52 protein-coding genes, 3 tRNA genes and 1 pseudogene (2 of these 56 only partly in view) are annotated in these 56,904 nt (G+C 65.4%); 13 read left to right on the plus strand and 43 right to left on the minus strand.

Going from position 1 to position 56,904, the window contains the following annotated elements; all coding sequences use genetic code 11:
* The 5 genes from CXR03_RS02245 to CXR03_RS02265 all read right to left on the minus strand — a co-directional run.
* On the minus strand, positions 1–53 hold the beginning of the coding sequence (locus CXR03_RS02245) for a ParA family protein (RefSeq protein ID WP_181034470.1). It extends 1,219 nt beyond the left edge of the window; the window shows 53 of its 1,272 coding nt (coding positions 1–53); its start codon is at positions 51–53; its stop codon lies off the left edge, out of view.
* A gap of 162 nt (positions 54–215) precedes the next feature.
* Positions 216–1,499 carry a M20 family metallo-hydrolase gene (locus CXR03_RS02250; protein ID WP_104101649.1) on the minus strand — a complete coding sequence of 428 codons (1,284 nt, stop codon included), beginning with the start codon at positions 1,497–1,499 and terminating at the stop codon, positions 216–218.
* Positions 1,496–3,193 carry an amidohydrolase gene (locus tag CXR03_RS02255; RefSeq protein WP_104101651.1) on the minus strand — a complete coding sequence of 566 codons (1,698 nt, stop codon included), beginning with the start codon at positions 3,191–3,193 and terminating at the stop codon, positions 1,496–1,498. The genes CXR03_RS02250 and CXR03_RS02255 overlap by 4 nt, the downstream gene beginning before the upstream one ends.
* Entirely contained in the window at positions 3,190–4,881 is a 1,692-nt protein-coding gene (locus tag CXR03_RS02260; RefSeq protein WP_104101652.1) for a thiamine pyrophosphate-dependent enzyme, read from the minus strand. Before CXR03_RS02260 ends, CXR03_RS02255 begins: the two co-directional genes overlap by 4 nt.
* A 21-nt stretch (positions 4,882–4,902) precedes the next feature.
* Positions 4,903–6,225, minus strand: coding sequence for an MFS transporter (locus tag CXR03_RS02265; protein ID WP_104101654.1), 1,323 nt, complete (start codon positions 6,223–6,225; stop codon positions 4,903–4,905).
* A 169-nt stretch (positions 6,226–6,394) separates the two neighbouring features.
* Here CXR03_RS02265 and CXR03_RS02270 point away from each other — a divergent pair, with 169 nt between their 5' ends.
* The gene (locus tag CXR03_RS02270) at positions 6,395–7,564 is read left to right on the plus strand and encodes a helix-turn-helix domain-containing protein (RefSeq protein WP_104102761.1); all 1,170 of its coding nucleotides are present in this window, start codon (positions 6,395–6,397) and stop codon (positions 7,562–7,564) included.
* A 60-nt stretch (positions 7,565–7,624) separates the two neighbouring features.
* Here the strand turns inward: CXR03_RS02270 and CXR03_RS02275 are convergent, their stop codons facing one another.
* From CXR03_RS02275 to CXR03_RS02290, 4 genes are all read right to left on the minus strand, one after another.
* Positions 7,625–9,076, minus strand: coding sequence for an APC family permease (locus CXR03_RS02275; RefSeq protein WP_104101656.1), 1,452 nt, complete (start codon positions 9,074–9,076; stop codon positions 7,625–7,627).
* Between the two features lie 74 nt (positions 9,077–9,150).
* Complete coding sequence (locus tag CXR03_RS02280) at positions 9,151–10,638, minus strand: aldehyde dehydrogenase family protein (protein WP_104101658.1); 1,488 nt, start codon at positions 10,636–10,638, stop codon at positions 9,151–9,153.
* A gap of 53 nt (positions 10,639–10,691) precedes the next feature.
* Entirely contained in the window at positions 10,692–11,888 is a 1,197-nt protein-coding gene (locus CXR03_RS02285) for an acyl-CoA dehydrogenase family protein (protein ID WP_104052824.1), read from the minus strand.
* 68 nt (positions 11,889–11,956) lie between these two features.
* Positions 11,957–13,348 (minus strand): aminotransferase class III-fold pyridoxal phosphate-dependent enzyme, encoded by a 1,392-nt coding sequence (locus CXR03_RS02290; RefSeq protein ID WP_104101659.1) that lies wholly within the window; start codon positions 13,346–13,348, stop codon positions 11,957–11,959.
* Positions 13,349–13,428: 80 nt separating this feature from the next.
* On the opposite strand from CXR03_RS02290, the gene CXR03_RS02295 reads away from it, so the two are divergent.
* On the plus strand, positions 13,429–14,955 hold the full coding sequence (locus tag CXR03_RS02295) for a PucR family transcriptional regulator (protein WP_104101661.1): 1,527 nt from the start codon (positions 13,429–13,431) through the stop codon (positions 14,953–14,955).
* Here the strand turns inward: CXR03_RS02295 and CXR03_RS02300 are convergent.
* The 3 genes from CXR03_RS02300 to CXR03_RS02310 all read right to left on the minus strand — a co-directional run bounded on the left by CXR03_RS02300 (position 14,943) and on the right by CXR03_RS02310 (position 16,672).
* Complete coding sequence (locus CXR03_RS02300; protein WP_104101663.1) at positions 14,943–16,199, minus strand: CaiB/BaiF CoA-transferase family protein; 1,257 nt, start codon at positions 16,197–16,199, stop codon at positions 14,943–14,945. The two genes, CXR03_RS02295 and CXR03_RS02300, sit on opposite strands and share 13 nt — an antisense overlap.
* A 247-nt stretch (positions 16,200–16,446) precedes the next feature.
* Positions 16,447–16,520: transfer RNA gene (locus tag CXR03_RS02305), tRNA-Met, on the minus strand.
* Positions 16,521–16,600: 80 nt separating this feature from the next.
* A tRNA-Thr gene (locus tag CXR03_RS02310) sits at positions 16,601–16,672 on the minus strand.
* 197 nt (positions 16,673–16,869) lie between these two features.
* Between CXR03_RS02310 and CXR03_RS02315 the strand changes: the two genes are divergently transcribed.
* A complete protein-coding gene (locus tag CXR03_RS02315) occupies positions 16,870–18,243 on the plus strand; it encodes a protein kinase (protein WP_258073456.1) in 1,374 nt (457 codons plus the stop codon).
* Positions 18,244–18,412: 169 nt separating this feature from the next.
* Here CXR03_RS02315 and CXR03_RS02320 read toward each other — a convergent pair whose 3' ends face one another.
* From CXR03_RS02320 to CXR03_RS02330, 3 genes are all read right to left on the minus strand, one after another.
* Entirely contained in the window at positions 18,413–20,317 is a 1,905-nt protein-coding gene (locus CXR03_RS02320; RefSeq protein WP_104052836.1) for a DEAD/DEAH box helicase, read from the minus strand.
* Between the two features lie 415 nt (positions 20,318–20,732).
* Positions 20,733–21,407, minus strand: coding sequence for an MOSC domain-containing protein (locus CXR03_RS02325; RefSeq protein ID WP_104101665.1), 675 nt, complete (start codon positions 21,405–21,407; stop codon positions 20,733–20,735).
* 67 nt (positions 21,408–21,474) lie between these two features.
* The gene (locus CXR03_RS02330) at positions 21,475–22,773 is read right to left on the minus strand and encodes a glycosyltransferase 87 family protein (RefSeq protein WP_258073457.1); all 1,299 of its coding nucleotides are present in this window, start codon (positions 22,771–22,773) and stop codon (positions 21,475–21,477) included.
* A gap of 127 nt (positions 22,774–22,900) precedes the next feature.
* On the opposite strand from CXR03_RS02330, the gene CXR03_RS02335 reads away from it, so the two are divergent.
* Together CXR03_RS02335 and CXR03_RS02340 are read left to right on the plus strand one after the other, a co-directional pair.
* Complete coding sequence (locus CXR03_RS02335) at positions 22,901–24,082, plus strand: amidohydrolase (RefSeq protein WP_104052841.1); 1,182 nt, start codon at positions 22,901–22,903, stop codon at positions 24,080–24,082.
* On the plus strand, positions 24,079–24,522 hold the full coding sequence (locus CXR03_RS02340; RefSeq protein ID WP_104101667.1) for a hypothetical protein: 444 nt from the start codon (positions 24,079–24,081) through the stop codon (positions 24,520–24,522). The genes CXR03_RS02335 and CXR03_RS02340 overlap by 4 nt, the downstream gene beginning before the upstream one ends.
* Before the next feature lie 13 nt (positions 24,523–24,535).
* Here CXR03_RS02340 and CXR03_RS02345 read toward each other — a convergent pair whose 3' ends face one another.
* Together CXR03_RS02345 and CXR03_RS02350 are read right to left on the minus strand one after the other, a co-directional pair.
* Complete coding sequence (locus CXR03_RS02345; RefSeq protein WP_104101669.1) at positions 24,536–25,684, minus strand: cystathionine gamma-synthase; 1,149 nt, start codon at positions 25,682–25,684, stop codon at positions 24,536–24,538.
* A 32-nt stretch (positions 25,685–25,716) separates the two neighbouring features.
* Positions 25,717–27,096 (minus strand): cystathionine beta-synthase, encoded by a 1,380-nt coding sequence (locus CXR03_RS02350; RefSeq protein ID WP_104101670.1) that lies wholly within the window; start codon positions 27,094–27,096, stop codon positions 25,717–25,719.
* 125 nt (positions 27,097–27,221) lie between these two features.
* On the opposite strand from CXR03_RS02350, the gene CXR03_RS02355 reads away from it, so the two are divergent.
* Positions 27,222–28,217 carry a DNA-3-methyladenine glycosylase gene (locus CXR03_RS02355; protein WP_104101672.1) on the plus strand — a complete coding sequence of 332 codons (996 nt, stop codon included), beginning with the start codon at positions 27,222–27,224 and terminating at the stop codon, positions 28,215–28,217.
* On the opposite strand, the pseudogene CXR03_RS02360 reads toward CXR03_RS02355, so the two are convergent.
* From CXR03_RS02360 to CXR03_RS02385, 6 genes and pseudogenes are all read right to left on the minus strand, one after another.
* Positions 28,214–29,832 (minus strand): annotated as a pseudogene (locus CXR03_RS02360) (AMP-binding protein). The gene CXR03_RS02355 and the pseudogene CXR03_RS02360 sit on opposite strands and share 4 nt — an antisense overlap.
* Positions 29,833–29,902: 70 nt before the next feature.
* On the minus strand, positions 29,903–31,504 hold the full coding sequence (locus tag CXR03_RS02365; protein WP_104101674.1) for an ammonium transporter: 1,602 nt from the start codon (positions 31,502–31,504) through the stop codon (positions 29,903–29,905).
* Positions 31,505–31,789: 285 nt separating this feature from the next.
* Positions 31,790–33,016, minus strand: coding sequence for a formaldehyde dehydrogenase, glutathione-independent (fdhA, locus tag CXR03_RS02370; RefSeq protein ID WP_104052857.1), 1,227 nt, complete (start codon positions 33,014–33,016; stop codon positions 31,790–31,792).
* A 274-nt stretch (positions 33,017–33,290) separates the two neighbouring features.
* Positions 33,291–33,689, minus strand: coding sequence for a thioredoxin (trxA, locus tag CXR03_RS02375; protein ID WP_104101676.1), 399 nt, complete (start codon positions 33,687–33,689; stop codon positions 33,291–33,293).
* A 139-nt stretch (positions 33,690–33,828) separates the two neighbouring features.
* Positions 33,829–33,910, minus strand: a tRNA-Tyr gene (locus tag CXR03_RS02380).
* A 136-nt stretch (positions 33,911–34,046) separates the two neighbouring features.
* Entirely contained in the window at positions 34,047–34,403 is a 357-nt protein-coding gene (locus CXR03_RS02385; RefSeq protein WP_146070443.1) for a hypothetical protein, read from the minus strand.
* A 127-nt stretch (positions 34,404–34,530) separates the two neighbouring features.
* Here CXR03_RS02385 and CXR03_RS02390 point away from each other — a divergent pair, with 127 nt between their 5' ends.
* The gene (locus tag CXR03_RS02390; RefSeq protein ID WP_104101679.1) at positions 34,531–35,022 is read left to right on the plus strand and encodes a YajQ family cyclic di-GMP-binding protein; all 492 of its coding nucleotides are present in this window, start codon (positions 34,531–34,533) and stop codon (positions 35,020–35,022) included.
* A 311-nt stretch (positions 35,023–35,333) separates the two neighbouring features.
* On the opposite strand, the gene CXR03_RS02395 is transcribed toward CXR03_RS02390, so the two are convergent.
* From CXR03_RS02395 to CXR03_RS02405, 3 genes are all read right to left on the minus strand, one after another.
* Complete coding sequence (locus tag CXR03_RS02395; protein ID WP_104101681.1) at positions 35,334–36,014, minus strand: histidine phosphatase family protein; 681 nt, start codon at positions 36,012–36,014, stop codon at positions 35,334–35,336.
* A gap of 65 nt (positions 36,015–36,079) precedes the next feature.
* Positions 36,080–36,952, minus strand: coding sequence for a zinc metalloprotease HtpX (htpX, locus tag CXR03_RS02400; protein WP_104101682.1), 873 nt, complete (start codon positions 36,950–36,952; stop codon positions 36,080–36,082).
* Positions 36,953–37,015: 63 nt separating this feature from the next.
* Entirely contained in the window at positions 37,016–38,287 is a 1,272-nt protein-coding gene (locus CXR03_RS02405; RefSeq protein ID WP_104101684.1) for an MFS transporter, read from the minus strand.
* Positions 38,288–38,404: 117 nt separating this feature from the next.
* On the opposite strand from CXR03_RS02405, the gene CXR03_RS02410 reads away from it, so the two are divergent.
* Positions 38,405–39,148: an MBL fold metallo-hydrolase gene (locus CXR03_RS02410; protein ID WP_104101685.1), complete on the plus strand. Its 744-nt coding sequence runs from the start codon at positions 38,405–38,407 to the stop codon at positions 39,146–39,148.
* On the opposite strand, the gene CXR03_RS02415 is transcribed toward CXR03_RS02410, so the two are convergent.
* Entirely contained in the window at positions 39,145–39,846 is a 702-nt protein-coding gene (locus CXR03_RS02415) for a triacylglycerol lipase (RefSeq protein ID WP_104101687.1), read from the minus strand. The two genes, CXR03_RS02410 and CXR03_RS02415, sit on opposite strands and share 4 nt — an antisense overlap.
* Complete coding sequence (locus CXR03_RS02420; RefSeq protein WP_104101689.1) at positions 39,846–40,601, minus strand: alpha/beta fold hydrolase; 756 nt, start codon at positions 40,599–40,601, stop codon at positions 39,846–39,848. The genes CXR03_RS02415 and CXR03_RS02420 overlap by 1 nt, the downstream gene beginning before the upstream one ends.
* A 106-nt stretch (positions 40,602–40,707) precedes the next feature.
* On the opposite strand from CXR03_RS02420, the gene CXR03_RS02425 reads away from it, so the two are divergent.
* Together CXR03_RS02425 and CXR03_RS02430 are read left to right on the plus strand one after the other, a co-directional pair.
* Positions 40,708–41,157 (plus strand): Fur family transcriptional regulator, encoded by a 450-nt coding sequence (locus CXR03_RS02425; protein WP_104052876.1) that lies wholly within the window; start codon positions 40,708–40,710, stop codon positions 41,155–41,157.
* A gap of 32 nt (positions 41,158–41,189) precedes the next feature.
* Positions 41,190–42,680, plus strand: coding sequence for a catalase (locus tag CXR03_RS02430; protein ID WP_104101690.1), 1,491 nt, complete (start codon positions 41,190–41,192; stop codon positions 42,678–42,680).
* 209 nt (positions 42,681–42,889) lie between these two features.
* On the opposite strand, the gene CXR03_RS02435 is transcribed toward CXR03_RS02430, so the two are convergent.
* The 6 genes from CXR03_RS02435 to CXR03_RS02460 are packed head-to-tail and all read right to left on the minus strand — an operon-like array spanning position 42,890 to position 48,123.
* The gene (locus CXR03_RS02435) at positions 42,890–43,738 is read right to left on the minus strand and encodes a prenyltransferase (RefSeq protein ID WP_258073525.1); all 849 of its coding nucleotides are present in this window, start codon (positions 43,736–43,738) and stop codon (positions 42,890–42,892) included.
* Between the two features lie 35 nt (positions 43,739–43,773).
* A complete protein-coding gene (locus CXR03_RS02440) occupies positions 43,774–44,142 on the minus strand; it encodes a lycopene cyclase domain-containing protein (protein WP_104101693.1) in 369 nt (122 codons plus the stop codon).
* Entirely contained in the window at positions 44,139–44,492 is a 354-nt protein-coding gene (locus tag CXR03_RS02445; RefSeq protein WP_104101695.1) for a lycopene cyclase domain-containing protein, read from the minus strand. Before CXR03_RS02445 ends, CXR03_RS02440 begins: the two co-directional genes overlap by 4 nt.
* The gene (crtI, locus tag CXR03_RS02450) at positions 44,492–46,144 is read right to left on the minus strand and encodes a phytoene desaturase family protein (protein ID WP_104101696.1); all 1,653 of its coding nucleotides are present in this window, start codon (positions 46,142–46,144) and stop codon (positions 44,492–44,494) included. Before crtI ends, CXR03_RS02445 begins: the two co-directional genes overlap by 1 nt.
* Positions 46,141–47,052, minus strand: a complete 912-nt coding sequence (locus CXR03_RS02455) for a squalene/phytoene synthase family protein (protein ID WP_104102766.1) — start codon at positions 47,050–47,052, stop codon at positions 46,141–46,143. Before CXR03_RS02455 ends, crtI begins: the two co-directional genes overlap by 4 nt.
* A 3-nt stretch (positions 47,053–47,055) precedes the next feature.
* The gene (locus CXR03_RS02460; RefSeq protein WP_258073458.1) at positions 47,056–48,123 is read right to left on the minus strand and encodes a polyprenyl synthetase family protein; all 1,068 of its coding nucleotides are present in this window, start codon (positions 48,121–48,123) and stop codon (positions 47,056–47,058) included.
* A 35-nt stretch (positions 48,124–48,158) separates the two neighbouring features.
* Between CXR03_RS02460 and idi the strand changes: the two genes are divergently transcribed.
* On the plus strand, positions 48,159–48,722 hold the full coding sequence (idi, locus tag CXR03_RS02465) for an isopentenyl-diphosphate Delta-isomerase (protein WP_104101698.1): 564 nt from the start codon (positions 48,159–48,161) through the stop codon (positions 48,720–48,722).
* Here idi and CXR03_RS02470 read toward each other — a convergent pair.
* On the minus strand, positions 48,677–49,462 hold the full coding sequence (locus CXR03_RS02470) for a glycosyltransferase family A protein (RefSeq protein WP_104101699.1): 786 nt from the start codon (positions 49,460–49,462) through the stop codon (positions 48,677–48,679). The genes idi and CXR03_RS02470 overlap by 46 nt on opposite strands.
* Positions 49,463–49,561: 99 nt before the next feature.
* On the opposite strand from CXR03_RS02470, the gene CXR03_RS02475 reads away from it, so the two are divergent.
* A complete protein-coding gene (locus CXR03_RS02475; RefSeq protein ID WP_104101701.1) occupies positions 49,562–50,200 on the plus strand; it encodes a hypothetical protein in 639 nt (212 codons plus the stop codon).
* On the opposite strand, the gene CXR03_RS02480 is transcribed toward CXR03_RS02475, so the two are convergent.
* The 8 genes from CXR03_RS02480 to CXR03_RS02515 form a co-directional block, all read right to left on the minus strand.
* Positions 50,159–50,287: a hypothetical protein gene (locus CXR03_RS02480; protein ID WP_258073459.1), complete on the minus strand. Its 129-nt coding sequence runs from the start codon at positions 50,285–50,287 to the stop codon at positions 50,159–50,161. The two genes, CXR03_RS02475 and CXR03_RS02480, sit on opposite strands and share 42 nt — an antisense overlap.
* 186 nt (positions 50,288–50,473) lie before the next feature.
* Positions 50,474–51,661, minus strand: a complete 1,188-nt coding sequence (locus tag CXR03_RS02485; protein ID WP_104052898.1) for a TerC family protein — start codon at positions 51,659–51,661, stop codon at positions 50,474–50,476.
* Between the two features lie 164 nt (positions 51,662–51,825).
* The gene (locus CXR03_RS02490; RefSeq protein WP_258073460.1) at positions 51,826–52,461 is read right to left on the minus strand and encodes an NTP transferase domain-containing protein; all 636 of its coding nucleotides are present in this window, start codon (positions 52,459–52,461) and stop codon (positions 51,826–51,828) included.
* A gap of 4 nt (positions 52,462–52,465) precedes the next feature.
* On the minus strand, positions 52,466–52,771 hold the full coding sequence (locus CXR03_RS02495) for a DUF4193 domain-containing protein (RefSeq protein WP_104052900.1): 306 nt from the start codon (positions 52,769–52,771) through the stop codon (positions 52,466–52,468).
* Positions 52,772–53,011: 240 nt separating this feature from the next.
* On the minus strand, positions 53,012–53,380 hold the full coding sequence (locus CXR03_RS02500; RefSeq protein ID WP_104101704.1) for a YtxH domain-containing protein: 369 nt from the start codon (positions 53,378–53,380) through the stop codon (positions 53,012–53,014).
* Positions 53,381–53,513: 133 nt separating this feature from the next.
* Complete coding sequence (locus CXR03_RS02505) at positions 53,514–53,948, minus strand: DUF779 domain-containing protein (protein ID WP_104101706.1); 435 nt, start codon at positions 53,946–53,948, stop codon at positions 53,514–53,516.
* Positions 53,948–54,958: an alcohol dehydrogenase AdhP gene (adhP, locus tag CXR03_RS02510; RefSeq protein WP_104102768.1), complete on the minus strand. Its 1,011-nt coding sequence runs from the start codon at positions 54,956–54,958 to the stop codon at positions 53,948–53,950. The genes CXR03_RS02505 and adhP overlap by 1 nt, the downstream gene beginning before the upstream one ends.
* 69 nt (positions 54,959–55,027) lie before the next feature.
* A complete protein-coding gene (locus CXR03_RS02515) occupies positions 55,028–56,551 on the minus strand; it encodes an aldehyde dehydrogenase family protein (protein ID WP_104101707.1) in 1,524 nt (507 codons plus the stop codon).
* 174 nt (positions 56,552–56,725) lie between these two features.
* On the opposite strand from CXR03_RS02515, the gene CXR03_RS02520 reads away from it, so the two are divergent.
* Positions 56,726–56,904 carry the beginning of a DHA2 family efflux MFS transporter permease subunit gene (locus CXR03_RS02520; protein WP_104101709.1) on the plus strand. 1,477 nt of this gene lie beyond the right edge of the window, so the window shows 179 of its 1,656 coding nt (coding positions 1–179); its start codon is at positions 56,726–56,728; the stop codon falls past the right edge of the window.

Consider the following 56,904-nt stretch of genomic DNA (forward strand, 5'->3'; position numbering starts at 1 on the left):
CCTTGGGTGAAATGGTCTTGGGCAGCGGGGTATTCGGGACTGGGCTCGCGCATGTCTTCGTCTTTCGTTCCGGGCTGTGTGGTGGGCCGAACACAGGGGTGCGGACAGCTCATATACCGCTGCTGCACCCCCGATTCCGCTCCCCCCGGCGAATGTAAAGGCCTTTCCACCCTACAGAAGGCCCCGGCAGCTCACAGAACCGGGCTGCGTCCGGCCTACTTCCCGCTCACGAAGCCCCCTGCGGCCACGCGTTCCAACAGCTCCGTCAACAGGTCCACTCCGGCCAGCATGTCCGCGTCGCTGGTCAGTTCCTTTTCATTGTGGGAAATCCCTTCAACGCTGGGCACGAAAAGCATGATGGTGGGTACCAGGTCCTTCAGGTTGGTGGAGTCGTGCCCGGCCAGTGTGCGGACTGTTCCGTACGGCAGGCCCAGAGACCTGGCGCAGTCGGCAGCGAGCGCCATGCCGGCCTCGTCGTAGGCCTTGGCGGCCCACACGTGCTGGGCTCCCTGTTCGATGCGTACTGAGGCGGACTCTTCAATGGCGGCGATGCGCCGGTGCAGTTCGGCGTCGGCTGCGGCCAGCACATCGGCGTCGGTGCTGCGGACATCCACCAGCAGCTGAACCCGGCTGGCGACCACCACGGGAGAGTTTGGATAGACGGTGAATTCACCGCAGGACGTTATGACGGCATGTTCCTGGGTGCTGAAACCGTCAGCGATCTCCCGGGCCGCCACCACCAGGGCGCTGGCCCCCAGCAGGGCATCATGCCGGTCGGCAATTACGGTGGCACCCGTATGGGCCTGCTCACCGTGGACCGTGAACTCGTACTTGTTGGCACCCCAGGTGGATTCGACGAGGCCGATGGTCAAGCCGGCATCTTCCAGCGAGCGCCCCTGCTCAATGTGGATCTCCAGGTACGCGGCCAGGTCCAGCGAGAAATCCCCGATGGTGCCAATGCTCTCCAGTGCTTCCCGCACCGATGTGCCGCGGGGATCGGTGGTCGCCAGGACCTGCTCCGCCTCAAGCTTGCCCGTGAACACCGCGCTGCCCATCATGGACGGCTTGAACCGGCAGCCTTCCTCGTTGAACCAGTTAATTACCGCAATGTTGAACAGCGGCTCGTCACCGCCCGCGGCCAGCTGCTGCTGCAGCCGGATGGCCGCATGTGCCCCGGCGAGGACACCGTAAGCGCCGTCGTACCTGCCGCCCAGGGGCTGGGAATCGAGATGTGAACCCATCGCAATGTACGACGCCCCGGGAACCAGTTCCAGCAGGGCAAACTGGTTGCCCACTTCGTCATAGCGCACCTCGAACCCGTGGCCCTCGGCCAGCCCGCGGAACCAGTTCCTCGTTTGCCCGTCCGCGGGGGTTCCGGCCTGCCGGTCCACTCCTCCCCCGGCTGTGGCTCCGAAGGTGCTCATGGAGCGGAAGTCGGCGAGGAAGGCTTCGGCGTCGCCGCCGCGCAGGGACGGGGGCTGGGGTGCGGTGGTGGTCATTGGATAGCTCCTGTTGTCTGGGCCGCCGGTTCGATGCCCGGTGCTCGGGCGGCAAGCCTGTTGTAGGTGAATTCGCCGCCCACAAGGGTGGCGAGGACTTGGAGGGCTGAAATGTCCGGCGCATCCAGCGGTGAACCGGAGAGCACCGCAAAGTCCGCGAGCTTTCCACGGCGCAGGGTGCCTTTGTCCGCGGCCGTGCCGGTGGCCTGAGCCGCCCAGTCGGTATAGGTGCGCAGCGCTTCCTCGGGGGTCAGGCCTTCGCCGGCACCGCCCAGGATTTTTCCCTTTTCGGTTTTCCGGTCCACGCAGGACTGCAGGGCACGCAGGACGTTGTTGTCCGCCACCGGCAGATCCGAACTGCCCGCCACCAGGATTCCCGCGTCAACCAGGGACCGCCCGCGGTACAGCCAGCCCTCGCGCTCCGGCCCCACCATGGCGGCGAACTGGTCCCCGAGGGGACCAATGAACGCTGCCTGCGGGGTAACGGCAATGCCTGCGGCGGCGACGGCGGCCAACTGGTCAGGGCGGGCGATGCCAAAGTGTTCAATCCGGTTGGGCAGGGCGTTGCGACCGTAGCGTTCCTGGCACGCAACAATGATTTCGGTCGCCAGGTCAATTGCTGCGTCCCCGATCGCGTGCAGGGCGATGGGCCAGCCGGCCCGGTAGGCGGCGTCGACGCGTTCACGGTAGACATCGGGATCATCAAGCAGGTACCCGGTGTTATGCGGATGCCCGCAGTAGTCTTCGGTGACCGCCGCCGTCGCCCCCAGCAGCGAGCCGTCCATGAAGACCTTGACCGGCCCCAGGGATAACCGATCATCGCCAAAACCGGCCACCACCCCCAGGTCCAGCCCGCGGCCGGATCCGGTGCCGTGCATGTCGGTTTCATTGGCCTGCAGCGGCTGCAGGGAATCCAGTGCCGGCATCAGCTGAGCTCTGGCGTGCAAACGTCCCGCGGCGGCAGCCTGCTGATACGCCGCAACTTCCACCGGACTGTGGCCGATCCAGCCGCCGCCCACGCCGGCTTCGGTGAAACTGGTGATGCCGACGGCGGCATAGCGGGCGGTGGCTGCGTCCAGGGCTTTAACGATTTGTGTCACCGGATAGGGCAGCAGCAGGCCCTGCAGCAGCTGCTGGGCTGCTTCCTCCACGATTCCGTTGGGTGATCCGTCCTCCGCGCGGCGGACGGCGCCGCCGGTGGGATCCGCGAACCCCGGTTCAAAGACGCCCGCCAGCTGCAGCGTGGCGGTGTTGGTAATGGACAGGTGTCCGGAGACATGGCGCAGATACAGCGGCCGGCCGCCGGTGATCCGGTCCAGCCGGTCGATGTCGGGAAAGGCTCCGCCGTGATGCTTGTGGTTGAAACCCGTGCCGTTGATCCAGGCCCCGGGCGTGTCCGCGAGCCGCTGCACTTCGTTTTCCAGCAATGCGTACAGCTCATCGAGGCCGCGGGCCTGCTCCAGATCGATGGCGTCCAGCCCCAGGCCCCACCAGGTGGTGTGGCAGTGTGCATCAATGAACCCGGGTACCACGGTGGCTCCGTCAAGGTCGATGCTCCGTTCGGCGGTGCATCCCTCCAGCTCCTCGTCAAAGCCGGCAATCCGGCCGTTGAGCACCCCCACTGAACGGGCAGCTGGCCGCGCTTCCTCCAAGGTGACGATGTTCCCGCCGTGCAGGATGAGGTCAAGTTTCATCGGATTCCTTCCAGCGCCGCCGGTTCCGCACTGCGGCCGGGGACTGAGGCTGCGTCTCGTGCGAGGGTGTTTGCCGTGGCAGGAGCCATGGTGTCCGGATCTGTCAGCACATGCAGCAGCGCCAGGCGCCCGCTGTCCAGGGCCCGGTCCAGTGCCGGGCCGAACGCAGCGGTGTCCTCCACCCGCTCTCCGTGTCCGCCGAAGCTGCGGATCCAACCGGCAAAGTCCGGGTTGGCAAGCGCTGTGCCGGAGGGCCGCTCCGGGTACTTTTGGCGCTGATGTGCCACGATCGTGCCGTAGCCGCCGTTATCCACCACAATCACCAGCGGGGCTGCGCCCTGAGCTGCGGCGACCGCCAGTTCCTGGGCGTTCATGAAGAAGTCACCGTCACCGCAAACGGCAACCACCGGGCGTTCGGGGTGGATCAGCGATGCAGCCACCGCGGCAGGCACTGCCAGTCCCATGGCACCGTTGCGCGGTCCCACCAGGGATCCCGCGCCGTGGTGACTGAGGTAGCGGGCGCCCCAGATGGTGGCGTTCCCGGCTCCGTAAGTCAGGATCCGGTTCTCCGGCAGCCGCCCTTCCAGGAGGCCAAAGGCCACTGCCAGGTCGACGCCGGAGCCTCCGTCCGGCCGCGGTACGGCGTACCGCCGCTGATCAGCGGCGAGTGCTTCCATCCACGAACCGTCCCGATTTCCGCGGGCCGCCAAGGGGTCCGGCAGGGACCGGGTGAAGGCCGCGGGGGTCACGGTCAGATGCAGGTCGATGCGTCCGTCGTGGCCTGCCGCATCGGGATCGGGCAGTACCAGGACCGTTGGTTTTCCCGCCCCGCGCGTGTAGCCGTCGCTGAGGACGTCGGTGCGCGCGCAGCCAACAAAGAGCAGCAGGTCCGCCTCGTCCAGCCGTGCGGCCAGGGTATCGGCCCGCCCGTACCCCAGCCACCCGGCCCAGGCCGCAGAAGTGTGCGGCACGGCGTCGTAGGACCGGAAATCCGCAGCCACCGGAACCCGTACCGAGGCAGCCCACGCGGCCAGCTGCCCGCCGTCGTCGGCCGTCCAGCCTTCTCCGCCAACGATCAGCAGCGGACGCTCCGCACGAGCCAGCCGGTCCGTCAGCTCGTCAAGATCCGCTGCGCCGGGCTGCGCGGCGGCGGTTCTGCGGGGCGGCACGGTCCCCTGTCCGGCCGGACGCACGAGTACGTCCTCGGGCAGACCGATCACCACCGGCCCGGGCCGTCCGGAGGCGGCCAGGTGCATGGCTTCGGCGACGGTTTCCGCTGCCCGGCGTTCGTCGTCGAGCACCATCACTTTCTTGGCCGTGGTGGAGAACCAACCCTCCAGACTGAACTCCTGGAAGGCGCCCCGGCCGCGGTCTGCGTGCGGAATCAGTCCGACAAAAAGGACCAGTGCAGTGGCGTCCTGCCAGGCGGTGTGGACCGCGATCATGGCGTTGGCCGCTCCCGGCCCGCGGGTCACCATTGCCACCCCGGGTGCGCCGGTGAGCCGGGACTCCGCGAGCGCCATGAAACCGGCTCCGCCCTCCTGCCGGCAGACCACCGTCTGGATGGCTGAATCATGGAGCCCGTCCAAAACGTCCAGGAAGCTTTCACCGGGGACGGTGTAGATCCGCTCTACGCCGTGCTCTTCCAGCTGGCGGACAATGAGATGGCCTGCTGAGCGCTGTGCCACAAGATATTCCTTCCGGTTGACCTAGTGCTTGAAGCCGGGAAGGTCCACGCTCATGCGCGGGGCGATGGTTCCGGCGGCGGCAGTGAACAGGCTCAGCACCACCAGCATCGCTGCAGCCGGCCACCAGTGATCGGACGCCGCCGCCACCAGGCCGGTGGCCAGCAGCGGAATGAAGCCCGAGACCATGCCGGCGGTGTTCTGCGCGAAGCCGACGCCCGTATACCGGGTGCGGGCGGGGAAGAGCCCCGTCAGGATGGTGCCGTTTGCGGCGTACGGGAGGGACAGGGTGGCCACGGCCAGTGTCATGCCCAGGATCACCAGCACCGGCGTGCCGGAGGTGATGAGCAGGAAAGAGGGGATGGCTGCGACGGCGGATCCGAGGCCGCCGTAGAGGATCACCCGGCTGGAGCCGAAGCGCTCGCCGAGCCGGCCGCCCAGGATGAGCACGGGAATTTCCACCGCCGCGGCCACCATGCCGCCCAGCAGCATCAGCTGGGAGGAGTAGCCCAGGATGGACACCCCGTAGTAGACCACGAAGGCGGTCACCAAATAGAAGCCGCCGACGCCGAGCAATGCAGCGGCCATGCCTACGATGATCTGCTTCCAGGAGTCCTTCAGGGTGGTGCGGATGGGGGTCTTTTCCACCTGCCCGTGTTCAAGCAGCTCCGCAAACACGGGAGATTCCTCCAGCCGGCTGCGGATGTACACGGCGACAAGGAGCATCGGAATGGCGGCAAGGAAGGGAATGCGCCAGCCGAAGCTGTCAAAGTTTTCCTGCGAGAACAGGAGTGTCATCAGGAAGAATCCGCCGGAGGACAGGATGGTTCCGATGGGTGAACCAATCTGCGGGAACGCGGCGTAACGGGCACGGCGCTCCAGCGGCGCGTTTTCCACCACGATGGTCATGGCTCCGGACCATTCCCCGCCCACGAACAGGCCCTGGGCCACGCGCAGGAGCACCAGGAGGACCGGAGCTGCGATGCCGATGGCCGCATAGGTGGGCAGCGCACCGATCAGGCCCGTGACGACTCCGATGCCCACGATGGTGATCATGAGCGTCTTGCGCCGGCCGATCCGGTCCCCCATGGCGCCGAAGAACATTCCGCCCAGCGGGCGTGCCAGCAGGCCGACGCCGAACGTCGCGAACGAGGCCAGGGCTGCCGCCGTGGCGTTTTCATTGGTGAAGTATTGAACGTTGAAGATCAGCGCTGCAGCGGCGCTGAAGAGGAAAAAGTCGTACCACTCCATGGCGGTGCCGATCAGGGCTCCGACAGAAACCTTCATGGCCTCTTTGTCGGTGAGAGTACGGGTTGCCCCGGCCTCGAGGTTCAGTGGTTGTGTCATGCCTGCCTCCGCAGCTGCTGGTGCCAAACCGTTCAAACGGTCGTTCTGGACGGGAACGAAGCACCAGCATCTCAGGGCGCCCCGTATGACGCGTGCAACAAATTCAGTGGATTACGCCCCGTAAGATGTGCAAAAGCACAAAAACAGGGTGGTTTATCAAGTGGTAATCATGCAGAAACACGGATTTAACATCGAGGACTCCTCAGCTCGGTGGACCGCGCTCCTGGACGGACTCAGCGTGGAGCGGCTGACCGCGCTGTTCCTGGAGCGGGTACTGCAGCTGAATGACTACCACGACGGCGCGTTGCCGGCCAGCGAGATCCGCCGCACCGCCACCGTGTCCTTCAGCGCACTGATTGAAAGCCTGCGTCCTCGGGATGACAGCCCGCGCCTGGTGGCGGAGCGCCACGACATTGCCCTGGATGTGGGGGTCTCACGCGCCCGGGCAGGTGTTCCGGTGGAGTCGCTGATGACGGCGATACGCCTGGATTTCACCATCCTGTGGAGCGAGCTGATGAACCTGGCTGATGCCTCGGACGCCGAACTGCTGGTCCGGCGGGCCGAGACAGTCTGGGAAGTGGTGGATTCCTATGCCTCCCAGGCACAGGCCGCATACATTCTGGAGCGCCAGCGAATGGCACAGGAGGCAACGTCGCTGCGGCAGGGCTATGTTGCGGCACTGTTCGGGCCGGTCAGTGCGCCGCCGGAAATGCTCGCCCGCATTGCCCGGGGCCTGGGGGTGGGCGAAGACGCAATCCTGATGGTGGCGGCAGCCGCCGCGGACAACACCGCCGCCCTCCATCTGGCTGTGGCAGCGGCTTCACGGCGCGGCGCTGACCTGTTCACGCATCCCCTGCCGGACGGGCTGGTGGTGTTTTGGGTGTGCGACGAGCGGAGCGGAAGCGCCGTCCGGGACGCCGCCGAGCAGGTCCGCGGCATTCCGTGCGGTCTGGTGGAACGCGTGCACGGGCTGGCCGGCCTGCGGCTGGCCGCGCAGACGGCCCGGGCACTGGCGGCACTGGCCGGCCCCGGCGACCGGGGAGCCCTGACCATGCGCAACGCGTGGGCCCGCCTCGCGCGGCACCGGCTGGCGGAGACCGGCATTCCCATGGTCCCGGATGTGGACGCGGCCCTGCAGGGCTGCGGCCCGGTGGAGCGGGAGCGGCTGCAGGAGGCCGTGAGCACCTACTTGGCGACCGGCAGCATCGCCCGGTCCGCGGAGCAGTTGTTCTGCCACCGGAATACCCTGATGAACCGGCTGCGCCGCTTCACCGAGCTCACCGGCATTGATGTGATGGTGCCGGAGCAGGCGGCGCGCCTGGTGGTGGCCTGGTCCTAGGTTCCTAGGTTCCTAGGTTCCTGGATGCACTGACCGGGCCCGCCGCCGCTCCGTTCCCTTTTAGCGCCGGCGCCGCGCGGCCAGGCGTTCCAGCAGATCCTCCTCCGCATGTTCCCCGGGGGCGATCCCGCCGGGAATGCGCAGCAGGAAGAAGAGTCCCAGCGTCCACCACAGGCCAAAGAGCAGCCACGGGACGGCACCCAGCGCGGCCGGCATGCCGGGCAGGTACAGCGAGAGCAGTCCCAGACACAGCACCACCGCGGCGATGCCGATCAGCTGACCGCCGTTGCCCTTGCCGCCGATACGCAGCGGGCGGTCCATCTTCGGTTCGCGGCGGCGCAGGAGGACAAACACCAGCGAAACCAGCGCATAGGCAATCACAATGCTCGGTGACCCTGAATCAACCAGCCAGCCCAGCATGTTCTGCCCGAAGAACGGCGCCAGGACGGACAGTGCCCCGATGAACAGCAGCGCGTTGACCGGGGTGCGGTACTTGGGGTGCAGCTTGCCGAACCAGGCCGGCAGCATCCCCGCGCGCGCCATCGAATACATCAGCCGTGAGGCACCCAGCAGCAGGGAGTTCCACGAGGTCAGGATGCCTGCGATTCCGCCCGCGATGAGGATCTTGGCCATGATGTCGGAGCCAAACAGTTTGCCCATGGCGTCCGCCGTCGCAATGTCGGTGCCGGCGAGCTCCTGCGCGTTCATGGCGGAGGAGGTGGTGAGGATGGTGCCCACGTACCAGACGGTGGCCAGCGCGACGGCGATGACCACCAGGCGGCCGATCTGCCGTGCGGGGATATGGGTTTCCTCCGCGGACTGCGGAATGACGTCAAAGCCCACGAACATGAACGGAACCACCACCAGCACCGCGAAGAAGCCGCCCATTCCGCCGGTGAAGAAGGGCTCCATGTTGGCTGTCGATCCGCCGGTGAAGGAGCCAAAGACCAGCATCAGTCCGACAATGATCAGCAGCAGAACTACAAAGGTCTGTGCCACGCCGGCGTGCCTGACACCCAGAATATTCACTGCCGTAATGACGACGGCGGCCACCGCGCCCACCAGCGCCCAAGTCAGGTGCACGTGGTCCCCGGCAATCTCCCACAGCGGAACCGCGTTGAGGTTGGGGAACAGATAGGTGGCGGTCCGCGGCAGGGCCACGGCTTCGAAGGCCACAATCGTGATGTACCCGCCGGTAATCCCCCAGGACCCGATGAAGGACCACCGCGGTCCCATTCCGCGCAGCAGGTAGTTGTGCTCGCCGCCTGCCTTGGGCATGGCTGCCACGAGTTCGGCGTAGGTCAGGCCAACCACCGCCATGATCAGGCCGCCGGTGACCATGGCCAGGACCGCGCCCATGGTGCCGGCCGAGGTGATCCAGTCGCCGGTCAGGACCACCCAGCCGAAGCCGATCATGGCTCCGAAACCCAGGGCGAGAACGTCCCAGTTACCGAGGACCTTGAGGAGGGACGGCTCTGCGTCCCGCGTGGACTTCACTTCTGTTCTGCCCATTGATGTACCTATTCTGTGATTACCTCGGGTGGGTGTTGCGGTCAGGTGGTGATGCGGTGCCCGGCGCCGAACTGTCAGCCCGGATTTCCCCCGCGCAGATAGACGGTGGTGGTGTGGCTGAAGAATTCCTTCGCCGCGCCGCCCTGTTCCTTCGGTCCGTACCCGGACTTCCGTGCACCGCCGAAAGGCACGTGCGGATCGGCGCCGGCGGATTCCGAATTCACGTGCAGGATGCCAACGTCAAGGCTGTCCACGGCATCAAGCACGCGGGTGACATCCTGGGTAAAGACAGCGGCGCTGAGCCCGAATTCACTCTGGTTGGCCAGTTCAAAAGCCTGTCCGGCATCAGCAGCGCGGCGCACGCTCAGCACGGGGCCAAAGAACTCTTCCTGCCAAGCAGTGTTGGCTGCCCCGGCCACCGGATCGCCCGGCAGTTCCAGTACCGTCGGCGGAAGGAAGAACCCGCCGTCCGGGTCGGCGCGGCCCGGAGCCTTGCCCTGGTAGGCAAGTTCCGCTCCTTCGGCCAGGGCCGCCTCCACCCCGGCGCTCACGCTGTCCACAGCCGCTCCGTTAATCAGCGGCCCCATGTGGACTCCGTCGTCGGCGGGGTCACCGGTCACCCAGGCATCAAGGCGGGCGCGGAGCCGGTCCAGGAAATCATCGGCCACCACCCCGTCCACGATGAGGCGTGAGGTCGCGGTACATTTCTGGCCGGTGGAACGGAACGCTCCCAGCAGGACCTGCTCGGCTGCGAGATCCAGATCCGCATCCCGGAGCACGACGGCCGCGTTCTTGCCGCCCATCTCCGCCTGCACCGGAACGCCGCGCGCGGCACCGGCTGCGGCGAGGCGCCGTCCGATGCCGGTTGATCCGGTGAAGGTGAGACCGTCCAGCCGCGGGTGTTCCACCAGGGCGCTGCCCAGGCTCCCCGGTCCAATGACCAGGTTCAGTACACCCGCGGGGAGCCCCGCTTCCGCCAGGGCACCGGCCAGCCGCAACGCCAGCAGCGGCACGGTGCTGCCGGGTTTCCACACCACCGTGTTGCCGTACGCCAGCGCCGGGGCAATCTTCCAGGCCGGGATGGCGATCGGAAAGTTGAACGGTGTCACCACACCCACCACACCCAGCGGCTTGCGGACCACCAGGATCCGTTCGCCCCGGCGCGGGGAGGAGAAAACCTCCCCGGCGGACCGGTCCCCTTCGTTGCCGTAGTACCGCAGGATCTGTGCTGCGCGGAGCACTTCGCCCTGTGCCTCGGCTCGGGTTTTCCCTTCCTCCCGCGCCAGTTCCAGGCCGAGGCGCTCCTGGTCCCGTTCCAGGATGCCGGCGGCCCGGAGCAGAATTGCCCCGCGCTCATGCATCGGAGTGCCGGCCCAGGCACGCGCTGCCGCCGACGCAGCGGCCACCGCACGGTCCAGCTGCTCGGTGGAGGCCTGAGGGCCGTGTGCCACTGTTTCGCCGGGCCGGGCCGGGTTGACCGAAGTCAGGACGGAACCGGTGCCTTCTTCCCATGTTCCGTTGATGTAGTGCCGCAGTGCGGCGGCTGGTGCAGAGTGCGTCAAGGGAGCTCCTGGTGTGGGACGGCGGTGAGGCTGCGGACGGGATTCGCGGGCGGTTAGCGGAAGGCGGGGATGCCGGTGAGTTTCTGCCCCAGGATGAGGGTGTGCACTTCATCGGTGCCCTCGTACGTGCGCACCGATTCCAGGTTGTTGGCGTGGCGCAGCGGTGAGTATTCCAACGTGATGCCGTTGCCGCCGAGGATGGTCCTGGCTTCGCGGGCAATCGCAATGGCTTCGCGCACGTTGTTGAGCTTGCCCACTGAGATCTGGTGCGGCTGCAGGGTTCCGGCGTCCTTCAGCCGTCCCAGATGCAGGGCCAGGAGGAATCCCTTGTTGATTTCCAGGGCCATGTCTACCAGCTTTTGCTGGGTCAGCTGGTAGCCGGCCAGCGGCTTGTCGAACTGCAGCCGCTCCTTGGAATAGGCCAGGGCGGTTTCGAAGGAATCGCGTGCGGCGCCCATGGAGCCCCAGATGATGCCGTAGCGGGCTTCGTTCAGGCAGGAGAAGGGCCCGCGCAGTCCCTTGGCGCCGGGCAGGACCGCATCAGAAGGCAGGCGGAGGTCGGTCAGTTCAATCTCGCATTGGATGGAGGCACGCATCGAGAGCTTCGGTTCAATCGGCGTGGCGGCAAAGCCCGGCGTGTCAGTGGGCACAACGAAGCCGCGGACGCCGTCGTCGGTCTGCGCCCAGATGACGGCGACGGCGGCAACGTTGGCCAGTCCAATCCAGCGCTTGGTGCCGTTGAGCACCCAGTCGTCCCCGTCCCGGCGGGCGAAAGTCTTCATGGATGAGGGATCGGATCCGGCTGTCGGTTCGGTGAGCCCAAAGCAGCCGATGAGTTCGCCGGCTGCCATTCCCGGCAGCCACTGGGTTTTCTGCTCCTCGGAGCCCCATTTGGCGATGGCGCTCATCGCCAGTGACCCCTGCACGGAAACGAAGGTCCGCAGTCCGGAATCGCCGGCTTCCAGCTCTGCTCCGGCCAGCCCGTATTCGACCGCGGAACCGCCTGCGCAGCCGTAGCCGTGCAGGTGCATGCCCAGAAGACCGAGTTTGCCCATTTCCGGAACAATTTCGAGCGGGAAATGGGCGTCCTCGTACCAGCGCGCAATGTTCGGGCGGATCTGATCATTGACGAATCCGCGCACCCGTGCGCGCAGCTCCAGCTCCGCCGGGGTGAGCAGGGAGTCGAAGTTAATGAGGTCGGCGGGTTCCAAGGCTGCTTCGCCGGGTTCCTGGGCGGCAAGGGCGGTCATGATGCTCCATCTCTGTAGGGCGTTGCGGTTGTGCTGTGGGGCCGGCCCCTATCAACGGGCCGGGTGTGTCAGGAAATGCTGGCTGCGGGTGCGGCGGAGGATGCCGCCTGAAGGATGGCCGTGCGGAGAACATCCAGCCCGTCGCGCAGCAGTTCGTCGCCAATGACCAGCGGCGGCAGGAGGCGGATGACGTTTCCGTAGGTACCGCAGGTCAGGGTCAGGACACCTTGGGCGTGGCAGGCTGCGGACACAGCTGCGGCCAGGTCCGGCCGGGGCTGCAGGGTGTCAGGATCGGCAAACTCCAGGGCCAGCATGGCTCCCCGGCCGCGGAACTGGGCCACGACGCCGATCTCCTCCACCAGCGGTTCCAGCAGCTCACGGGCTGCAGCTTCAATGGACCGGGCGTTGGCCAGCAGGGTGCCGTCTTCGAATTCCTCAAAGACTGCCAGTGCGGCTTCGCAGGCCAGCGGGTTGCCGGCATAGGTGCCGCCGAGTCCGCCCGTATGCACGGCGTTCAAAAGTTCTGTCCGTCCGGTGACGGCGGACAGCGGCAGGCCTCCGGCCAGTGCCTTGGCACTGAGGGTGATGTCGCCGGCCACGCCCTCGTACTCGCTGGCATACAGCGTGCCGGTGCGGCCCATGCCGGCCTGGATTTCATCCATGACCAGGACAATCCCGTGCCGGTCGGCGATCTTCCGCAGTCCGGCCAGGAAACCGGGCGCCGGAACAATGAACCCGCCCTCGCCCTGGATCGGCTCGATGACCATGGCAGCGAAGGTTTCCGGGCCGCTTTCTGCCAGCGTTTGTTCAACGGAGGCCAGTGCAGCTGCAGCGTTCCCCGCCTCGGCACCGCTTGAAGGGCGCAGGGGGTTGGCCGAGGCTGCCCGGATAACCTCGCCGGGCAGCGGACCGAAGTTGAGCCGGTACGGGTTTACCTTGGCGGTCATGGCCATGGTGAGCAGGCTGCGCCCGTGGTAGGCCTCGTCGAAAACCAGCACGTTAGGCCGGCCGGTTGCCGCGCGGGCTATCTTGACGGCGTTCTCCACGGCTTCGGCGCCGGTGGAAAACAGGGCGGTGCGCTTGTCGAAATCCCCGGGGGTGTGTTCGTTGAGCCAGCGGCATACCTGGGTGAACGAGTCATATTCGGTAACCATGAAACAGGTGTGGGTGAACTTTTCCAGCTGCGCAGCCACCCGCTGCCGGACCCGCCGATTGGCGGCACCCACACTGGTCACCGCAATTCCGGAGGCAAAGTCGATGAACCGGTTGCCGTCCACGTCCTGGAGGATCCCGCCGTCGGCCCGGTCAATGAACACGGGCAATGTGACGCCGAAGCCGGCGCTGACGTGGGCCACGCGCTCCTGGTGCAGCGCCCGGGAACGGGGGCCCGGCACGTCGGTTGCCAGGTGCCTGGTCTGGGGAAGGGGTGCGGCTGCGGATTCAAAAGATGTCTCGGTCATGCGCACACGCTACGGAGCAATGCGACGTGCGTCATTGAACATTTGAGCCAATTTTGGCCGCGGTACTGGATGATTTGTCTATGGTCTCCCTCACTGAGCTCAGCAATGCCCTGGGCCCCCTCCTGGTCTTCCATTCCGGACGGCAGCAGCCTAGCCGCCAGCTCACCGGCGTCCATGTGTCCGAGCTGGAGGACCCCACGCCGTATCTGGAGGGCGGGGAACTGCTGCTCACCACCGGCATGCCGCTGGTGCGCAATGATGCCGCTGCCGGAGAGTACGTGGCGCGGCTTCGGGACAAGGGAATTTTGGCCCTTGGCCTGGGTTTGGGCCCGTGGCTCGAGGAGGTTCCTCTGCCGGTAGCCGAGGCTTGCGCAGCGGCGGGCGTTGAACTGCTGACCGTTCCCGACGGAGTGCCGTTCCAGAACATCTCGCGGGCGTACTGGCGGTTGTCCGCCCGGAGCAGCCAGGCCGACCTCATGAGCAGCCTGGGCACCCAGACAGCCCTCGCCCAGGCGGCGATGCGCCCGGACGCGACCACCGCCGTCGTCCGCGGCCTGGCGCAGGCACTGGGGGGCTGGGCCGCGTATCTGCCCGCCGATTCGGGGCCGTCAACCTTTTGGCCCGCCAGCGCCGAGGGGTACATTCCGCCGCTGCGCGCCGAGACCCTCCGGCTCAACCGGGCCGGAACACACTCTGCGGCCACTTTTGAAATCCACGGGCAGGCCGTTGTGGAGTATTCCATCGGCACCAGCGGACGCATCCACGGTTTCCTCGCCGTGGGCCCCGGACGCACGCTGACGGCGGCGGACCGCCAGGTGATCCTGACCGTCTGCACGCTGCTCGCGCTCAAGGCACGGCAGCGGGAGGTGGTTTCCGGCGCCACTGCGACGCTGGGCGCTGCCGTGGCCAAGCTCGTCCTTCACGGACATACGGAGGCGGCACGCATCCTCGCTGCAGACGTGGGCCTGCAGGAACTGCCCGGCCGGGTGCGCGTGCTGGGACTTACTGTCCGGGCCGGCGAGAACCCGGGACTGCTGATTCGGGCCGCTTCCGCTCTGGTTCCCGATGCCGGGCTGCCTCCCCTTCCGGACTATTCGGCCGCCTGCCTGCTGCGCCATGAGGAGGAATCAGCCCTGTACCTGGTGCTTCCGGCCCACGAAGTTCCGGCCGCGGGGCAGGAACCGGGGGCCGCGGCGCAGGAACCGGGGGCCGCGGCGTCCAGCCCTGCGGCGGCCCATCCGCACCTGGCCGGAGCCCTGAGCGAGCCGGTCCCGCTGGGGGAAGCGGCGTCGGTGATGCCGGCCGTCCGGCGGGCCCTGCGGCAGGCACCGCCCGGTTCGCTGGTGGGGACCGGAAGTGACAGCAATTCCCGGGCGCGTGAATGGGTGACCCTCCTGCAGGGCTACCCGCGGACGGACCTGGTGGGCACAGTGACCGAGTATCTGCGCCACCGCGGTCACTGGGAAAACGCCTCCCGCAGCCTGGGGGTGCACCGCAACTCGCTGCGGCACCGCATCAGCCTTGCTTCCTCGCTGCTGGGTGTGGACCTGGATGATCCCGATGTCTTTGCACCGTTGTGGATGGAGCTGCGGCACTACGAAAGGTGATCGGTTGGCTGCCTCTCGGCCTCTTCGCTGCGCAGCCAGGAGAGCACACTGTCCGTGTGCTCTCCCAGCCGGGGCGGGGCCTGGACGCGCGGGGCCAGCGGCGGCTCCCAGACGGCGGGGTGCCGCAGCTGCCGCCCGCTCACGGCGCCCGAGGCGTCCCGGACCTCGATGGTGGGTTCCAGCCCCAGCGATTCGGCGTAGGCAATGCCGTCATCGATGCCCGCGACACGGCCGGCCGGCACGCCGGCCCGCGTCAGCCGTTCCTGCCATTGGGCTGCCGGAGCCGCCGCCAGCAGCTCTTCCAGCAGCGGCACCAGCGCCTCGCGGTGTTGCACACGGGCACTGTTCGCTGCAAAGCGCCCGTCGGCGGCCAGGTCCGGCGCTCCCAGCTCCCGGGCGAGGCGGCGAAACTGTGCGTCATTGCCGCAGGCGACGGCAAGCGGTCCGTCAGCGCATTCAAGGAGTTGATACGGCACGATCGACGGGTGGGCGTTGCCCATTCTGGCAGGCACCGCTCCGCCCCCCAGGAAGGCCTGCCCCTGATTGGCCAGGGCTCCCTGCAGGCTGGAGAGCAGATTCAGCTGGACGTGGCTGCCGCGCCCGGTCGCGCGGCGGGCCTGGAGGGCGGCCAGTACGGCAATGGTGGCGTCCTTGGCCGTCAGCACGTCCACCAGCGCGACGCCGGCCTTGTACGGAGCGCCGTCGGCTTCCCCCGTGATGCTCATCAGCCCGCCAAGGGCCTGGACGATGAAGTCATATCCGGGAATGTCCCTGCCGCCGGTTGTTCCGAAGCCGGAGATGGAGGCATACACCAGCCCGGGATTCGCGGTGCTGAGTTCGGCGTACCCCAGGCCCAGCCGGTCCAGTCCGCCGGGCTTGAAGTTCTCCACCAGCACGTCCGCACGCAGTGCCAATTCCCGCGCCGCCTGCAGATCGTCAGGGTCGCTGAGGTCCAGGCAGACGGACTCCTTGTTCCGGTTCACCGATTCAAAATACGTTGAACCTGTTTCCGACCAGGGCGGCCCCCAGCTGCGGGTGTCATCACCGGCTCCCGGGCGTTCCACCTTCACCACCCGGGCGCCCAGGTCCGCCAGCGTCATGGTGCACAGCGGGCCTGCCAGCACGCGGGAGAAATCTGCAACCAGGATCCCGTCAAGCGGCCGCTGGCCCGCGGCGTCCGCTGCGCAGCCTGCCGCTGATCCATCCGTTCCGGCCGGTCCGTCCGGCGATGCTGATTTCACCATGTGTATGCTCCCCTGTTCCCCGGCGGACTTTCTTTCAGGGAAATTCCCCCTGTGTCACTCGTCACGCCGGACGATGCATCCAGCTTAGACACGGGCCGGATCGGAGATTTGGACGAATTGTCCTGCCGCAGGGCGCTCTGCACACCGGAGGCAGCATGCGGGCCCAACTGGACAGGGATTGTGCGCGGCAAGTGGGCAACCGGCAGGAAAAAGAAAAAACCCCCGGAAAACCGGGGGTTTTAGTCTGTAGCGGTGGGGAGGCTCGATCTCCCGACCTCACGATTATGAGTCGTGCGCTCTAACCAACTGAGCTACACCGCCACTAAATGAGTGAAGCCCGCGTCCCTAAATTGGCCTCTGCAAAAACAAACAGCCTTAGCAACACGGGCCCTCCCATTGAGAGCCCCGACCGGGAATCGATCCCGGGACCTCCATCTTACCAAGATGGCGCTCTACCACTGAGCTATCGGGGCAACGAGTAAATACTTTACCAGTAGTTTTCGAGAACATGAAATCGGGCAAAAACCGCACAGATAAAGTGATCCGGGCCACTCTGAGCTGCGGGGAAATCTGCAGCTTCCCGAGCCCGCCGCTCCGCCTGGAAGGGGTGCCCCAAAGCAGGGTTTTCCGCCGATAGTCAGTATGCTTATGGGACGAGAAAGTAGGCATAGTGACAGATTCACCGCAGCACCCGGACGGTGCCCTGTTGGGCGGTCGCTACCGTTTGGAGCAACAAATCGGTGCCGGCTCCATGGGCACAGTTTACCGCGCCCGGGATGGATTCCTGGGCCGCGACGTAGCCGTGAAGGTGGTCCGGACTTCGGCTGCCACGGCAGAAGAACAACAGCAGGCCGACGCCGAGGCGAAGATCCTGGCACGGCTGAACCACCACAGCCTGGTGACTCTGCTCGACGCCGGAACACATCTCGCTGCTCCCGGTATCCAGCAGGTGTACCTGGTGATGGAACTGGTGGACGGTGCGGATCTGCGGCTGCGGCTCCAGGACGGACCGCTGGCTCCCCGCAAGGTGGCCCAGCTGGGCTATGACCTCGCGGTGGGTCTGGATTACATGCATGGCGCCCACGTGGTGCACCGGGACGTCAAACCGGCCAACATCATGCTCTTTGACTACCGCGGTGACGACGCCCGCCTCCGCGCCAAGCTCACCGATTTCGGCGTGGCCTTGATTGCCCGGGAGCCGCAGCCGCAGAACGGAACCTTCACTGGCACCGCTGCGTACATGAGCCCGGAGCAGGCCCGCGGCGAGGCGGTGGGAACGGAATCAGACATCTACTCGCTGGGCCTGGTGCTCCTGCAGTGCCTCACCGGCGTACCTGCTTACCCGGGGCCAGCCCTGGAGAGTGCTGTGGCACGCCTCCTGCGCACCCCTGCCATCCCCGAGGACCTCGAGGATGGGTTCCGGAGCCTGCTGACCGCCATGACGGCTCTGGAGCCCCGTGACCGCCCCTCCGCCCATGAGGCTTCCCTCGCCCTGTATGAGCTTGCGGTTGCACCCCGCGCCCGCCACCGGATGAGCCTGCCGCTGATTCCGGCCGACGAAGCCGAGCGCATCGCAGCTGTGCGGCGCTACAACCTGCTGGACACTCCCCCGGACGGTGCCTTTGACCGCATCACGGCCCTGGCTGCACGGCTGTTCTCCGTGCCGGTGGCGATAGTGAGTGTGGTGGACACGGACCGGATCTGGTTCAAGTCCCACCACGGAACGGACGTCAAGCAGATCGGCCGGGACCCGGGACTGTGCGCCTCGGCAATCCTGCAGGACGACGCCTGGGTGGTGTCCGACGCGCGGGTTGATCCGCGGACTCTGGCCAACCCCCTGGTGGCCGGCGAGTTTGGGATGCAGTTCTACGCCGGGGTGCCGCTGCAGACCCGCGACGGCTACAGCCTGGGCACCCTGTGCGTCTTGGACCGGGAGCCCCGGGAATTCACGGAAAACGATGTTCAGACTCTCGAGGATCTGGCCGCCATCGTCATGAATGACTTGGAACTGCGGCTGGAGAGCCAGCGCACACTGGTCTCCTGAACTGCATGACCGGGCCATGACGCACCGGGCTCCCCGGACTCCCAAGAGACTTCCACACGCAGAAAAGGAAAGGCACCTCCGATAATTCGGAGGTGCCTTTCCTGTGCGTCAGTAACTTATCTCAGAGCGGCCGCGCCTCTCGGCGCTGCCCCTCCTAAAAGCCCGGTGCTTAGTCGCGGAAACGCGGTGCGCGGGTACCGGCCGGCTTGAAGCCGCCGCGGTCGCCGTCACGCTTCTTGAAGCCGCCGCGGTCGCTGCCGCTGCGGTCACCGAAGCTGCGCTCGCCGTCGCGCTTCTTGAAATCCTTCTTGAAGCCGCCGCGGTCGCCGCGGTCATTGAAGCCGCCGCTTTCGCGTTCGCGGGCCGGCTTGCGGCCGTTGTCCAGCTCGAGGTGGATCAGCTCGCCGCCGATCCGGGTGCGGGACAGAGCGCGCAGCTGGTCCTGGCTGAGGTCAGCCGGGAGCTCAACGAGCGTGTGGTCGGCGCGGATGTCAATGCCGCCGATCTGTGCGGAGGACAGTCCGCCTTCGTTGGCAATGGCGCCAACGATGGAGCCGGGCATGACGCGCTGGCGGCGGCCGACGGCGATGCGGTACGTTGCATTGCCTTCGGTCAGCGGGCGTGTCGGGCCGCGGGATCCGTTGCCGTCGTTGCGGCCTTCGGAGCGCTCGCGCTGGCGGGCCGGAGCCTGGGGAATTTCTTCCATCAGCAGCGGGCGGCCGCCCTGTGCCATGACGGCCAGTGCAGCGGCAACTTCCTCGGCGGTGACGTCGTGGTCAGCAAGGTAGGTCGTGACCAGGTCGCGGAACACCGAAACGTCTTCGGACGCCAGGGTTTCGGTGATCTGCTCGGAGAACTTCGCCAGGCGCTTGTTGTTCACAATGTCGATGCTCGGAAGCTGCATGTGCTCAACGGGCTGGCGGGTGGCCTTTTCGATGGCCCGCAGCAGGTACTTCTCGCGCGGGGTCATGAAGAGGATCGCGTCGCCGGTGCGTCCTGCACGGCCGGTGCGGCCGATGCGGTGGACGTAGGACTCCGTGTCGTGCGGAATGTCGTAGTTGATGACATGGCTGATGCGCTCAACGTCAAGGCCGCGGGCGGCGACGTCGGTGGCAACCAGGATGTCGATCTTGCCGCTGCGCAGGGCCTCGACGGTGCGCTCGCGCTGCTGCTGCGGGATGTCACCGTTGATTGCTGCGGCCAGGTAACCGCGGGCCTTGAGCTTGTCAGCCAGGTCCTCGGTGGCCATCTTGGTGCGGACGAAGGCGATAACGCCGTCGTAGTCTTCGCTTTCCAGGATGCGGGTCATGGCGTCCAGCTTGTGCGGGCCCATGACCTGCACGTAGCGCTGGCGGGTGTTCGCACCGGTGGTCGTCTTGGACTTGACCGTGATTTCCGCCGGGTTGTTCAGGTACTTCTTGGCGATCTTGCGGATGGCGCCGGGCATGGTGGCGGAGAACAGTGCCACCTGCTTGTCGGCGGGCGTGGTCGCCAGGATCTGCTCGACGTCTTCGGCGAAGCCCATGCGGAGCATTTCGTCGGCCTCATCCAGAACCAGGTACTGCAGGTTGGACAGGTCCAGGGAACCCTTGGAGATGTGGTCGATGACGCGTCCCGGGGTACCGACAACAACCTGGGCGCCGCGGCGCAGGCCGGCCAGCTGGGGGCCGTAAGCGGAGCCGCCGTAGACGGGCAGGACGGTGAAGTTGTCCATGTGCTTGGCGTAGGAAGCGAAGGCTTCAGCGGACTGGAGGGCCAGTTCGCGGGTCGGTGCCAGCACCAGGATCTGGGTGTCCTTGGTGGCGGGCAGGCCGGCCATCAGGGACAGGGCGGGAACAGCAAACGCGGCAGTCTTGCCGGTACCGGTCTGCGCCAGGCCGACGACGTCGCGGCCTTCAAGCAGGAGGGGAATGGTGGCTGCCTGGATGGGGGACGGCTTTTCGTAGCCGACGTCAACCAGGGCCTGCAGAACGCGGGCATCAAGACCGAAATCGGTGAAGAGAACCTGGTTCTCTTCAGCTGCTTCGGGAGCGGCGGTTGCTGCGGTGTCAGTGTTTTCTACAGTGTCAAGCAAAAGAAATAATCCTCATTCATTGGGACCGCGCGGCCAATATCGGCCGCAGGACGTAAGTCCGGCGCTGTTGCAATCCCATGGCAGGACTTTCCGTCACAGCTGTAGGCCAATTTCACTGGATTGTGAGGCGTGGCCGGTGTGACGATTTCTTTGCCGGCGCTCCCAAAAAGATGAATCTGCCCGCATTCGAAAACGCGAGCCCCAACACAACGTACCTAACGGTCAGAAACCGTAGGAAAATAAGGGAATACCGGAGTGGGGGATGTTTCAAGTGTACGGCATGCCGGGGGTGGCCCGTCCACAGTTGCCGGTGAGCTTGGGCACACGGCTCATCATCAGCTGTTTTGGCCGGTCTTCCGGCTCTCGATTTTGCTGGTTTGCCGGCGTTTTCGGGAGTTCGCTTGATCTTTTGGATTTATCGGGCGGCGGCCGCGGTTTCCCGGGACTGCCGTGATTCCAGGGTGCGCAGGACCTTCTTGATTTCCGGGGACAGCACCAGTCCACCTTTAGCCTCCGCGTCGGCCAGCAGCCCGGCCTGTGCCGGACTGAGCCCGCGGAAAACATCGCCGGAGGTCACCCCGTGTTCCGGACGCCGGATAACAGTCACCGGGTCTCCTGCGCTGATGGTCCCGTTGCGGACAACGCGCAAATAGGTTCCCACCCGGCCGGCCGCAGCGAACCGCTTCACCCAGCCGGGCTGCTCCATCCGCTGGGCAAAATTCCGGCACGGTGTGCGGGGGCAGGTCACTTCCAGGATGGTCCGGTCCCCGATCTGCCAGCGCTCACCGATCACGGCCTCGGATACCGGAAGGCCCGCAATCCGCAGGTTTTCCCCGAAAAGGCCCGGAGGAATGTCCGTACCCAGTTCGCTTGCCCAGTAGTCGGCGTCGTCCTGCGAATAGGCGTAAACGGCCTTGGATTCCCCGCCGTGGTGCTTGCGGCTGGCCTGGATGTCCCCGCTCAAACCGAGACCGTGAACCTTCACGGGCCCGACGACGGGACGCTTGTCGATTGCCGTCACGCCGGTGGAATCGGTGGTGGGCAGCAGTTCGTGGACGCGGCACACGGCCAGCAGGGTTCCCGGGGTCATGCCGATGATTCTACGAGGCTGGTTTGTGTTCCGCACGGCTTTCACCGTCGACGGACAGCTGCCTGACTTACGGCTGAACGTTCTTCACGGGAGCCAGCGGGATTTGTTCCGAAACGGACTGTTTCCACCAACGCTGCGGGCGGCTCTTCCACAGCGCGACGAGCCACCAGGCCATCAGGCCCACTCCCCAGAAGACACCGGCGCTGGAGGCCATGAGCCATGCCTCGGGTATTTGGGAATCAAGGTTTGGTGCCCCCATGAGCCAGCCAATGGCCTTGGGCGAGAGCAGGAAAACCACAAAGGACGAGACCAGCAGGACCATGCCCCAGCGGCGCACCCCTGTTCCCTGCTGTGTAAAGTCCGCAATGTTCCGCCAGAGGACCGGGATGAAGAGGGCCACCCACACCCAGTGGTGGGACCAGGAGACCGGTGAGATCAGCAGCATGAGGAGCGCGGTTGCAGCCAGGGCAGTGAGCAGGTCTCCGCGGTTGCCGGCGAGCCGGATGATCACGGCCGCCGCAGCAATCATCAGCAGCGACAGCAGCAGCCAGGGCAGGTCCACGGGGAAATCCGGTCCGGTGAAATGCAGGATGGCGCCCTTGATACCCAGGTTGTCCACATATCCGGCCCCGCCAATCCGGGAGGTGTCGGGCAGCAGCTCGGCCCAATAGGTGCGTGATTCCCGTGGCAGGATCAAGAAGCCGAGCCCAAAGGTGGCCAGGAAGCCAAAGGTCATGTTGCGCAGTCCGCGCCAGTCTCCGCGCGCCAGGTAATACAGGCCGAACACCAGCGGCGTGAGCTTCAAGCCGGCGGCGACGCCGGTCAGCAGTCCGGTGGGCCAGGTGTCCCGCTTAATCAGGAAGTCCGCCATGATCAGCCCGAACAGCAGAATGTTGATTTGCCCGAACGCCAGGGTTTCCCGCCAGGGTCCCAGCAGGATCACGAAACCAATGCCGGCCAGGGCCAGCGGACGCAGCCACTGGTGCTTGAGGACGGCGCGCACTCCCGGCTGCCGGAAGGCGTAGGCAACACCCAACACGGCAGTGGCTGCGGCGATCAGCAGCGAGATGCCGGTGAAAATGTTGAGTCCCAGGCTCTGCCCGAACGGCGCCAGAACGGCGAACAGGAGCGCTGAAAAAGGCGGATACGTGAACAGGAGGCTGCTGCCCTCGCGGTACCGCAGTTCCTTGGTGTAGAGCTCGCCTCCGGCGTCGATCACGCTCTGTCCACCGGTCAGGTACACGCTGAAATCCAGCCCGTGCCGGGGGCTAATCACAAAGGCTGCAGTGATCATGAGTGCCGCAGCGAACAGCGCCGCCAGAGTTACTGCCAGCCGGGCCATTCCGGATCGGGTCTTCAGGCCCATGATTCTCCCTGCACTACAGCCAACTGAGATATTAACGCTCGCAAGTCTACCGGGGGCCGCGCATCGGTGAACTGTCCGGGGCACAGGATAGGCTGGGCGCAGTCAATCCATCATTGGAAGGTTGCTCATGTCCGCACCGCTTTTGGCCATCGTTAATGCCCGAGTTGTTCCCGTCACTGCGCCGCCGTTCGACGGCACGGTGGTGCTGGAAGACGGCAGGATTCGGGAGCTTGGCCCGGACGTCACCGTTCCGGAGGGAGCGCAGGTCATCGACGCCGGCGGCCAGTGGCTGCTGCCGGGCCTGGTCGACGCGCACACCCACCTCGGCGTGCATGAAGAGGGCGAAGGCTGGGCCGGCAACGACACGAATGAAATGACGGACCCTGTGATGGCCGGGGTCCGCGCCATCGACGGCGTCAACCCGCACGATCTGGGTTTCGATGATGCGCTCGCCGGAGGGGTCACCGCAGTGAACATCAACCCCGGTTCCGGCAACCCCATCGGCGGTCTGGCCGTGGCCCTGCACACACACGGGCGGTACGTGGAGGAAATGGTCCTCCGCTCCCCCAGCGGCCTGAAATCCGCCCTCGGCGAGAATCCCAAGCGCGTGTACAGCGACAAGAAGCAGACCCCGTCCACCCGGCTGGGCACGGCGCTGGTGATCCGCAAGGCGTTCATGGATGCGCAGAACCACATGGGAAAGAACGACGACGACGACCGCGACCCCCAGCTCGAAGCCCTCGCCATGGTGCTGCGCCGGGAAATCCCGTGGCGCCAGCACGCCCACCGCGCCGACGACATTGGCACGGCCCTGCGGCTGGCCGACGAGTTCGGGTATGACCTGGTCCTGGACCACGGCACCGAGGCCCACCTGCTGGCAGACGTACTGGCCGAGCGCGGGGTGCCGGTGCTGATCGGCCCCCTGTTTACTACCCGTTCCAAGGTGGAGCTGCGCCAGCGGAGCATGGAAAACCCGGGCAAGCTGGCCGCAGCGGGCGTGGAAATCTCCATCATCACCGACCATCCGGTGGTGCCGATCAACTTCCTGATCTATCAGGCGGCCCTGGCGGTGAAGGAAGGACTGGATCCCGAGACAGCCCTGCGTTCGGTCACCATCAATCCCGCCAAGGTCCTGGGCCTGGCAGACCGCATCGGTTCGCTTGAGCCGGGCAAGGACGCCGACGTTGTGCTCTGGAGCGGAGATCCGCTCGATGTCATGCAGCGGGCGCTGACCGTGTGGATCGGCGGACGCGAGGTCTACCGCTATGACACCCAGACCCGGACGCCCGTGGTGGCAGGCCGCCAGTGACCGGACCCGCAGACCGCAGCCCCGTGACGAACAGTCCCCGCACTCCTCTGCCCAAGATCATCCGGGCCGCTTTCGGAGCCTGGCTGGCGGCGGCCGTCCTCGTAGCCGTGGCCGGGATTTCCTTCATCACGTCAGCGCAGACCCAGCACCGCGACGGCGCCGCACTCACCAGTTTGGGGCTGGTGACCCTGGCTGTTGCGGTGGTGATGGGGTTTTATGCGCTGCGCCTGCGGACCGGGAAACGCAGCGCACGCGAGACACTCACCACCGTGGGCATGATTCTCGGGATACCGCTGCTGTTCCGCGGTCCGGCGCTGATCGCCCTCGGCGCCGTCCTGCTGCTGTGTGTGCTGCTGCTGTGGCTGCCGCAAAGCAGCAGGTTCTTCCAGGAACGAGATCCCAAGGCCCGCCGCCGGCTCCTGGGCCGGCGGCGGCCCTAAGGCTGCAGGTTTCCTACAACTGGTCCAGTGCCTGCTGCAGATCCGCGATCAGGTCTTCGAGATCCTCGATGCCCACGGAAAGCCGCAGCAGGTTCTCCGGAACGGCAAGCTCGGTGCCCTTGACTGATGCGTGCGTCATTTCCGACGGATAATTCATCAGCGACTCGACCCCGCCCAGCGACTCCGCCAGTGTGAACACGCGGGTGGATTCGGCCACCTTCCTGGCCGCGGCCTCGCCGCCCTTGAAGGACACTGAGACCATTCCGCCGAAGTCCTTCATCTGGGCCTTGGCCAGGTCGTGTCCGGGGTGGTCTTCCAGCCCCGGATAGAGCACGTTTTCCACGGCGGGCTGGTCCCGCAGCCACTTGGCGACCGCCATGGCGTTGGACGAATGCCGGTCCATCCGCACGCCCAGGGTCTTCAGTCCGCGCGTGGTCAGCCAGGCTTCCATCGGAGCGGACACCGCGCCGACCGCAAACTGGATGAAGCCGATCTTCTCGGCGGCGGCGTCGTCGTTCAGGATGACCGCGCCGCCAACGGCGTCGGAATGCCCGCCGATGTACTTGGTCGTGGAGTGCACCACCATGTCCGCGCCCAGTGCCAGCGGCTGCTGAAGGTACGGGGAAGCGAAGGTGTTGTCGACAACCAGCCAGGCCCCGGCGTCGTGCGCGGCCTGGGCGACGGCGGCAATGTCGGAAATCTTCATCATGGGGTTCGACGGCGTTTCCAGCCACACCATTTTGGTGTTGCCGGCGGCGATGGCCCGGGTGAGGGCGCCGACGTCGGACATGTCCACCGCAGCGTTGGTGATGCCCCACGCGGAGAGAACCTTGTTGATCAATCGGTAGGTGCCGCCATATGCGTCGTTGCCGAGCACAATGTGGTCCCCGGGGGCCAGGAGGGCGCGGATCAGGGCGTCCTCCGCGGCCAGCCCGGAGCTGAAGGAGTACGCGTGGGCCCCGCCCTCCAGCGCGGCCAGCTGGTCCTGCAGCGCATCGCGGGTGGGGTTGGTGCCGCGGCCGTATTCGTAGCCGTTGCGCAATCCGCCAATGCCGTCCTGGGCGTAGGTGGTGCTTTGGTATAGCGGCGGAATGACCGCACCGGTGGTGGGGTCCGGGGTCTGGCCCGCGTGGATGGCGCGGGTGTTGAAGCCTTCGCTCATGGTTTGCTCCCTTGCTTCAGGATGGATGTCGGTTAGACGCTCATGTAGGACAGCAGGTCATGCCGCGTGAGTATTCCCACCGGCGCGCCCTCTGAGGTGACCATGACGGCGTCGTTCTCCTGCAGTTTTTCCTTGGCGGCAGCCACAGAGTCCCCGGCGCCGACCATTGCCAGCTGCGGTCCCATGTGGTCCCTGATGCTGTCAGTGGGCTTGGCCTCGCCGCGGAACAGCTTCTCCGTCAGCGAGCGCTCGTCCACTGATCCGAGGACCTCGCCGATGCGCACCGGCGGTTCCTGCGACAGGACCGGAATGCACGAGACACCGTACTCATTCAGGATGTTGATCACGTCCAGGACCGTCTCGTTGGGATGGGTGTGCACCAGGTCCGGCAGCGCGGCGTCCTTGGTGGCCAGGACGTCGCGGACGGCGGCTTCCTGCTCGGTTCCGTGCAGGAAACCGTAGGAGCGCATCCACTCATCGTTGAAGATCTTGCCCATGTAGCCGCGGCCGCTGTCCGGCAGCACCACCACCACCACGTCGTCGGGGCCCAGATCGCGGGCAGCGCGCAGGGCCGCCACTACTGCCATGCCGGAGGAGCCGCCTACCAGCAGGCCTTCCTCCCGGGCGAGCCGGCGGGTCATGGCGAAGGACTCCGCATCGTTCACGGGAATCACCTCGTCCGGAACGGACGGGTCATAGTTGCCCGGCCACATGTCCTCGCCTACGCCCTCCACGAAATAGGGACGCCCCGTGCCGCCGGAGTACACCGACCCCTCCGGATCGGCGGCAATGATGCGCACCGGGCCAGTTGGGCGGTCGGCGGAGATGTCCTTGAGGTAGCGGCCGGTGCCCGTGATGGTGCCGCCCGTGCCGGCGCCGGCCACGAAGTGGGTCACCGTGCCGTCGGTGTCCGCCCAGATCTCCGGGCCCGTTGACTCATAGTGGCTTTCCGGGGCGGAGGGGTTAGAGAACTGGTCCGGCTTGTAGGCGCCGGGGATTTCCCGGACCAGGCGGTCGGAGACTCCGTAATAGGAGTCGGGGCTGTCGGGTGCGACGGCGGTGGGTGTCACCACCACTTCGGCGCCATACGCGCGAAGCACATCGCGTTTCTCCACCCCCACCTTGTCCGGCGTGACGAAGATGCAGCGGTAACCCTTTTGCTGTGCCACCAGTGCCAGGCCGACGCCGGTGTTTCCGCTGGTGGGCTCGATGATGGTGCCGCCGGGCTTCAGCTTGCCCTCCCGTTCAGCGGCCTCGATCATCCGGACCGCGATGCGGTCTTTGATGGATCCGCCCGGGTTCAGGTATTCCAGCTTCACGAGCACCGTGGCCGCGATGCCGTCGGTAACGTGGTGCAGCTTCACCAGCGGGGTCTTGCCGATCAGGTCCAGGACAGTATCTGCAAACTTCATGTGCAACACGTTACTTGTTCGGTTCCACGGGTCCAGCTTTCCCCGGAACCCGGCGTAGCAAAAGCCACACCGCCCGGCCCCCTCCCCGGCCCTGAGCTGACAGAGGTGCGTGCAACCATGGAGATATGTCCTTCTCCGTACCGGTGTCCGCCGCTGGGGGACCCGGCGCCTGCACCGGAGCCGGGCCGCTTTCCATCCTCTGGGAGTCGGACCGGCCGTTGAGCCTGGCCCAGACGCTGGGCATTCTGGCCCACGGCCGAAAAGATCCGTCTGTGCGGATTGGCCCCGGGGTTGCGTGGCTGGCGTTTTCGACGCCGGAGGGGAACGCAACGCTGGCACTCAGCGAGCAGCCCGCACCGGCACCGGGCGCCCGTGTGCTGGTCCGGGCCTGGGGGCCGGGCGCCGAGGCGGCGCTGGCTGGCGTTCCGGCTCTGCTCGGGGAACGTGATGACTGGACGGCCTTTGATGACCCCGACTTCGCCGCTTCCCTCCCCGCCGCAGTGGCGGAAACCCGGCGCCGGAACCCCGGACTGCGGCTGCCCAGCACCGGCCGGATGCTGGACAGCATTGTTCCCGTCATCCTGGAACAGAGGGTCACCGCCATGGAGGCCTATTACGCGTGGCGGTATCTGCTGACCAAATACGGTGCCGATGCTCCGGGCCCGGCACCCGCCGGCTTGAAAGTGCCGCCCGGTGCCGAAACCTGGCGCCGGGTTCCGAGCTGGGAGTGGCACCGTGCCCGGGTGGATTTCCACCGGTCCGGCACCGTTCTGCGGGCCTGCGGAGCTGCCTCCGGTCTGGAACGGCTGTCCGGAGTTCCGCTCGGCACGGACCTGACGGAACGGTTGTGTTCGCTTCCCGGCATCGGCCCCTGGAGCGCTGCGGAGATCACCCAGCGCACGCACGGCGCTCCGGACTCAGTCTCCGTGGGTGACTACCACCTGGCAGCGTTCGTGGGTGAAGCGCTGACCGGGCGCAGGACGGACGACGCCGGGATGCTGGAGCTGCTGGAGCCCTGGCGGGGCCACCGGCAGCGGCTCGTGCGGCTGCTGGTGCTGAGCGGCTTCCGGAAGCAGGCCTTCGGGCCGCGGCTGGCCCCGGAGGACCACCGCGGCCGTTAGGGCACGGATTTCTCTGCGTTCGGCGCCGGAACCTTCGTAACCGGGACCAGCTGTTCCATCACTTCCTCGCGCATCTGCACCTTTCGGATCTTTCCCGACACCGTCATGGGAAAGCTGCTCCTCACCTGCACATAGCGCGGAATCTTGTAGTGGGCCAGCCGCCCCCGGCAGAACTCGGCAATGGACGCGGCGTCTGGAACAGGAGCGCCGGGAAGCGCAATGATGCAGGCCATAAGTTCCTCCCCGTAGCGCTCATCCGGGATACCGATGACCTGGACATCGGAGATGGAGGGATGAGAGTAGAGGAACTCCTCGATCTCGCGCGGATAGATATTCTCTCCCCCGCGAATGACCATGTCCTTGATCCGCCCCTCAATGCTGACGTAGCCCTCCTCATCCATCCGGGCCAGGTCACCGGTGTGCATCCATCCCTCGGAATCGACCGCCTCGGCTGTCTTCTCCGGTTCATTCCAGTACCCGGCCATCACGCTGTAGCCGCGGGTACACAGCTCGCCGATTTCCCCGACCGGCACTGCCTGTCCGGTTCCGGGATCCACCACTTGGTTCTCCAGATGGGGCATGGTCCGTCCCACGGTCCGGGTCCGGCGCTCCAGCGAATCCCCGCGGCGGGTCATAGTGGATACCGGGGAGGTTTCCGTCATTCCGTAGCAAATGGCCACTTCCGCCATGTTCATGTCCCGGATGACGCGCTTCATGATTTCCTCCGGGCACGGAGACCCGGCCATCACCCCGGTGCGCAGGGTGGAGAGGTCATATCGGTCAAAGTCTTCCAGTCCCAGTTCGGCGATAAACATGGTAGGAACCCCGTACAGGGAGGTGGCCTGCAGGCTCTGGACAGCCTCCAGAGCCACAGCGGCATCGAACGTTCGGGACGGAATGATGGTGGCGGCGCCGTGGGACAGAGCGGCCAGGTTTCCAATGACCATGCCAAAGCAGTGGTAGAACGGCACCGGAAGCACCACTCGGTCCTTTTCGGTGTAGCCCAGGAGCTCTCCGATGAAGTATCCGTTGTTCAGGATGTTGGAGTGCGTCAGCGTGGCACCCTTGGGGAACCCCGTGGTGCCGGACGTGTACTGGATATTGATGGGATCCCCGGGCCGCAGGGTGGCCATCCGCTCTTTAACTGCGTCGGCCCCGGCCGGAGCTGGCGCGTCTGCAGCAGCCCGGCGGCCGTCCGTTGCAAGGGCGGCGAAGCCGTCGGCCCCCTCCCCGGCCAGGAAAATGAGTTCGAGGGAGCCGGCCTGCTGCTGTGCCTCACGGGCCATGACCTCGTAATCGCTGCGGGGATCCCCGGGTGCCGTGAACAGCATCCGCATGCCGCTCTGCCTCACAACAAAATCGAGCTCACTCTGCCGGTACGCAGGATTGACGTTGACCAGGACCGCCCCGGCCTTCGCCGTCGCATATTGAAGGAGAGTCCATTGGCGAGATCATCGACGTCGCGGTTAAACTCCGCATAGGTCCATGACCGCCCGGTGGGGACATCGATCACCGCGTCGGCGTCCGGAAAGCGGCGGACGATCCGCTCCAAGTTGGCTCCGATGGTTTCGTCCAGAAGCGGGGTGGGAAAAGGTGAAGACGCGTAAGAGGGCAAGGCACAGGCTCCTTCGGCTGCGGGACAAGACTGTCCCGACGCTACCAAGACCTGCCGCGCCTGCGAAGGGCTAATAGGGGGTAATCGCCAATCGGTAGATGGACGACGGCTCAGCCCCAAAGCGCTTCAGCACTGCCACCACCGCCTCCTCGTGCTCGCGGTCAACGGCCACCTGTGCGCGCAGCCGATCCTCGAAGTCCATTTTCCGTTGGTCGCCGCGGAAGTTTTCCGTACGCACCCTGTCCGAGTACACCGCGGAGTCTGCCAGTTCCAGGGATCTGGCCCCGGCCAGCAACAGGGCATCGCGGAGGCCATCGATACGATCGGTGTTGACGACCGCGCTGATCAAATAGTCGGGGGCGTTGGAAGGGCTTTGAGCACCGTCTCCGGTTGTCGAGGTCATGTCGGAGCCTCGTCCTCTGGTGGTGGGCCGTGACGTGATCCCGCTGAGCGCGTAGGCTGAGGCGCCCTGCTGGATCTGGTCCAGGTCGTCCTGCTCCGGGCCGGGCTCGCGCAGCCCCATGGTGCGGCTGATGATCGCGGCAATTATCCAGCTCAGGATGAAGGAAAACAGGACCACGCACACAATGGCAACCACTTGGTGCCAGAGCAGCAGCCCGCCGCCTCCGTTGAACAGTCCGTCGTCGCTGGTTGCATTCACGGAGCTGTCCGCGAAGAAGCCCAGCAGGAAGGATCCCAGGACGCCGCCGATAAAGTGGACGGCGATGACGTCCAGGGCATCGTCATAGCGCAGCACGTGTTTGAGCCCCACCGCGAAGCAGCAGACGCAGCCGGCAATCAGCCCAATCAGCAGTGCTCCGCCGGTGCTGACAAAGCCGGCGCAGGGGGTGATGGTGGCCAACCCGGCAACGCCCCCGGAGACCGCGCCCACCAGGGTGGAGTGGCCGCTGGTCAGGCGTTCCACCAGCAGCCAGGTCAGCATGGCGGCACCGCCTGCCACGTGTGTGTTCATCAGGGCCTGGGCCGCAATGTCATTGGCCTGGAGCCCGTCGCCGGCGTTGAATCCAAACCAGCCGAACCACAGGATGCCGCCGCCCACCAGCATGAGCGGCAGGTTGTTGGGCGAAGTCTTGAGGTTGGGCCAGCCGCGGCGTCGCCCCACGACCAGCAGCACGGCGACGGCGGCGGCTCCGGCCGAGGCGTGCACCACCATTCCTCCGGCCCAGTCCTGGGCGCCGAGCTGAGTCAGCCATCCCTTGGGATGCCAGAGCCAGCGGGCCACCTGCGGATAGACGAGGATGGACCATGCGGCCAGAAAAACGGTCCAGCCGGCGAACTTCAGCCGACCCGCCGTCGCCCCCGTCAGCAGCGCCGGGGTGATGATGGCAAACATCATTTGGTAGGCGACGAAGGCGAGCGCGGGGATGGTTACCCCCGCCGCCACAGTGTGGAACTGGGGGGTGTCCACGTCGATCAGGGCAAACGCGTCGAACTCCCCCACCAGGGAGTTCCCCTGGTTGCTGAACGCCAGGGTGTAGCCCACCAGCACCCAGGTGACGGTGATGATGCCCAGCGGGATGATGTTCTGCATCATCATGGTCAGGACGTTGCGGACCGGAACCATGCCGCCGTAGAACAGTGCCAGCCCTGGAATCATGAAAAGCACCAGGCCTGCGCAGATCAGTACCCAGGCGGTATCCGCGCCGTTCACGGCCGGCCGTCCTGCGGGAAGATTCCCCGGACCCGCTTGTCCCGGGGTATGGATTGACCGTGGAAGGTGTATCGAGCAGCAAGCTTGCAAGTGGGCATGACATCCCCGTTCCGGCTCTGCATCAGGTGAATGGTGCCTCCGGCGCGCCGCAGACAGCGCGGGCCACCGGAGCTACGAGCTTACTTCCGCGGCCAAACCCATAAGAAGAGGACAGGTCCCTGCACGCAGCCAAAGGGCCGAAACCGTTTCCGGTTCCGGCCCTTTGAACTGCCCCCTGTGCTGCGGTCAGGACGCCCGGGCGCCCACCATGCCGTGCGGATCGATGACGTACTTGCGCGCCACCCCTGAGTCGAATTCACGGTAGGACTCCGGAGCCTGGTCCAGGCTGATGGGCGTGGCGTTGACAGCCTTGGCGATCTGCACCTTGTCATGCAGGATCGCCATCATCAACTCCCGGTTGTACTTCATCACCGGGCACTGGCCCGTGGTGAAGGCCAACGACTTGGCCCAGCCGGTTCCCAGATCGAGGCTCAGGGAGCCCTTCTGTGCCGCCTCATCCACTCCGCCCGGATCGCCGGTGACATATAGCCCGGGAATGCCCAGGGCACCGCCTGCAGCCGTGATGTCCATCAGTGAATTCAGCACCGTGGCCGGCGCCTCTGTGGCCGAACCGTGGCCATGGCCGCGTGCCTCGAACCCGACCGCGTCCACGGCGCAGTCCACTTCGGGGACGCCCAGGAGCTGTTCAATCTGGTCCTTGGGGTCCCCCAGGGACACGTCCACCGTTTCGCAGCCAAAGCTGCGGGCCTGAGCCAGGCGGTCCTTGTTCAGGTCACCGACAATAACGACGGCGGCTCCCAGCAGTTGCGCTCCGGCCGCTGCGGCCAGGCCCACCGGACCGGCACCGGCGATGTAGACGGTGGATCCGACGCCGACCCCCGCGGTGACCGCCCCGTGATAGCCGGTGGGAAAAATGTCCGAGAGCATGGTCAGGTCAAGGATCTTCTCCATTGCCTGGTCCTTGTCCGGAAACCGCAGCAGATTCCAGTCCGCATACGGAACGAGCACGTATTCGGATTGGCCTCCCACCCAACCGCCCATGTCCACGTACCCGTAGGCACTGCCCGGACGGTCCGGATTCACGTTCAGGCAGATGCCCGTTTTCCGCTCCTTACAGTTCTTGCAGCGTCCGCAGGAAATGTTGAACGGCACCGACACCAAATCCCCCACGGAATGGAATTCGACGTCAGGGCCGGTTTCCACGATTTCTCCGGTGATCTCATGTCCCAGGATCAGGTTGGGAGGCGCGGTGGTGCGGCCGCGGACCATGTGCTGGTCCGATCCGCAGATATTGGAGGTGACCACCTTCAGGATTGCCCCGTGGGGCACCTTGCGCCCCACATTGGCGGGATTGACTCCGGGTCCGTCCCGGAGTTCAAAGGTTGGATAGTCGATGTCCTGCACTTCCACTACACCGGGTTCTATGTAGGCAACTCCGCGGTTTGAGCTCATAGGTTTCTTCGCCTCGCCTTATCGTCGTTGATACGGGCCCGGGCTTCACCGATGTACGCCGTTTGGATGTACACCGTTTGCCGGAGCCGGTGCCGCCGCGGGATGCCTAGACCCTAGACCGGGACGGCGGCCGGCGCCAGAGTAACCCCGGCCGCGGCGCAACCGGTGCTGCCTGAGACGACGCGCTTAACGCATACCGCGGAGGTCCCCATTGAGGGGACCCCCGCGGTATGCGAAGCCTGTGCCGCTCATCGGTAGCGGCGGATGTGAACGGCTAGTTGGCCTGTCCGTCGGACCCGGCTGCTGCCTGTCCGCTTTCCTGTGCCTCGATCTGCTCGTGGACAGCCTTCATGTCCAGTCCCTTGACCGCATCCACCAATTCACTGAACTGGGAAGCGTTGAGCGCGCCGGGCTGCGAGAAAACCAGGACCTTTTCGCGGAAAGCCATCAGCGTAGGGATGGAGGTGATGCCGGCAGCAGCCGCCAGGCCCTGCTCTTTTTCGGTGTCCACCTTCGCGAAGGTGATGTCGTCATGCTTCTGGGACACGGCGTCGTACACCGGCGCGAACTGCTTGCAGGGGCCGCACCAGTCCGCCCAGAAGTCCACGAACACAATGTCGTTTTCCTCAATGGTCTCGGGGAACGTTGCCTCAGTGATGTCGATAGTTGCCATCCTTCAACGCTATCCGGGGGACGCGGAGATGTCTGCAGTTGTTCGCTCAGCGGTGAAGGCGGCAGCGCGGGGCCGCGCCCCGGGCAAGAAAAAACCCGCCCCGGCCAGTTTCCTGGCGGAGCGGGCTCTTCCCGTTCGGTGGCAGATACTGGATTCGAACCAGTGAAGGCGTTGCCAGCTGATTTACAGTCAGCCCCCTTTGGCCGCTCGGGTAATCTGCCGAACATCTTCGCGATCAACATCTTCGCGGAAGACTGCCGCAAGCGACTGCGGCCTAAACAACTTTACAGAACTTTTGCCCAAGATACGAATCGGCGGCGTGAATTGCTTCCTGCCCTGCCCTGAAGGCAGTCCGGACTAGAGCCCGCGGGCAATCCGTGACTGCATCTGAGCGTAGAACGCATCGGCCTGCGCCCGGGTTACGGCCCCCCACGCGACGGCGTTGGCCAGGTCTTCCCGGATGCCCAGCAACCGGCGCTCAGCTGACGCGTGGGGAGCGGAGACTCTCTCCTCAGCGCCGGCGACCGCTGCACCCAGCCCTTCCACCGGTGTCAGGAATGACCGCAGCTCCGATGCCTGCGCGGGGGCCGCGGCAGCTCCCACACCAGTGATGGAAACCGCAGCCAGCACGGATCCTGCCGCGGCGGTGCGGAGTTTGCCCATCTGGCTTCGTCGATGACGGGAATCGGACGGAGGGTTGGCGGTGTTGTTCACCCCAATACTGTCGCCCGGAAAGATGGGACCCGTCCCGGCAAAAGCTGGGTGCAGCCTGTGAGGGCTGCCACGGATGCCCGGACCTACTAGGCTGGATGCAGGAGAAAAACTACTGCAAGGAGCGCACATGGCCAGCGAGTCATCATTTGATGTTGTGAGCAAGATCGACAAACAGGAAGTTGCCAATGCCCTGAACCAGGCGCAGAAGGAACTGTCCCAGCGCTACGATTTCAAGGGCGTCGGCGCCGAGGTGGACTTCAGCGGCGAGAAGATCCTCATGAAGGCCAACTCCGAGGAGCGGGTCATGGCGGTCCTGGATGTTCTGCAGTCCAAGCTGGTCCGTCGCGGCATTTCCCTGAAGTCCCTGGATGCCGGCGAGCCGTTTGCCTCCGGCAAGGAGTACCGGATTGAAGCCTCCATGAAGGAAGGCATCGCCCAGGACCAGGCCAAGAAGATCAACAAGATCATCCGCGACGAAGGCCCCAAGGGCGTGAACTCCCGAATCCAGGGCGACGAGCTGCGCGTGACCTCCAAGTCCCGCGATGACCTGCAGGCGACGATGGCCCTGCTCAAGGGTGCCGACGTGGACGTGGACCTGCAGTTCATTAACTTCCGCTAGGCCTTCTGCGGCTGCCGCGGCAGCCGGTTATCCAGCGCAAGTACGACGACGGCGCCGCTCCCCTTGTTGGGGTGCGGCGCCGTCGCCTTGTCCGGGCATCTCCCTGCAGCACCTGTTCAGTCGGGCAGATCCGGGGGTTTCCGCCTGATCAGATGCCGCCTCTGTCGCTAGTACAGATAAGTCGCTAGTACAGATAAAGGGCTCATCAGCTCCGGATAACCCCTTTATCTGTGCGAAGGAATTCTCGTAGGCCCGTTATCTGTGCGAAGGATGGCCTGCTCCCCCGGTTCGCGCCTAGAGCTTCTTCGTGCCTAGAGCTTCACATCTTCGCCCGCAGGGCCATCCTCGCCGTAGTCCCGCAGGGCGCTGCCGCCCACTGCCTCACCCATCCAGGTGAGCAGCTTCCATGAGCCCTTCGTGCCTTGGCCGTCGCCGTCGACCCAGTCCATCACAGCCACGCCGGTGTTGCTCAGCGCGTTCTCCACGATGAAGTCGGGCTCCACATTCTCCGCCCGGGCCGTGCACCAGGCGCGGATCATGGCGCCGTGGCTGACCACCACAGGGTTTTTCAGTCCGGCTGACTGTAGTTCTTCGATCACTGCGTCAAACCGCGCGAAGGTTTCATGGCCGTCGGGTCCGCCGGGCATGTGCACGCCCAGATCTCCCCGAACCCAGCTGTAGACGGTTTTGAGGTAGGCAATGACGGCGTCGCGGTCATTGCGCGTTTCCAGATCGCCGGCAGAGATCTCCCGCAGCCCGGGGCGAACCTCCACGGGCAGGCCCAGAGCTGCGGCCAGCGGATCGGCAGTGAGCTGGGTCCGGACCAGGTTGGAGGCAAAGATGCCGTCGATGGGCTCATGGCCCAGGACTTCCGGCAACGCTGCTGCCTGGGCAAGGCCCAGCTCCGTCAACCCCGGACCGGGGACATCAGTGTCGAGGAAATGGTGCTCATTGGAGGGAGTCTGGCCGTGGCGGACAAGAATGAGGCGCATGCCTGAGAGCCTACCTTCGTCCGCCGGCCGGCGACTGTGCCGGACGGCGGAGACGAGAGCAGCGGTCAGGATCCGAGCGGACGTCCGGCCATGTTTTCCAGCCGGCGGATGCGGTCGGCCATGGGCGGGTGGGTGGCCAGCAGCCCGCGGACGCCGTTCCGGAAGGGGTTGGCGATCATCAGGTGCGAGGTGTTGACCAGCCGCTGGTCGTTGTTCGGCAGCGGTGCACGCTGGGTTCCGCTTTCGAGCTTGCGCAGGGCGGAGGCGAGCGCCAGCGGATCGTCGGTGAGCTTGGCGCCGTCTTCATCGGCGTCGTATTCCCTCGTCCGGCCAATCGCCATCTGGATCAGCGACGCGGCGAACGGGGCCAGAATAGCCATCGCGATCATGGCCAGCGGGTTGGCGTTGCGGCGGTCACCGCCGCCAAAAAACAGCAGGAACTGGCCCAGCGAGGTAATGACGCCGGCAATGGCAGCGGCCACCGAAGAGGTGAGGATGTCCCGGTTGTAAACATGCATGAGCTCGTGGCCCAGGACGCCGCGGAGTTCACGCTCGTCGAGCAGCGTCAAAATGCCCTCGGTGCAGCAGACAGCCGCGTGCTGCGGGTTGCGGCCGGTGGCGAAGGCATTGGGCGCCATGGTGGGCGAGATGTACAGCTTGGGCATCGGCTGTCCGGCGCGGGCCGAGAGCTCCCGCACGATGCGGTACATAGCCGGAGCCTGCTGTTCGGTGACCGGCACCGCCCGCATGGCGCGGATAGCCAGCTTGTCGCTGTTCCAGTAGCTGTACGCGGTGGTGGCCAGCCCAATGAACAGGAAGATCCAGATGAACGAGGAGCTGCCGGTTCCGCTGGAAAGCAGGGCGCCTATGCCCAGCAGCACGGCGAAGAGCACACCGAACAACGCGGCGGTCTTCAGTCCGTTGAAGTGTTGATGCACTTAGGTGGTCCTTTCGTCAGTGGATTCACCGATATCAACGTTTCACGGGGCGCGTCTGTTCCGCTACGGCTCCGGGTGCCGGGCGTCATACCGGGCGAAGCGCGGCTGGCTCCGAGCCAGCACACCCACCAGCACCACGCAGACCAGGCCACCGATAACCGCTGCCCATCCTTCACCCAGGAAGGAGGCGTCGACGCCGGCCACCAGGTCACCCAGGCGCGGGCCTCCGGCCACCACCACCACGAACACGCCCTGCAGCCGCCCGCGCATGGCATCCGGCGTCGCGGACTGCAGGATGGTGGAGCGGAAGACTCCGCTGACCGAGTCAGCGATGCCCGCGCAGGCCATGGCGACGGCGGCCGGGATGAGCCATGCCGTGGGTTCGGCGCCGTCGTTCCGTCCGGCCATCACCACCACCACACCGAACGCGGACACGGACAGGCCCCACGCCACCACCGACCACAGCACCGCCAGCCCCTGCCTGCGCACCGCACCCAGGGGCCCGGAAAAGAGACCGGCGAGGAAAGCGCCCACGGCGGTGGCCGCCAGCAGCACCCCCACCGTTGTGGCTCCCCCGCCCAGCAGCACGGCTCCGATGGCGGGCAGCAGTGCCCGGGGCTGGGCCATGACCATGGCGGCAAGGTCCACCAGGAAGGTCATGCGGATGTTGGGCCGGGTCGCCAGGAAGCGGAAGCCCTCCAGCACCGATTTCAGGCCGGCCTTCTGTACCTCACCAACGGGCGGCATCGGGTCCAGCCGGTACACCGCCCACATTGCGGCAGTGAAGGTGACGACGTCGACGGTGTAGGTCCAGCCGTAGCCCACCCGGGCGACCAGGACACCGGCCAGCAGGGGGCCGATGGTCATGGCCAGGCCGAAGGTGATCATGCTGAGGGCATTGGCGGCCGGCAGCAGCTCGGGCCGCACCAGCCTGGGAATGATGGCGCTGCGTGCGGGATGGTTTAGCCCGCCGGCACCGGCGTTGACTGCCACCAGGGCATAGAGCAGCCAAATGTTACCCAGTCCCGCCCAGGCCTGGGCGGCAATGCCGATCGTGGACAGCCACAGCAGAACGGAGGAGAACAGGGCCACTTTGCGGCGGTCGTACGCATCCACCACGGAGCCGCCGTAGAGCCCGGCCAGCACCAGCGGAACCAGCCCCACCAACCCGAGCAGTCCCACATAAAAACTCGACTGGGTCAGGGAATAGACCTCCAGGCTGACGGCCACCAGCGTCAGCTGGGTGCCGACGGCGGAAAGCGCCGTTCCGGTCCAGAGGCGGCGGAAATCCGGGCTTTCACGCAGCGGGGTCAGGTCAGCGAGGAGTTTCGGCACCCGAGCAGTCTAAGCCGGAGGCCGCCGGGCCCTCTTACAGGCGCCTCCGGCGGGTTGCCGGCATCGATAGACAGCACCCTTACGATGGAGGAAAAGCCGCGAATCTTTGGAGGTCACGTGTTTACCCGGAACGTTGCAGAGGGAATCCACCGCATCGAACATGCCTACGTCAACACCTACCTGGTGGAGGACGACGGCGGCCTGGCCATCATCGATGCCGGCCTGCCCGGCATGTGGCCGGAGCTGTCCCGGGCCGTCCGCGAATTGGGTTACGGGCCGGGATCCGTGTCGGCGCTGGTGCTGACCCACGCGCATTTCGACCATGTAGGCTCAGCCGCCAAAATCCGGCGGGAGTTCCGGACGCCCATTTTGGTGCACGACGACGACCGGTACATTGCGGCCCACCCCTACCGCTATGAGCATGAGAACAACAGGTTCCTCTATCCCGTCCGCTACCCCGCGTCGATCCCCTACCTGGGTGCCATGACCCTGGCGGGCGCGCTGAACGTCCGCGGTGTCACCGATGTGCACAGCCTCGGGGAAGACACCGGCTCCGCCCTTCCCGGATCACCGCGCATCATCCATACACCCGGGCACACGGCCGGGCACGTTGCCCTGCACTATCCGGACCGGGGCGTGCTGATCTGTGGGGATTCCCTGGTGACGCTCAACCCGTACACCGGTTCCAAGGGGCCGCAGATCGTTTCCGGAGCCGCCACCGCCAACAGCCCTGAGGCGCTTCGATCCCTGGAACTGCTCTCCGCGACAGGCGCCCCCACGCTGTTGACCGGCCACGGTGAGCCCTGGACCGGCGGTGCGGAGACCGCCGTCGAGCAGGCGCTGGCCCGCGGCGCGTCCTAGGGCTCCCGCTCGACTTCCTGCTTCAGCACATCCAGCAACCGGGGATCACCGATGGGACGAAAGTGCCCCATCGTTTCCAGCTGAATATTCCGCGCTCCGGGCAGGGAGCTCCCGCCGGGAATGTGGGGGTCGAAACGGCTGAACACCGAGGTGATGCGCGCGTTGACGTCACTGTTGTCCTGGAGCTTGAGTAGCAGCTTGTCGCGCGGCGAAAAGGCGCGGATGGACGGAACAAAGAAAAAGCGCGCGTAGACGGATCCGGAAAAGGGCGTGTTGACGGCGACCATGTGATCCACCCGCCGGGCGCCTTCCGGCAGCAGCATCAGCTGCTTGCCGATGAGGCCGCCCTTGCTGTGGGCCACCACAATCACGCTGCTGAGGTCCTGCTCCACGAGATACTGCTGGACCAGTTCCGCCATGCGGTCGATCCGGCCCCGGTTGAAGCCCAGCGGCGCCACCGTGTGAACCGGGTGGCCCCACGAGGAGAGCGCCTGCGCCAGCGGCCGCAGGAACTGCCAGTTCTCGTACACACCCGGAATCAGGACCACCGGGCGTCCCGCCGGCCTGCCCTCCGGCACCAGGTACTCGGACGGATCCTTCCGGAACAGGAACCCGTTCACCTGCCAAAACCCCACATAGGCATAGTCCGCTGCCCAGGCCCTGGCCAGCGCCGCCCAGCGTCGTATCCGCTGCGGCATCACTGCCCGCGTGCTGCTTCCCGAAGGAGCGCCGCGGTCTGCGCCGGCTCGGTGTACATACACACGTGCGGCTGGCCGGGCAGCTCCACGGCAACGGCTCCTGGGCGCGCGGCGGCCAGTTCCCGCAGCCAACGGGCGGGCACAATGGGGTCCCTGGCTCCGCGGACGAGAGTCACCGGAGCCTGAACCCCGCCGATGCGCTCCTCCAGCCGGTGCCGCACCATCTTCGGCATGGTGCGCAGGTACCAGCGGGGACCGGCCCGCAGATAGTCGGTCAGCAGAATCCAGTTGATCACCGGAGGTTCCCGCAGGCAGTCCTGGGCCAGCCGCAGTCCCTGCAGCACGGCATGGCGTTCCCCGCTGTTGGTCGTGGGCCCCATCAGCACCACGGAGGTCACCAGGTCCGGCGCGCACAGCGCCATTTCCGTCACCACTTGGCAGCCCATGGAATGGCCAACCCACTGGGCGGGACCGATCCCGGCAGCCCGGAGGGCATCACAGTTGATCTGTGCAAAGTCGGCCATGTCCAAGCCGTGGTGCGGTGTGGATGCGGAGCCGAAACCCGGCATTTCCAGCGTATGTACCGTGGAATCCTTCGCCAGTTCGTCCACCAGCCGGGAAAAATAGCGCCCGGAGGCTCCCAGGCCGTGCACCAGTACCGTGTGGCTGGCCCCGGACCCGTAGGTGCGGATGTCGACGTCGTACTCCCCCACCCGCACGCGCTTGTGGGTTGGCTGTGCCGTGGTGCCTGTCAAAGGATTCCCCTGTTATTGAACGTCGGTCCGAACTCCTGAGACCACACTAGTGGGCAGGCTCGAGTCTTATTATGAATTATTCATAATAAGTGGTTAGCTAGTGGCCATGACATCGACAGCAGCCACCGCAGAGACCACCGCACGGTGGTCCGAAGCGCTGCGCACCCACGGTCGTCGGGTCACTAAGCAGCGGCTGGCGGTCCTCACCGCCGTCGAGCATCACCCCCATGCTGTGGCCGACGACGTCGCCGCCGCAGCACGCGGGGAACTTCCGGACATCAGCCTGCAGTCCGTCTATGTGGTCCTGGCGGACCTGACCGAAACCGGGCTGCTGCGGAAGATCGAGCCGCCGCACTCCCCCGCCCGGTACGAGACCCGCGTGGATGACAACCATCACCACGCGATCTGCACCGGCTGCGGACGGATCGAGGACGTGGACTGCGCAGTGGGGCACGCGCCTTGCCTGACGCCGGAGAACACCCACGGCATGACCATCCAAATTGCGGATGTGCTCTACCGGGGGCTCTGCGCAGACTGCGCCGGCCAAGCTTCCTGACGTCATCTGAACACCCTTAAGAAAGAGAGAGCATGTCGAATTTCACCACCACCCAGACCGGCACACCGGTTGGCAGCGATGCCAACTCGCTGAGCGCCGGCCCCAACGGAGCCATCGCCCTGCACGACCGTTACCTGGTCGAGAAGCTGGCCCAGTTCAACCGTGAGCGCATCCCGGAGCGCATCGTGCACGCCAAGGGTGGCGGCGCATTCGGTGAGTTCGTGGTCACCGAGGATGTTTCCAAGTACACGCGTGCCGCTGTCTTCCAGCCGGGCACCGTGACGGAAACCGTCCAGCGCTTCTCCTCGGTGGCCGGCGAGCAGGGCTCCCCCGACACCTGGCGCGACGTTCGCGGCTTCGCGCTGCGTTTCTACACCTCCGAGGGTAACTACGACATCGTGGGCAACAACACCCCGGTGTTCTTCATCCGCGACGGCATCAAGTTCCCCGACTTCATCCACTCGCAGAAGCGCCTCCCGGGCTCCGGTCTGCGTGACGCTGACATGCAGTGGGATTTCTGGACCAACTCCCCCGAGTCCGCACACCAGGTCACGTACCTGATGGGTGACCGCGGCATCCCGACGTCGTGGCGCGAAATGCCCGGCTTCGGCTCGCACACCTACCAGTGGATCAACGCCGCCGGCGAGCGTTTCTGGGTGAAGTACCACTTCACGTCCAACCAGGGCAACCACGAAATCACCGGTGCAGAGGCCGAGAAGATTGCCGGCGCTGACGCCGACTTCTACCGCCGCGACCTGTACGAGGCCATCGCCGAAGGCAACTTCCCGTCCTGGGACCTGCACGTTCAGGTCATGCCGTACGAAGATGCCAAGACGTACCGGTTCAACCCGTTCGACCTGACCAAGGTCTGGCCGCACGCGGACTACCCGCTGATCAAGGTGGGTACCCACACCCTGAACCGCAACCCGGAGAACTTCTTCGCGCAGATCGAGCAGGTTGCCCTGTCCCCCGCGAACCTGGTTCCCGGCATTGACGCCAGCCCGGACAAGATGCTGATGGCCCGCATCTTCTCCTACCCGGATGCACAGCGTTACCGCATCGGCGCCAACTACAACCAGCTGCCGGTGAACGCACCGAAGGCTCCGGTTAACAACTACTCGCAGGACGGCGCCATGCGCTTCTCCTACAACTCCCCGGAGACCCCGGTCTACGCGCCCAACACCCTGGGCGGCCCCGTAGCCGATGCCGCACTTGCCGGCGAGGGCTCCTGGGAGAGCGACGGCTCGCTGGTCCGCGCCGCCGCTACCCTGCACTCCGAGGACAGCGACTTCGGCCAGGCCGGCACGCTGTACCGCGAGGTGTTCGACGACGCCGCCAAGGAGCGTTTCCTGGAAACGATCACCGGTGCCGTCTCCGGCGTTCAGCGCCCGCACATCCGCGAAGCTGCGATCCAGTACTGGACCAACGTTGACGCGACCCTGGGCGAGAAGCTGCGCCTGAACCTCGCCTCCGGTGCAACCACACCGACCGAGAAGGCCGAGTTTGTGGGCGTTGCCGACTAACTCCGGGCTCTCCGGCGACCACCTTCGGTGGTTGGTGAAATGACATGAGCGGCCGGTCCCTTCGGGGGCCGGCCGCTTTTGCGTCTTCGGCGACCGGTTTGGGATTCGGCGACTGGTTTGGGATTCGGCGACTGTGCGGACCGGCAGGGATTTCCCAAACCGGTTGCATCTGCCCAAAACGGAGGGAACCCTCGGTTGCTGGTGCTTCCCTACCGGTTGGGCCAGTACCAGATGATGAGCATGGTCACGAGGAAGCCGGTAAGGAAATTCAGCTTCAAGAAACGCTTCCAGCCGGCGTTGGCCCGCTCCGAATCCGCATCCGAAATACTGAGGAAGGGCAGCAGGTTGAGGATGTACGGCAGCGCCAGCAGGCTTCCGAGCGTCGCCGGCCACGGGGTTAGGAGCATCAGCAGGCCGCCGGCGAGATAGGCTGCGGCGGCAATCCGGACCACGGCTTTGGCGCCGAGGACCGTGGCGATGGAGCTGATCCCTCCCTCGCGGTCCGGGACCACATCCTGCACGGCGCCGAACGCCTGGCTCGCCATCCCCCAGAGGAAAAACGCACCCAGCACCGCCCACAGCCCCGGCGTGAACGCTGCTCCCGCCAGCACCAGCCCGTAGACCGCGGGCGAGACGAAGTGGGTGCTGGACGTGATGGAGTCCAGGAAGGGACGTTCCTTGAACCGCAGCCCGGGGGCGCTGTACGCAATGACGGCAAAGACGCTTACAGCGAGCACCAGCCAGGACAGCGGGTTACCCAGCACGACCAGCGCAATCAGGAACGGAACATTGGTGACGACGGCGGCCCACAGGGTGATCCGGTGGAAGCCGCGGTCCAGGACCGCCCCCTCCACTCCACCCTTGCGGGGGTTGTGCAGGTCCGACTCGTAGTCGAAAACGTCGTTGATGCCGTACATCGCCAGATTGTAGGGAATCAGGAAGTACAGCGTTCCCAGCACCCAGGTCAGGTCAATGCCGCCCGTGGTGATTAGGTAGGCGGCGGCAAACGGATACGCGGTATTAACCCACGAGAGCGGCCTGGACGAGACCAGCAGCATCCGCAGCGTCGTTCCCGCCGTACGGGTGGTTGTGCTCACTGTTTCTCCTGGGGATTGATGGCGGCGTTGCGGGCCTTCAGGGGGTTGTTTCGCCTTCCAAGGAGCATCCACAGAGCCGGCAGCAGCAGCACGGCGGCAACTGTGTAGGCGAAGTCTTCCAGCGGTGCCCTGCCGATAAAGGCACCCGAGATACGCTCCGGGTTGTACCAAAACAGTCCTGCGGCGATCATCACGTTGTCGAAAACGGCAGTGAGGAGCAGCAGGACAACGGCGGTGATGCCCAGCGCCGCCAGCACGCCTTTCCGGCCGCCCGCCGTCGTCGTCGTGGTTCGCCGCATCAGGGCGAAGAGCAGCACAACGGCCGCCGGAACCAGGAACACTGCGTTCAATGCCCAGTACGTCACTGTTCCGCCTCCTGCCGGGAACTGCTGCTGCGCTTTCCGGCGCGGTTCAGCACCAGGGACACCAGGCCAAACAGGACCATGGTCAGGTAGCAGAGGAAGCCGAGGAAAAAGACTTCCTCCACGGGCAGGTGCGGTGCCAAGACAATCCCGAGCATGATCGGCGTTTCACCCCGGTAGAAGATGTCCAGCCCAATACCGCCCAGATCCCACAGCAGGAAAAACACCAGCCCGATTGCCGTCACCGAGGCGGCACGCCTGGCGTCCGCGAAGAAGAAGAGCCGGAACCGGTGATCCAGTGCCACCATGCAGCCGATCGACGCGAGCAGCAGGAACAGATAGAGGAACCCCACTAGGCACGGCCTCCCGGAGTCCGGTCACCGTGTCCGGACGGCACGGGCAACTCTTCCGTGCTGGTGTCCCCGCGCAGCCGCTTGAGCACCAGTTCCGCACTGATCAGGCACATTGGCAGTCCGATGCCCGGCAGGGTGGAGCCGCCGGCGTAGAGCAGCCCGTCTACCTTGCGGCTGGCATTGGAACCGCGGAAGAACGCGCTCTGCTTGAGCACATGGGCAGGGCCGAGCAGTGTTCCGCGCCAGGAGTTCAGGTCCTGGACAAAGTCCTGCGGGCCCACGGTTCGCCGGACCGTGATGCGCTCGGCGAGGTCCGGGATGTTTGCCCAGTCGGAGATCTGGGCGATGACGGCGTCGGCCATCCGCTCGATCCGTTCGTCGCCGCCGCCGTCCATGCCACCGGCGCCCAGGGAGGGATCCGAGGGCACCGGCACCAGGACGAAGATGTTCTCGTAGCCGTCAGGAGCGGCGTCGGGGTCCGTCGCGCTGGGACGGCAGACATAGAGCGACGCGGGATCCGGCACCGAGGTTTCCTTGCCGAAGATCTTGCCGAAGTTCTCTTCCCAGTCCTTGGTGAAGAGCAGCGTGTGGTGGGCCAGGGACGGCAGCGTCCCGCGGACACCCAGGTGCAGCAGCAGCCCGCCGGGGCCGGGGATGCGGTTTTTCCAGTAACGCTCCGGATAGGTCTGCAGGTTCCGGGGCAGCAGCGAAGTTTCGGTATGGTGCAGGTCCGCCGCGGAGACCACCAGATCGGCATCCAGCACCAGTGCCTGTCCGGCAACATTGGTGTATTCGACGCCCGTGGCCCGCACGCCGGGGCTGCGCCGGAAACGGTTCAGCCGTCCGGCCGGCTCAGGATCCGTAGTGCGGATCCGTGTGACGGTCGCATCGGTACGGATCGTGACGCCCTCCGCGGTGGCCAGATCGGCGATGACGCTGATCAGCCGGGTAAACCCGCCCATCGGATAGAGCACTCCGTCCGCCAGGTCCAGCCGGCTCATCAGGTGGTACATGCTGGGCGTGGTGAACGGGGACGAGCCCAGGAACACCGCCGGGTAGCCCAGGATCTGCCGGATCCGGGGATCGGTGAACTTCTGTGCCACGAAGGAGCTCAGCGGCTGCAGCAGCAATTGGGCAAGCCGGGGACCGCGTTTGAGCACGTCGGGGCGCAGCAGCGGCAGGAAGGAAGCGAAGGTCGAATAAAGGAACCGTTTTTTGGCCATGTCATAGACGTCGACGGCGGAATCCAGGTACTTCTCGAGCTTGGCTCCGGCGCCGGGCTCGAGGGATTCAAACAGTTTCACGTTCTCAGCGCGCGTGGCCGCAATGTCGACGGGTTCGCCGGAACCTTCAAAGATGACCCGGTAGCCGGGGTCCAGCTGCACCAGGTCCAACTGCTCCTCGGCGGAGGTGCCCATGAGGCGGAAGAAATGGTCGAAAACCTCGGGCATCAGGTACCAGGAGGGCCCTGTGTCGAAGCTGAAACCGGCGCTTTGCCAGGTACCGGTGCGTCCCCCCGGGACGGACTGCTGCTCCAGGACGGTGACCCGGAGGCCTTCCCGAGCCAGCAGTGCCGCAGTGGCCAGGCCCGTGATGCCGCCGCCGATCACAACGGCGGTGCGGGGAGGTGCGGATGCGGTCCTGCGGGTCATGGCTGCCTTCCGGCTTCGGTGCCGCGCTGCGCCGGGCGGCGGAGGCGGTGGGTGTAAAGCGTTTGTGCCGCAATGCGCAGCTTCACCGGGTTGGGCACCCGGACGCGGCTGCTGCGCAGCTGCCGTGCAGGTGTGGCCCGGAGTCGGCGCGACAGTTCACTGAACAATTCCTGCGCCAGTGCCACGGCGGGCCGCGCAGCCGGCGGGAGCTCCGCAATGGACGCCCCGGAGACCAGAAGGTCTGCATCGATGTCATCCAGCAACCGGTGCTTATCCGCTTCTGAGAACGACCCCACGCTGATGCCGGGAAAGTAGCTGCGGCCCAGCGTGTCGAAGTCGTCCGCCAGGTCCCGCAGAAAGTTGACCTTTTGGAAGGCGGCTCCCAGTCGCTGGGCACCTTCCTGCAGGCGTTTGCCCCGATCCTCGCTGACCTCGGTGCCGTGCAGGAAACACTGCAGGCACATCAGGCCGATAACTTCGGCCGAGCCGTAAACATAGTCGTTGAAGGATTCGGCGGTGTGCTCGGTGCGGAGCAGGTCCGCGCGCATGGACCGGAAGAACGGAGTGGTCAGTTCCCCGGTAATACCGGTGGCGCGGGCGGTCAGGGCGAAGGCGTGCACCACCAGGTTCACGCTGTAACCGGTGTTCAAAGCCTGCCGCGTTTCCGCTTCCAGGGCATCCAGTACGCGGGCAACGTCCTCCGGCGGCAGGGCCGCCTCGGCGGCCACGCCGTCCACGATTTCATCTGCCAGCCGCACCAACGCGTAGATGGCCTCGATCTGCAGCCGGGTCCTGGGCGGCAGCAACCGCGAGGCCAGCCCAAAGGACGTGGAGTAGGAACGGATCACTACAGACGCCGTCTCCACGGCGACCTTGTTGTACAGCGAGAGGCCGCTCTGCCTGGCCATCACCTACCGTCCCCGGTTCACGGCGCCGGCCACGATACGTTCGAGCACCTGGCGCAGCGGCCCCGGGATGGACGGGCAGTTCAGGTGGGACCGGGCACGGTCCGCGTATTCCTCCGCCAGGGTCCGGGCGTAGTCACGGGCTCCGGAACTGATCAGCAGTTCCCGTGCGCGGTCCGCTTCCTCGGCGGTAAGATCCGGGCAGCCGATGAGATGGGACAGTTCTTCCCACGACTCACCCTGGGCGGCGTGCGCAATGAGAACCGTCCGCTTTCCCTCCCGCAGATCGCTCAGGTTCGATTTCCCGGTGGCGCTCTCCTTCCCGAAAACACCGAGCAGATCATCGACGAGCTGATAGGCAATTCCAGTGTCCCGGCCAAAGTCGCCCAGCGTTGCGACGGCGTCGTCGTCTGCTCCGGCCAGCACCGCACCAGCCTGCAAAGGTGCTTCGAAGGAGTAGACAGCTGTCTTCAGGCGCTCCATGTCGAGGATCTCGGGGATCTGGGGTGCACCGGGGGAAAAGGAAAAGTCCACGTCGATCAGCTCGCCTGCGGCGGAGGCAAAGACTGCGTCATCCAGGATCGCCGCGAGTCGAAGCCGGGTCTGCTGGTCGGTGTCAACGGTGTCCAGCATCCGGAACGCCCCGATCAGTGCCAGGTCTCCGGCGATGATTCCCGCTGACATGCCCCGGTGCCGAGCGGATTCCGGTGTCTGCCCGGCTGTCTGCGCCAGGGCCCGGTAGGTGCCCGAAACATTCTCGTGTCCGCGCCGCATGAAATCCAGGTCGATGACGTCATCGTGGATGATCAGCGCCGTGTGCAGCAGCTCAAAGGCTGCGCCCACCCGGGCCGCCGCCTCCGTGTTCGTGCCGCCCAGATGATGATAAGCAGTCATCAGGATTCCAGGGCGGACGCGTTTGCCGCCCACCGTGGATTTCTCCAATGTGTCCCACAGGCTAAGGTAGCTGGGACTAAGTTTGGCTGCACGAAGCTTTGCCTGGGAAAAGAATTCACGCAGGACACCTTCCACCTGCTCGTATCCGACGGCTGGGTCAAGCAGTGGTTCGGTCTCCATAGGTCCAGTAAACACGGTGAGTATACGGAGGAGAAATGGCGCAACGCGGGGAACTCGTAGTTCTCGTGAATTCAGATGGCACGCCCGTCGGAACGCAGGAAAAATCAACGGTCCACACAACTAATACGCCCCTGCATTTGGCGTTTTCCACTCATGTGTTTAACCGTGCCGGACAATTGCTCGTAACCCGGCGGGCCTTAAGCAAGCTGACGTGGCCGGGAGTGTGGACCAATTCCTTCTGCGGGCATCCCGGTCCTGGCGAGGCCACAGAAGACGCCGCCATCCGCCGGGCGGACAGGGAGCTGGGCCTGACACTGGTCCGGGACCAGCTTGACCTTCGGCTGCCGGATTTCCGCTACCGGGCCGTGGATGCCTCAGGAATCGTGGAACATGAGATCTGTCCTGTCTACACGGCGGTCACGGACGCAGATCCCGTGCCTGCCGCGGATGAGGTCATGGACTGGAAGTGGGCGGATCCGCTGGCGCTGGCCGAGGCCGTGCGCCTGACCCCATGGGCCTTCAGCCCATGGCTGGTGCTGCAGTTGCCCCTGCTCTATCCGGAGGTATTCGCGGGCAGCGGTTCCTCCGTGCCGGCATAGGCCGCAGAGGAGAACCGGCGGGGCCAGCGGACCCACGGTGCTTCAGCGGGCCAGTGTGCCCACAGGGTGTGGAAGGCGCGGCGGAAACGCCGGATGACGTTCGCGGTTCCAATCAGGGCCCGCGGGGCCATGCCCACCACCAAGGTCCGTTCAAAGCGTCCTCGATAGCGCTGGCCCATATGCAGACTGAGGCAGACGTCGTCGTGCATTTCCGGATCGCTCCGGTGCACCTCGGAGCGGATCTCACACCACGCTGACCGGCGCAGGGCGAGGTTGGACCCGAAGAGCGGCAGATGCCCCATGGCCAGACCCATGGCCAGGTAATAGGACCCGAGGTACAACACACTGAGCACAGCGCCAACCGGCCTGCGGAATCCGTAGAAGGAGCCCGGCCCGGAGAGCGCCGCGAGGGCGGGATCGGCACAGAAGGATTGTGCTATCCGCTGAATCCAATCCGGCGGCAGCACGCAGTCGGCGTCGCACCGCGCAATGATGTCTCCTGTCGCGGCGTCGTAGCCGGCGGCAGCTGCGGCCGGAATTCCGCGTTCGCCCTCAAACACCACGCGGGCACCAAACCGGCGCGCGACGGCGGCGCTGGCATCAGTGCTGTTGTTGTCCACCACCACGATTTCAAGCGGAGGCACCGATTGTCCGGCGAGGGAAGCCAAGCACCCCTGGAGGGCGGCCGCGTCATTCAAACAGGGGATCACCACGCTGACTGAGGGCAGGGCGGCAGACATGGGGGAAGTCTACCGGGACCGGCATCGGTCTGGGACACGGCGGACCTCCCGGATGCTGCTCGTCTGCCGCCGGGCCGCACGCTGCGCTACCGTGAATTCATGATTGACGCCCTCCTCCGCCGTCCCGCGGGTTCCGGAGAGTTCTTCGCTGACGGGGTGCGCCTGGCCGTCCTGTTCAGCCTCGCTGCCGCTCTCCTCTGGTACGGACCGGTGGACGTGGCCCTGTTTTTCCTCGTCTTGGGGGGAACACTGGTCTCACGTTCCCTGAACATCTCCCGGCTTTTTGACGGACTCTACGGGCTGACACTGCTGACCGCGGCATGGAGCAGCGTCCTGGACGTGTACGCGCGGGTGGGCTGGTGGGACATTCCGGTGCACTTCGCCGCCACCGGCGTCATAGCCGGCATGACGTACTTCCTGCTGTCCCGCCTCGGAGTGATTTCCGTTCCCGAGTGTCGCCCCGCACCTGCCGCAGCCCGGCTGGCCGTGCCGGTGCTGGTTTTCGCCCTGGGGCTGGCCGTAAGCGTGTTGTGGGAACTGGGCGAGTGGTGGGGCAACTCCTTTGTGGACGCCGCGATCAACGTGGGCTACCAGGACACCATGGGTGACCTGGTAGCCGGTGGATTGGGCTCGCTGCTCGCCGGCGTCGTGATGGATCAGATGATCCGGCGGAACCCGGAATCAGCAGCTCCCGCATCAGGTGCCGGTTCGCCGCTGCAGCGCCGCCTCCACCGCTGATACCAGCGCGTAAAGCACGATCGAAGCAAGGGTCACGACGACGCCGGCCCAGACCTGGTCATACCGGGCCCGGGAAACGGCTGACACGATCCCGTAGCCTATCCCCTGGCCGGTTGCCAGCCGGGCAGGCCGGCGCTTGCGCCCCGCCCGTCCGTTCCCGCTGAATCCGCGGCCAGGCACAAAAAAGTCCGGACGGGGCCCTGCGCCCCGTCCGGACTTTGATCCTGCTGTGTGCGGTTACTTGCTGATGTACTACTACTTGCTGATGTACTACTACTTGCTGATGTACTTGGCGTGCGCCTCGTGCGCCCGGGCTACCTCTGCCCGGATCTCCTCGATGTCCTTGACCTTATTCCGGTACTTGAGGTCCATCCCGGCGATCTGCCGTTCTTCCTCACAGAGCGCGGTGTAGATACGTTCCCGTTCACCTTCATCCGTCGTGTAGGACAGGTCCAGGTAGGCGTTGGCGTGGCGGCGGGCATTGTTCACGGCCGTTTGGGCCTTGCCGGCCGGGCTGACCAGCGACGCGATGATCGTGACCGTCAGGACGCCGATGATCACACCGAGGGACAGTCCCGTGCCGATCTCGATGACCTCCACATGCTCACCGTTGTTGATGAACCACAGCGTGTTTTCGTGCAGTGCATGCAGCACCAGCTTCACACCGATGAAGGCGAGAATGGCGGCCAGACCGTAGGAGAGGTAGATCAGGCGGTCCAGCAGTCCATCGATGAGGAAGTAGAGCTGGCGCAGGCCCATCAGGGAGAACGCGGTGGCGGTGAAGACAATGAACGTGCTCTGGGTCAGGCCGAAGATGGCCGGAATGGAGTCCAGGGCGAAGAGAATATCGGTTCCGCCGATGGCCACCATGACCAGCAGCATGGGGGTGAGAACCTTCTTGCCGTTCTCCACGGTGACGAGCTTGTCGCCGTCGTAATGGTCGGTGGTGGGCAGCACACGCTTGGCGATGCGGATGATGAAGTTGTTCGCCTCATCCTTTTCGCTGTTCTCGGGCTTGAGCAGGTTGCCGGCCGTGATCAGCAGGATCAGGCCGAACAGGTAGAAGATCCACGAGAAGGAGTTGATCAGCGCCGCGCCCAGGAAGATGAACCCGGTCCGCGCGATCAGGGCGAAGACGATGCCGAAGAGCAGGACTTTCTGCTGGTCTTCGCGGGGCACCCGGAAGCTGGCCATGATGATGAGGAAGACAAAGAGGTTGTCCACTGAGAGGGCCTTCTCAGTGATGTATCCGGCGAAATACTCACTGCCGGCGGTGGCTCCGCCGAAGACCAGGACCAGGACGCCGAAGACGAGAGCCAGACCCACATAGATGGAAGACCAGACAGCGGCTTCCTTGAGCGTGGGAATATGCGCCTTGCGGATGTGGAAGAAATAATCGAAGGCCAGCAGGCCCAGAATGACGGCAATCGTCACTCCCCAGATCAAGGGGGAAACAGTCATGGAAATCCGCTTTCGTAGGGTCGTCAGAGAACCATAGGTCTCTCCGGCAACCCTGAACAGGTGCCCGCTGCATCCGGCGGGGCCATCGGTGCCCAGCGTGTTGACGGATAACGGCGAAGTGGATACTCCCCTACGAAGGGATCAGTCTAACGGGTTTGGAAGCGTTACTGCCACTCATTGTTCGCGGCGATCTCCAGAAGCGGCAGGTCAGCCGGGGTGTCAACGTCCAAACCGTCAGCGAGGTCAGAGCAGTTGACGACGTCGATGAGTGAGGGATTGGCGTGCAGGTACGCTCTGGCGCCGGCGTCTGCAGCCGCCGTCTCCGCCGCAGCGGCGGCCAGGACCGGGTCAAAGACCAGCGGATGGCCGCGGCGAAGATCGGCTGACCCGGGCTGTCGGTAGCCGGCGGCGGTGATTCGGCCGGGTTGATGGCGTGCAATCAACCGGCCGACGACGGCGGCGCTCACCCCGGGCTGGTCGCCGAGTGCCACCAGCAGCGCTTGTGCGCCGGGGTGGTCCGCCAGCGCGGCGTTGACGCCTCGGCTAAAGGAGGATCCCAGTCCGGTTTCCCAGGACGGGTTGGTAACTATTCCGGCCCGGTCCAGCCGCGCATGGGCCAGCACCCGGTCCGCTTGTGCCCCAAGGACCACGGTAATCTCAGTGCAGCCGCCGCTGCGAAGCTGCGTGAGGATGTGTTCAATCAGCGGCCTGCCCCGGAAGGACAGCAGCGCTTTGGTGCCCAGACCCAAACGGGTGCCCGCCCCGGCAGCCAGCACAAGGCCAACCACCGGGACGGGCACGATGTCAGCCTTCGCAGTCAGAGCAGTACTTCATGCCGTTCTTTTCCAGGGCCACCTGGGAGCGGTGGCGGACCAGGAAGCAGGAGGCGCACGTGAATTCGTCGTCCTGCGCCGGAACCACGCGGACCAGCAGTTCCTCGCCGGAGAGGTCAGCGCCGGGGAGTTCAAAACTCTCCGCGGCCTCTGTTTCGTCAACGTCTACGGCGGTGGCGGACGGGGTCACACTGCGCTGGGCCTGCAGTTCTTCAAGGGACGCGGTGGATGCTCCGTCGTCCTCGGTCTTGCGCGGTGCGTCGTAATCTGTCGCCATCTTCCTTGGCTCACACTCCTATTTTCAGCTCATTGTCGGATCCGGCCTTGATCGTAACGGATGGACGGCAACTCCCCTGCCTCCAAGGGCAACAATCCGGACATATTCGCCGCAGGCCGAATGCCGGTGCAGCCCGCCGTGCACCCAGGGCAGGTCCGGCACCCTGCCGCGCCGACCCCAGGCATGCCAAAGGGGCGCCCCGTTTCCGGAACGCCCCTTCGAAATACCTGTGTAGTTTGGCTACGGCTTCTTGGGCTCGGGCTGCACTTCGGCCGGGGCCATGGTGTGGTTGCCGCCCGTGGTGAAGGATCCGTTGGAAGCGGAGCCGGTTCCGCTCGCTTCAGCGGGCTTGGGAGCGGATGAGCCTGTCGACGAGGCGGGCTTACCGGAATCCGATGAATGCGAGACCTTGTCCTTGGCAGTGGAAGCAACCTCGGACACCTTCTCCTGCAGTCCGGGTGCCTTCTCCTTTGCCCACTCCGTGCCGTGGGAAACAGTTTCCTGGACCTTGGGGTCCTTCCAAAGTTCCATCAGCTTGTCGCGGCCGGCCTTGGAACCGAGCAGGTAGCCAACGCCTGCGCCGGCTAGAAATACGAACTTCTTAACCATGGTGCTCCTCATTCCTGCCCCGGTGAGGGGCATTGCGAATACCGCCTGGGTGTTCATACGCACACTACCGCCGGAAGCGGAAGAATCAACAGCAACCTTACTATGTCCGGACCGGTTCCGCTTACCGGTGTGCCTAGCTGTCCATCAGGCGGGACCGGATGAGGAACCGCTTGCCCTCCGGAGCTTCAACAGAGAAGCCGCTCCCCCGGCCCGGGACCACGTCGACCGTAAGGTGAGTGTGCTTCCAGTACTCGAACTGTTCCAGGGACATCCAGAAGTCCAGTTGTTCCCCGGGCGCCACCTCAAAGGTCCCCAGCAACACATCCGCTTCAGAGGTGATGAAGTCCCCGGCTGGATAGCACATCGGCGATGAGCCGTCGCAGCAGCCGCCCGATTGATGGAACATCAGCGGGCCGTGCTGTTCCCGCAGCTGCAGCAGGAGCTCCTGCGCAGCAGCCGTCAACGCCACCCGGGAAAAGTTCTCCCCGGGCAGCGTGACGGCGGCCTCCAGCACCCCTGCAGGCACAAGGGCGGCGAGGTTGGAGCCTGCTTCCTGGTTTGCAACCATCAGTACTGGACAACCACCCGTCCGTCGACTTTGCCCTGCTCCAGCTCCTCCATCACGGCGTTGATCTCCTCAAGGTTCCGGGTGCTCACCTTCGGGTGGATGAGGCCGCGGTCGTAGAAGTCGATTGCCTCGGCAAGGTCCTGCCGGGTGCCCACAATCGAGCCGCGGATGGTGAGTCCCTTGAGCACAATGTCAAAGATGGGTGCCGGGAAATCTCCCGGCGGAAGGCCGTTGAAGACAATGGTGCCGCCGCGCCGTGCCATGCCGATTGCCTGTCCGAATGCCGAGGGATGGACCGCTGTAACCAGCACGGCATGGGCACCGCCAATCTTGGACTGGATTGCCTCGACGGGATCCTCGGTGCGTGCATTGACCACCACTTCGGCGCCGAATGACGATGCGAGCTCCAGCTTGTCGTCAGCGATGTCCACAGCCGCAACCCGCAGCCCCATGGCTTTGGCATATTGAACTGCGATATGGCCCAGCCCTCCAACGCCGGATATCACCACCCATTGCCCGGGCCGTGCTTCGCTGACCTTCAGCCCCTTGTAGACGGTCACTCCGGCGCACAGCACCGGGGCGATCTCCACCGGGTCCGCGCCCTTGGGGATGCGGGCGGCAAATTTGGCGTCAACCAGCATGTATTGACCGAAGGATCCGTTGACGGTGTAGCCGCCGTTCTGCTGCTGCTCGCACAGCGTTTCCCACCCGGTGCGGCAGTACTCACAAACGCCGCAGGCGGACCACAGCCACGCGTTGCCCACCATGTCCCCCAGGGCGACATCCGTAACGCCCTCTCCCACAGCAACAACTTCACCGACGCCCTCGTGGCCGGGGATGAAGGGCGGAGTGGGTTTCACCGGCCAGTCACCCTGGGCAGCGTGAAGGTCAGTGTGGCAGACGCCGGTGGTGACCAGCTTAACCAGCACCTGCCCCGGTCCGGGGTCCGGGACCGCCACTTCTTCCACTGACAATTCCTGTCCAAGCTCGTTGACTACGGCTGCTTGCATGTTTGCCATTTGGTCCTCATCTGATTGATCCGCACGGGTGTAGTTCAGCGTAAGTTCGGCCGTCCGGGGTTAGAAGAAGCCCTGCTTATTTTCGGCGTAGCTGACCAGCAGGTTCTTGGTCTGCTGGTAGTGGTCCAGCATCATGGCGTGGTTCTCTCGTCCGATGCCGGAGGACTTGTAACCGCCAAACGCAGCGTGTGCGGGATAGGCATGGTAGTTGTTCACCCATACCCGGCCGGCCTGGATGTCCCGGCCTGCGCGGTACGCGGTGTTGCCGTTGCGGGACCATACGCCGGCTCCGAGACCGTAGAGGGTGTCGTTGGCGATGGCCAGGGCTTCGCCGTAGTCCGAGAAGCGGGTCACCGAGACCACCGGGCCGAAGATCTCCTCCTGGAAAATGCGCATGTTGTTGGTGCCTTCAAACACGGTGGGCTTCACGTAGAAGCCGCCGGCGAGGTCGCCGTCGAGCATTAGCCGCTCCCCGCCGGTGAGAACTTTTGCGCCCTCCTGATGCGCAATGTCCATGTAGGAGAGGATCTTTTCCAACTGGTCGTTGGACGCCTGCGCACCGACCATGGTGTTGGTGTCCAGCGGATTGCCCTGGATCATCTGCGCGGTGCGCGCCAGCGCATCGGACATGAACGAGTCGTAAATGGAGTCCTGGACCAGCGCCCGTGAGGGGCAGGTGCACACTTCACCCTGGTTCAGGGCAAACATGTTGAACCCTTCCAGTGCCTTGTCGTAGAAGGCGTCATCCTCCTGTGCGACGTCGGCGAAGAAGATGTTCGGGCTCTTGCCGCCCAGCTCGAGGGTGACCGGAATAAGGTTCTGGCTCGCGTACTGCATGATCAGCCGGCCGGTGGTGGTTTCACCGGTGAAGGCGATCTTGCGGATCCGCTTCGAGGATGCCAGCGGCTTGCCGGCCTCCACGCCGAAGCCGTTGACCACGTTGAGCACACCGGCGGGCAGAATGTCCGCGAGCAGTTCCATGAGGACCATGATCGAGGCCGGGGTCTGCTCGGCCGGCTTCAGGACGATGGCGTTGCCCGCGGCAAGCGCCGGAGCCAGTTTCCAGACAGCCATGAGGATGGGGAAGTTCCACGGGATGATCTGCCCCACCACACCCAGCGGTTCGTGGAAGTGGTAGGCCGTGGTGTTGTCGTCGATCTGGGAGAGCGTGCCCTCCTGCGCACGGACGGCTCCGGCAAAATAGCGGAAGTGGTCAACGGCCAGCGGCATATCCGCGGCCAGCGTCTCACGGACGGGCTTGCCGTTGTCCCAGGTCTCGGCAACGGCCAGCAGCTCCAGGTTTTCCTCGATGCGGTCGGCGATGCGGTTCAGGATCTGTGCCCGCTCCGCCACCGAAGTCTTGCCCCACGACGGAGCGGCCTTGTGCGCCGCGTCCAGGGCCAGGTCAATGTCCTCTGACGTGCCCCGGGCCACTTCGCAGAACACCTTTCCGGTGATCGGAGAAACGTTTTCAAAGTACCCGCCCTTGACCGGGGGCACCCATTCGCCGCCAATCCAGTTCTCGTATCGGGGCTTGAAGGAAAGCTTGGAACCCTCGGTGCCGGGCTGTGCATATACGGTCATGTTGCGCTCCTGGAGTTGTGACGTCGGTGTCTTTTCCGTCGGTGGCATGAGCGTAGACCCGGCTACGTTGCATCTACGTAGCGCCAAGGATGGTGCAGCGCCTGCACCGGCACTATTGTTGCCGTGGGCAATTTTTCCGGACCTGCCCCCGGACGGACCTGACAAGGACGGCACATGGCTATCGAACGCAGTGGCGACGGCGGGGCACCGGGCACCAGCCGCTACATCCGTTACCGGTGGTGGGGCCTGCTGGCCATCAGCCTCGGTGTGGCCATGATTATCATGGACGCCACCATCGTGTCGGTGGCCGTGCCCTCAATCGTTGGTGATCTGGGCATCTCCAGCACCCAGAT

Origin of the sequence: Arthrobacter sp. 08Y14 (assembly GCF_002929455.1) — a bacterium.
Classification (GTDB): Bacteria; Actinomycetota; Actinomycetes; order Actinomycetales; family Micrococcaceae; genus Arthrobacter_B; species Arthrobacter_B sunyaminii.

Coding starts and splice junctions, on each gene's coding strand:
- idi (WP_104101698.1), top strand. CDS start 48,159: ATGGCGCAACGCGGGGAACTCGTAGTTCTCGTGAATTCAGATGGCACG.
- CXR03_RS02335 (WP_104052841.1), top strand. CDS start 22,901: ATGTCCGCACCGCTTTTGGCCATCGTTAATGCCCGAGTTGTTCCCGTC.
- CXR03_RS02415 (WP_104101687.1), bottom strand. CDS start 39,846: ATGCCGCAGCGGATACGACGCTGGGCGGCGCTGGCCAGGGCCTGGGCA.
- CXR03_RS02390 (WP_104101679.1), top strand. CDS start 34,531: ATGGCCAGCGAGTCATCATTTGATGTTGTGAGCAAGATCGACAAACAG.
- CXR03_RS02500 (WP_104101704.1), bottom strand. CDS start 53,380: ATGGTTAAGAAGTTCGTATTTCTAGCCGGCGCAGGCGTTGGCTACCTG.
- trxA (WP_104101676.1), bottom strand. CDS start 33,689: ATGGCAACTATCGACATCACTGAGGCAACGTTCCCCGAGACCATTGAG.
- CXR03_RS02290 (WP_104101659.1), bottom strand. CDS start 13,348: ATGACCGAGACATCTTTTGAATCCGCAGCCGCACCCCTTCCCCAGACC.
- CXR03_RS02265 (WP_104101654.1), bottom strand. CDS start 6,225: ATGACACAACCACTGAACCTCGAGGCCGGGGCAACCCGTACTCTCACC.
- CXR03_RS02430 (WP_104101690.1), top strand. CDS start 41,190: ATGTCGAATTTCACCACCACCCAGACCGGCACACCGGTTGGCAGCGAT.
- CXR03_RS02285 (WP_104052824.1), bottom strand. CDS start 11,888: ATGACCGCCCTTGCCGCCCAGGAACCCGGCGAAGCAGCCTTGGAACCC.
- CXR03_RS02350 (WP_104101670.1), bottom strand. CDS start 27,096: ATGAAGTTTGCAGATACTGTCCTGGACCTGATCGGCAAGACCCCGCTG.
- crtI (WP_104101696.1), bottom strand. CDS start 46,144: ATGACCCGCAGGACCGCATCCGCACCTCCCCGCACCGCCGTTGTGATC.
- CXR03_RS02325 (WP_104101665.1), bottom strand. CDS start 21,407: ATGACCCCGGGAACCCTGCTGGCCGTGTGCCGCGTCCACGAACTGCTG.
- CXR03_RS02295 (WP_104101661.1), top strand. CDS start 13,429: ATGGTCTCCCTCACTGAGCTCAGCAATGCCCTGGGCCCCCTCCTGGTC.
- CXR03_RS02255 (WP_104101651.1), bottom strand. CDS start 3,193: ATGAAACTTGACCTCATCCTGCACGGCGGGAACATCGTCACCTTGGAG.
- CXR03_RS02505 (WP_104101706.1), bottom strand. CDS start 53,948: ATGGTTGCAAACCAGGAAGCAGGCTCCAACCTCGCCGCCCTTGTGCCT.
- CXR03_RS02495 (WP_104052900.1), bottom strand. CDS start 52,771: ATGGCGACAGATTACGACGCACCGCGCAAGACCGAGGACGACGGAGCA.
- adhP (WP_104102768.1), bottom strand. CDS start 54,958: ATGCAAGCAGCCGTAGTCAACGAGCTTGGACAGGAATTGTCAGTGGAA.
- CXR03_RS02470 (WP_104101699.1), bottom strand. CDS start 49,462: ATGTCTGCCGCCCTGCCCTCAGTCAGCGTGGTGATCCCCTGTTTGAAT.
- CXR03_RS02330 (WP_258073457.1), bottom strand. CDS start 22,773: ATGGGCCTGAAGACCCGATCCGGAATGGCCCGGCTGGCAGTAACTCTG.
- CXR03_RS02425 (WP_104052876.1), top strand. CDS start 40,708: ATGACATCGACAGCAGCCACCGCAGAGACCACCGCACGGTGGTCCGAA.
- CXR03_RS02250 (WP_104101649.1), bottom strand. CDS start 1,499: ATGACCACCACCGCACCCCAGCCCCCGTCCCTGCGCGGCGGCGACGCC.
- CXR03_RS02395 (WP_104101681.1), bottom strand. CDS start 36,014: ATGCGCCTCATTCTTGTCCGCCACGGCCAGACTCCCTCCAATGAGCAC.
- CXR03_RS02475 (WP_104101701.1), top strand. CDS start 49,562: ATGATTGACGCCCTCCTCCGCCGTCCCGCGGGTTCCGGAGAGTTCTTC.
- CXR03_RS02300 (WP_104101663.1), bottom strand. CDS start 16,199: ATGGTGAAATCAGCATCGCCGGACGGACCGGCCGGAACGGATGGATCA.
- CXR03_RS02515 (WP_104101707.1), bottom strand. CDS start 56,551: ATGACCGTATATGCACAGCCCGGCACCGAGGGTTCCAAGCTTTCCTTC.
- CXR03_RS02275 (WP_104101656.1), bottom strand. CDS start 9,076: ATGGGCAGAACAGAAGTGAAGTCCACGCGGGACGCAGAGCCGTCCCTC.
- CXR03_RS02485 (WP_104052898.1), bottom strand. CDS start 51,661: ATGACTGTTTCCCCCTTGATCTGGGGAGTGACGATTGCCGTCATTCTG.
- CXR03_RS02435 (WP_258073525.1), bottom strand. CDS start 43,738: ATGCTGCTGGTCTCGTCCAGGCCGCTCTCGTGGGTTAATACCGCGTAT.
- CXR03_RS02345 (WP_104101669.1), bottom strand. CDS start 25,684: ATGAGCGAAGGCTTCAACACCCGCGCCATCCACGCGGGCCAGACCCCG.
- CXR03_RS02455 (WP_104102766.1), bottom strand. CDS start 47,052: ATGGCCAGGCAGAGCGGCCTCTCGCTGTACAACAAGGTCGCCGTGGAG.
- CXR03_RS02355 (WP_104101672.1), top strand. CDS start 27,222: ATGTCCTTCTCCGTACCGGTGTCCGCCGCTGGGGGACCCGGCGCCTGC.
- CXR03_RS02460 (WP_258073458.1), bottom strand. CDS start 48,123: ATGGAGACCGAACCACTGCTTGACCCAGCCGTCGGATACGAGCAGGTG.
- CXR03_RS02270 (WP_104102761.1), top strand. CDS start 6,395: ATGCAGAAACACGGATTTAACATCGAGGACTCCTCAGCTCGGTGGACC.
- fdhA (WP_104052857.1), bottom strand. CDS start 33,016: ATGAGCTCAAACCGCGGAGTTGCCTACATAGAACCCGGTGTAGTGGAA.